48 protein-coding genes, 2 tRNA genes and 1 pseudogene are annotated in these 47071 nt (G+C 63.7%); 23 read left to right on the top strand and 28 right to left on the bottom strand.

The window, feature by feature from the left end; all coding sequences use genetic code 11:
- The 5 genes from G9463_RS10835 to G9463_RS10820 form a co-directional block, all read right to left on the bottom strand.
- A partial coding sequence (locus tag G9463_RS10835; protein WP_165896690.1) for a PAS domain S-box protein occupies positions 1-785 on the bottom strand: 785 nt, incomplete at its 3' end.
- A gap of 276 nt (positions 786-1061) precedes the next feature.
- A complete protein-coding gene (rio1, locus tag G9463_RS10830; RefSeq protein WP_165896689.1) occupies positions 1062-1997 on the bottom strand; it encodes a serine/threonine-protein kinase Rio1 in 936 nt (311 codons plus the stop codon).
- A 41-nt stretch (positions 1998-2038) separates the two neighbouring features.
- Positions 2039-2326 carry a translation initiation factor eIF-1A gene (gene eif1A / locus G9463_RS10825; protein WP_004516096.1) on the bottom strand — a complete coding sequence of 96 codons (288 nt, stop codon included), beginning with the start codon at positions 2324-2326 and terminating at the stop codon, positions 2039-2041.
- A 122-nt stretch (positions 2327-2448) separates the two neighbouring features.
- Positions 2449-2577 (bottom strand): hypothetical protein, encoded by a 129-nt coding sequence (locus G9463_RS24335; protein WP_007189436.1) that lies wholly within the window; start codon positions 2575-2577, stop codon positions 2449-2451.
- Positions 2570-4093 (bottom strand): aldehyde dehydrogenase family protein, encoded by a 1524-nt coding sequence (locus G9463_RS10820; RefSeq protein ID WP_165896688.1) that lies wholly within the window; start codon positions 4091-4093, stop codon positions 2570-2572. Before G9463_RS10820 ends, G9463_RS24335 begins: the two co-directional genes overlap by 8 nt.
- Positions 4094-4281: 188 nt before the next feature.
- Between G9463_RS10820 and G9463_RS10815 the strand changes: the two genes are divergently transcribed.
- On the top strand, positions 4282-4998 hold the full coding sequence (locus G9463_RS10815; protein ID WP_005537081.1) for a helix-turn-helix domain-containing protein: 717 nt from the start codon (positions 4282-4284) through the stop codon (positions 4996-4998).
- 1 nt (position 4999) lies between these two features.
- Here G9463_RS10815 and G9463_RS10810 read toward each other — a convergent pair whose 3' ends face one another.
- A complete protein-coding gene (locus tag G9463_RS10810; RefSeq protein ID WP_165896687.1) occupies positions 5000-5836 on the bottom strand; it encodes a proline dehydrogenase family protein in 837 nt (278 codons plus the stop codon).
- 72 nt (positions 5837-5908) lie between these two features.
- Positions 5909-6880, bottom strand: a complete 972-nt coding sequence (locus G9463_RS10805) for a proline racemase family protein (protein WP_127014041.1) — start codon at positions 6878-6880, stop codon at positions 5909-5911.
- Between the two features lie 140 nt (positions 6881-7020).
- Between G9463_RS10805 and G9463_RS10800 the strand changes: the two genes are divergently transcribed.
- The 7 genes from G9463_RS10800 (at position 7021) to G9463_RS10770 (ending at position 12709) form a co-directional block, all read left to right on the top strand.
- The gene (locus G9463_RS10800) at positions 7021-8319 is read left to right on the top strand and encodes an ABC transporter substrate-binding protein (protein WP_165896686.1); all 1299 of its coding nucleotides are present in this window, start codon (positions 7021-7023) and stop codon (positions 8317-8319) included.
- Between the two features lie 30 nt (positions 8320-8349).
- Positions 8350-9267 (top strand): branched-chain amino acid ABC transporter permease, encoded by a 918-nt coding sequence (locus tag G9463_RS10795; protein WP_165896685.1) that lies wholly within the window; start codon positions 8350-8352, stop codon positions 9265-9267.
- Positions 9264-10373: a branched-chain amino acid ABC transporter permease gene (locus G9463_RS10790; RefSeq protein WP_165896684.1), complete on the top strand. Its 1110-nt coding sequence runs from the start codon at positions 9264-9266 to the stop codon at positions 10371-10373. The genes G9463_RS10795 and G9463_RS10790 overlap by 4 nt, the downstream gene beginning before the upstream one ends.
- Complete coding sequence (locus G9463_RS10785) at positions 10366-11178, top strand: ABC transporter ATP-binding protein (protein ID WP_004959188.1); 813 nt, start codon at positions 10366-10368, stop codon at positions 11176-11178. The genes G9463_RS10790 and G9463_RS10785 overlap by 8 nt, the downstream gene beginning before the upstream one ends.
- The gene (locus G9463_RS10780; protein ID WP_004959186.1) at positions 11175-11897 is read left to right on the top strand and encodes an ABC transporter ATP-binding protein; all 723 of its coding nucleotides are present in this window, start codon (positions 11175-11177) and stop codon (positions 11895-11897) included. Before G9463_RS10785 ends, G9463_RS10780 begins: the two co-directional genes overlap by 4 nt.
- Positions 11898-12014: 117 nt before the next feature.
- Positions 12015-12425 (top strand): SCP2 sterol-binding domain-containing protein, encoded by a 411-nt coding sequence (locus tag G9463_RS10775; RefSeq protein ID WP_004959170.1) that lies wholly within the window; start codon positions 12015-12017, stop codon positions 12423-12425.
- A gap of 38 nt (positions 12426-12463) precedes the next feature.
- Positions 12464-12709: a hypothetical protein gene (locus tag G9463_RS10770; RefSeq protein WP_004590621.1), complete on the top strand. Its 246-nt coding sequence runs from the start codon at positions 12464-12466 to the stop codon at positions 12707-12709.
- An 11-nt stretch (positions 12710-12720) separates the two neighbouring features.
- Here G9463_RS10770 and G9463_RS10765 read toward each other — a convergent pair whose 3' ends face one another.
- Both G9463_RS10765 and G9463_RS10760 read right to left on the bottom strand, forming a co-directional pair.
- On the bottom strand, positions 12721-13767 hold the full coding sequence (locus G9463_RS10765; RefSeq protein WP_165896683.1) for a HAMP domain-containing sensor histidine kinase: 1047 nt from the start codon (positions 13765-13767) through the stop codon (positions 12721-12723).
- A gap of 116 nt (positions 13768-13883) precedes the next feature.
- Positions 13884-15860, bottom strand: a complete 1977-nt coding sequence (locus tag G9463_RS10760; protein WP_165896682.1) for a DUF460 domain-containing protein — start codon at positions 15858-15860, stop codon at positions 13884-13886.
- A gap of 191 nt (positions 15861-16051) precedes the next feature.
- Here G9463_RS10760 and G9463_RS10755 point away from each other — a divergent pair, with 191 nt between their 5' ends.
- The 4 genes from G9463_RS10755 (at position 16052) to G9463_RS10740 (ending at position 18460) form a co-directional block, all read left to right on the top strand.
- Complete coding sequence (locus G9463_RS10755) at positions 16052-16612, top strand: sugar O-acetyltransferase (protein ID WP_165896681.1); 561 nt, start codon at positions 16052-16054, stop codon at positions 16610-16612.
- Positions 16613-16689: 77 nt separating this feature from the next.
- Positions 16690-17037 (top strand): thioredoxin family protein, encoded by a 348-nt coding sequence (locus G9463_RS10750; protein ID WP_007189429.1) that lies wholly within the window; start codon positions 16690-16692, stop codon positions 17035-17037.
- Positions 17038-17099: 62 nt separating this feature from the next.
- Positions 17100-17867, top strand: coding sequence for a glycerophosphoryl diester phosphodiesterase membrane domain-containing protein (locus G9463_RS10745; protein WP_165896680.1), 768 nt, complete (start codon positions 17100-17102; stop codon positions 17865-17867).
- Between the two features lie 74 nt (positions 17868-17941).
- Positions 17942-18460 (top strand): HPP family protein, encoded by a 519-nt coding sequence (locus G9463_RS10740; protein ID WP_007189428.1) that lies wholly within the window; start codon positions 17942-17944, stop codon positions 18458-18460.
- 28 nt (positions 18461-18488) lie between these two features.
- Here the strand turns inward: G9463_RS10740 and G9463_RS10735 are convergent, their stop codons facing one another.
- Both G9463_RS10735 and G9463_RS10730 read right to left on the bottom strand, forming a co-directional pair.
- Positions 18489-18926: a universal stress protein gene (locus G9463_RS10735; RefSeq protein ID WP_058993999.1), complete on the bottom strand. Its 438-nt coding sequence runs from the start codon at positions 18924-18926 to the stop codon at positions 18489-18491.
- Between the two features lie 4 nt (positions 18927-18930).
- Positions 18931-20025: a sulfite exporter TauE/SafE family protein gene (locus G9463_RS10730; RefSeq protein ID WP_165896679.1), complete on the bottom strand. Its 1095-nt coding sequence runs from the start codon at positions 20023-20025 to the stop codon at positions 18931-18933.
- A gap of 165 nt (positions 20026-20190) precedes the next feature.
- On the opposite strand from G9463_RS10730, the gene G9463_RS10725 reads away from it, so the two are divergent.
- A complete protein-coding gene (locus G9463_RS10725) occupies positions 20191-20367 on the top strand; it encodes a hypothetical protein (protein ID WP_160164314.1) in 177 nt (58 codons plus the stop codon).
- 62 nt (positions 20368-20429) lie between these two features.
- Positions 20430-21356, top strand: a complete 927-nt coding sequence (ddh, locus tag G9463_RS10720) for a D-2-hydroxyacid dehydrogenase (RefSeq protein ID WP_165896678.1) — start codon at positions 20430-20432, stop codon at positions 21354-21356.
- A gap of 34 nt (positions 21357-21390) precedes the next feature.
- On the opposite strand, the gene G9463_RS10715 is transcribed toward ddh, so the two are convergent.
- Both G9463_RS10715 and thiD read right to left on the bottom strand, forming a co-directional pair.
- Positions 21391-22026 carry a DsbA family protein gene (locus G9463_RS10715; RefSeq protein WP_004959148.1) on the bottom strand — a complete coding sequence of 212 codons (636 nt, stop codon included), beginning with the start codon at positions 22024-22026 and terminating at the stop codon, positions 21391-21393.
- Positions 22027-22101: 75 nt separating this feature from the next.
- A complete protein-coding gene (gene thiD / locus G9463_RS10710; RefSeq protein ID WP_165896677.1) occupies positions 22102-23487 on the bottom strand; it encodes a bifunctional hydroxymethylpyrimidine kinase/phosphomethylpyrimidine kinase in 1386 nt (461 codons plus the stop codon).
- A gap of 121 nt (positions 23488-23608) precedes the next feature.
- Here thiD and G9463_RS10705 point away from each other — a divergent pair, with 121 nt between their 5' ends.
- Positions 23609-23773 carry a hypothetical protein gene (locus G9463_RS10705; RefSeq protein WP_004590650.1) on the top strand — a complete coding sequence of 55 codons (165 nt, stop codon included), beginning with the start codon at positions 23609-23611 and terminating at the stop codon, positions 23771-23773.
- Between the two features lie 5 nt (positions 23774-23778).
- Here the strand turns inward: G9463_RS10705 and G9463_RS10700 are convergent, their stop codons facing one another.
- The 8 genes from G9463_RS10700 to G9463_RS10665 all read right to left on the bottom strand — a co-directional run bounded on the left by G9463_RS10700 (position 23779) and on the right by G9463_RS10665 (position 32991).
- Positions 23779-24660, bottom strand: a complete 882-nt coding sequence (locus G9463_RS10700; RefSeq protein ID WP_007189423.1) for a DMT family transporter — start codon at positions 24658-24660, stop codon at positions 23779-23781.
- Positions 24661-24700: 40 nt separating this feature from the next.
- Positions 24701-27013, bottom strand: coding sequence for a CARDB domain-containing protein (locus tag G9463_RS10695; protein ID WP_165896676.1), 2313 nt, complete (start codon positions 27011-27013; stop codon positions 24701-24703).
- Positions 27014-27261: 248 nt separating this feature from the next.
- Positions 27262-27555 (bottom strand): stress response translation initiation inhibitor YciH, encoded by a 294-nt coding sequence (gene yciH, locus G9463_RS10690; protein ID WP_004516073.1) that lies wholly within the window; start codon positions 27553-27555, stop codon positions 27262-27264.
- A gap of 44 nt (positions 27556-27599) precedes the next feature.
- Positions 27600-29834 carry a transglutaminase domain-containing protein gene (locus G9463_RS10685; RefSeq protein WP_165896675.1) on the bottom strand — a complete coding sequence of 745 codons (2235 nt, stop codon included), beginning with the start codon at positions 29832-29834 and terminating at the stop codon, positions 27600-27602.
- Complete coding sequence (locus tag G9463_RS10680) at positions 29831-30805, bottom strand: DUF58 domain-containing protein (RefSeq protein WP_165896674.1); 975 nt, start codon at positions 30803-30805, stop codon at positions 29831-29833. Before G9463_RS10680 ends, G9463_RS10685 begins: the two co-directional genes overlap by 4 nt.
- Positions 30802-31761: a MoxR family ATPase gene (locus tag G9463_RS10675; protein WP_004959140.1), complete on the bottom strand. Its 960-nt coding sequence runs from the start codon at positions 31759-31761 to the stop codon at positions 30802-30804. Before G9463_RS10675 ends, G9463_RS10680 begins: the two co-directional genes overlap by 4 nt.
- A gap of 193 nt (positions 31762-31954) precedes the next feature.
- On the bottom strand, positions 31955-32224 hold the full coding sequence (locus tag G9463_RS10670) for a hypothetical protein (protein ID WP_165896673.1): 270 nt from the start codon (positions 32222-32224) through the stop codon (positions 31955-31957).
- Between the two features lie 83 nt (positions 32225-32307).
- On the bottom strand, positions 32308-32991 hold the full coding sequence (locus G9463_RS10665; protein ID WP_165896672.1) for a class I SAM-dependent methyltransferase: 684 nt from the start codon (positions 32989-32991) through the stop codon (positions 32308-32310).
- Between the two features lie 216 nt (positions 32992-33207).
- Between G9463_RS10665 and G9463_RS10660 the strand changes: the two genes are divergently transcribed.
- Both G9463_RS10660 and G9463_RS10655 read left to right on the top strand, forming a co-directional pair.
- A complete protein-coding gene (locus G9463_RS10660) occupies positions 33208-34551 on the top strand; it encodes a tryptophanase (RefSeq protein ID WP_007189418.1) in 1344 nt (447 codons plus the stop codon).
- Positions 34552-34649: 98 nt separating this feature from the next.
- Positions 34650-34868: a hypothetical protein gene (locus G9463_RS10655; RefSeq protein WP_004959128.1), complete on the top strand. Its 219-nt coding sequence runs from the start codon at positions 34650-34652 to the stop codon at positions 34866-34868.
- Here G9463_RS10655 and G9463_RS10650 read toward each other — a convergent pair.
- The 7 genes from G9463_RS10650 to G9463_RS10620 form a co-directional block, all read right to left on the bottom strand.
- Positions 34825-35802, bottom strand: a complete 978-nt coding sequence (locus G9463_RS10650; protein ID WP_165896671.1) for a 5,10-methylenetetrahydromethanopterin reductase — start codon at positions 35800-35802, stop codon at positions 34825-34827. The genes G9463_RS10655 and G9463_RS10650 overlap by 44 nt on opposite strands.
- A complete protein-coding gene (locus G9463_RS10645) occupies positions 35789-36562 on the bottom strand; it encodes a coenzyme F420-0:L-glutamate ligase (protein ID WP_007189416.1) in 774 nt (257 codons plus the stop codon). The genes G9463_RS10650 and G9463_RS10645 overlap by 14 nt, the downstream gene beginning before the upstream one ends.
- 110 nt (positions 36563-36672) lie before the next feature.
- On the bottom strand, positions 36673-37161 hold the full coding sequence (locus G9463_RS10640; RefSeq protein ID WP_004959122.1) for a metallophosphoesterase family protein: 489 nt from the start codon (positions 37159-37161) through the stop codon (positions 36673-36675).
- A gap of 68 nt (positions 37162-37229) precedes the next feature.
- Entirely contained in the window at positions 37230-37526 is a 297-nt protein-coding gene (locus tag G9463_RS10635; protein WP_193569592.1) for a winged helix-turn-helix transcriptional regulator, read from the bottom strand.
- A 121-nt stretch (positions 37527-37647) separates the two neighbouring features.
- A complete protein-coding gene (locus G9463_RS10630; protein WP_004959117.1) occupies positions 37648-38301 on the bottom strand; it encodes a hypothetical protein in 654 nt (217 codons plus the stop codon).
- A 479-nt stretch (positions 38302-38780) separates the two neighbouring features.
- A tRNA-Asp gene (locus tag G9463_RS10625) sits at positions 38781-38853 on the bottom strand.
- A 50-nt stretch (positions 38854-38903) separates the two neighbouring features.
- Positions 38904-38976, bottom strand: a tRNA-Asp gene (locus G9463_RS10620).
- Positions 38977-39252: 276 nt separating this feature from the next.
- Here G9463_RS10620 and G9463_RS10615 point away from each other — a divergent pair.
- The 6 genes and pseudogenes from G9463_RS10615 to G9463_RS24500 form a co-directional block, all read left to right on the top strand.
- Positions 39253-39480: a DNA-directed RNA polymerase subunit H gene (locus tag G9463_RS10615; RefSeq protein ID WP_004959115.1), complete on the top strand. Its 228-nt coding sequence runs from the start codon at positions 39253-39255 to the stop codon at positions 39478-39480.
- Entirely contained in the window at positions 39480-41045 is a 1566-nt protein-coding gene (locus G9463_RS10610) for a DNA-directed RNA polymerase subunit B'' (protein WP_004959113.1), read from the top strand. Before G9463_RS10615 ends, G9463_RS10610 begins: the two co-directional genes overlap by 1 nt.
- Position 41046: 1 nt before the next feature.
- On the top strand, positions 41047-42873 hold the full coding sequence (gene rpoB, locus G9463_RS10605) for a DNA-directed RNA polymerase subunit B (protein ID WP_121302309.1): 1827 nt from the start codon (positions 41047-41049) through the stop codon (positions 42871-42873).
- Positions 42870-45779, top strand: coding sequence for a DNA-directed RNA polymerase subunit A' (locus G9463_RS10600; protein WP_004959109.1), 2910 nt, complete (start codon positions 42870-42872; stop codon positions 45777-45779). Before rpoB ends, G9463_RS10600 begins: the two co-directional genes overlap by 4 nt.
- Before the next feature lie 2 nt (positions 45780-45781).
- Positions 45782-46969 (top strand): DNA-directed RNA polymerase subunit A'', encoded by a 1188-nt coding sequence (rpoA2, locus tag G9463_RS10595; protein WP_005537132.1) that lies wholly within the window; start codon positions 45782-45784, stop codon positions 46967-46969.
- Positions 46969-47071: pseudogene (locus tag G9463_RS24500) on the top strand (NusA-like transcription termination signal-binding factor); the annotation flags it as partial. The gene rpoA2 and the pseudogene G9463_RS24500, both read left to right, overlap by 1 nt.

The following is a 47071-nucleotide window of genomic DNA, read 5'->3' as shown; positions in this document are numbered from 1 at the left end:
CTGTTCTGAAAGAGGTTCTCGAACAGTTCGATGAGGCGGTCGGCGTCTGCGCTCACCGAGCCGATGTCCTCGTAGTGGAGCGTGGCTCGGTCGGTGGTTTCGCCGTGTCCCTCCCAGGCGGTGTTAACAACGGCCTGAACGTTCGTTGCCTCCGGGTCGGTGACGACGTTTCCCTGCCTTGCGACACGGAGCAGGTCCTCGACGAGACGGGCCATCCTGTCGCTCGTCTCTTCGAGGGCGTCGAGGTGTTCCTCGTCACCCGTCTCGCGGGCCAGATGCACCCGCGAGGAGATGACGCTGAGCGGGCTCTTCAGGTCGTGGGCGAGGATGTCGGTGAACTCCTTGAGCCGGTCGTTCTGTCGTTCGAGCATCTTGTCGTACTGGTGTTTCTCTGTCGTGTCCTGGCTGACTGCGACGAACCCTGTCAGCTCTCCGTCCTCGAGTTGCGAGAGCGAGAGGGTGGCCCAGAACACGGACCCATCAGCCCGCCGGTGCCAGTGCTGTGTCTCGACGGGGCCGCTCGCCACCTCGATCAACAGCGATTCAACGGTTGTCTCCATCTCCTCGGGGTCGGCAAACAGCATGTCAACGTACTGGCCGACTGTCGCGTCCCGGTCGTAGCCGTACAGTGATGCTGCCGGCTCAGGCCACGTCGTGATGATGCCATCTGTGTCGAGCATGAACACTGCATGCGAGGACAGCCCCTCAATGAGGCGTTCAGAGACCGAGTCGTCGCTGTCCGCTGTCTGTTGGTCCGAACTGCTGTCTGCTGGGTCGGTGTCCATCAGTCGCACCTACTCGGGCCAAACCAGTGACGACTCACCCGGCATGAGAAGCACTGTGACAGGTCACCCATGCTGAGATATACAACATCTAACAGCTTACATACTGTGGTTTTCACAATCAAAATAAGTTGTGAGAAAACGGGTGAAAACCGCGATGTACTGCGATTTCATCTCCAGAAAGCGTCGGAATGACTGGTACTGATAGCAATTCACTTATCGCTACGGCAATACGTTCTCACCTGCCGAAACCGATCCGTGCGAACAGAAAGCTGGTGACTACTCGTCGTCGCGGCGGTCGGCTGGTGTTCCCTGCGGGACGGCGTCGTCGTCGCTGCCCGGCGCGGTGTCGGCCTTGTCTTTCGGCGTCGCGTACTCTCGGACGTACGCGAGCAGTTCCTCCGGCGTGGCGTCGACGCCCTGTCTGGCGAAGAAGTTCGCAACGTTGCGGCAGTCCCGTTTCAGAAAGTCGTCGGCGTTGGGATGGTGGATGGTCACCGCTTGCCCGAGGTCGATGATATACAGCTGCCCTTCGTGGAAGACGATGTTGTACTCAGAGAGGTCGCCATGGACGAGGCCGGCGTCGTACAGCCGCCGGGCGTACTCCTTGACGACCTCGTAGGCCGTTTCCGGGTTCTCGATGTGGACCTCGCTGAGACGTTTGCTGCGGCCCTCCTCGGTCCCGAGATACTCCATCACGAGGACGTTCCGCTCGACGGCGATGGGCTCCGGCGTCCGAACGCCGGCCCGGCGGGCGCGCTTGAGGTTCGACGACTCTTTGCGGACCCACGCGGTGACGACCTTCTTTTTGTCCGAGCCGATGCCCTCGAAGCGGGGGTCGCCGTCGAGATAGCTCCGCATATCCTTGAAATCGGAGGCGTTGATGCGGTATACTTTGACTGCGACCTCCGTCTCGCCCGACAGCGCCGTGTAGACGTTGGCCTCCTTGCCTGTCGAAATCGGCCCGCCGAAGGCGTCGATGTGGCCGTCCTGCACGAGCTTGTACAGCGCGCCGTAGGTGGCATCGTCGAAGACGCTGGCCTCGACCTTGAACTGGTCTGCGTCCTTGATGCGCTTGCGGAACTCGCTGAACTCGCGGTCCCGTTTGCGGGCGATACGGTCGGCTTCCGTGTCGGAAACGTCGACCTCTTCCCATTCGTCACCCGGTGAGTCGACGTCGTCCGTATCGAGCAGGCCGAACTGCCCCTCTGTCACGCTTGTGCCTCCGTCGAGCGCGCGGCCAGATACATATCAGGCTACTCCTGAATGTGGCCCTCCTCGCGCAGTTGGTCGGCGTCCTGTTTCTCATAGCGCCACGTGATGTCGGCTTTCTCGTCTTGCCAGTCCCATGGTTCGACGAGGACCACATCGTCTTCGCGTATCCAGATCCGCTTTTGCATCTTGCCCGGAATCCGGGCTGTGCGCTCGACGCCGTCCATACAGCGTACCTTGACGCGGTTCGCGCCAAGCATGTCCATGACGACGGCGAACACCTCGTCCTCTTCCGGCATCCGCAGGTTCTTCCTGCTGTCGTTGTCGCTCATAGACGGTACTTCGACGGGGAGAGGTTTAAGGTTTGGAAAAGTTGGACCGTGAACCCGGTCCATGGCCCCCGTCACGGTGTGGGACAGACGCTGGGGCCGTACAAAAAAGCGTGGTCGTCGCGTCAGTCAGCGCCGAGGCAACCGACCCACGAGCAGTCGGTGCACGTCTCGATGCCTTTCGCTGTCGTCGTCTCGCCGCGACAGCGCGGACAGACGGACCCGACCTCCGGCGACTGGACGGACTTACTCATCGGTGATGATATCGGCTGACAGACCCTGTGCCATCTCGATGTCCTTGGAGTTGTTCAGCGTCCAGGCGGTGCGCTCGGTGACGGCTTCGATGACCTCGCGGCCGCTCGGGAGGCCGTTGCCGGACTTCTTCACGCCGCCGAAGGGCAGGTGAACCTCCGCGCCGATACACGGGAGGTTCCCGTAGGCGAGGCCGATCTCCGCCTCGTCGCGGAACTGGTTGATCTGGCGGTAGTCCTCGGAGATGATGGCCCCGGCGAGGCCGTAGTCGACGCTGTTGTGCATCTCCAGCGCCTCGTCGAAGTCACCCGAGTACTCAAGCAGCGCGACGTGGGGACCGAACACTTCCTCGTTGATACAGCGCAGGTCCTCGTCGTAGTCGATCTCGTAGACGAACGGGCCGACCCAGTGGCCCTCCTCGTGGCCCTCGGGAATCTCCTCGGCACCGAGGTCGGCGCGGTCGACGAGCACGTTCGCGCCCTCCTCGCGGGCGAGGTCGTTGTAGCGTTTGAACTTCTCGACCTGATCCTCCTCGATGAGCGGCCCCATGAAGGTGTCTTCCTCCAGTGGGTCGCCGACGGCAATGTCCTCGGCGATGTCGACGAACCGTTCCTTGAATTCGTCGTAGAGGTCTTCGTGGACGATGAGGCGCTCCGAGGAGACACAGCGCTGGCCAGTCGTCTTGAAGCTCGACATCACGGCCGAGTGGACGGCGACGTCGAGGTCAGCTTCATCCGTAACGACGACGGCGTTCTTCCCACCCATCTCGCAGGCGGCGATCTTGCCGGGCTCGCCACCGACCTTGGAGGCGATCTTGTGGCCGACTTCGGCGCTCCCGGTAAAGAGGACCGTCTCGACGCGGTCGTCCTCGACGATGGCGTTGCCGGCGTCGCCATAGCCCTGCACGAGGTTGAACACGCCGTCCGGGATGCCCGAGTCCTCGAACATCTCGGCGATGATGTGGGCACACCACGGGGTCTGTTCGGCGGGCTTCCAGACGACGGTGTTGCCCTCGACCAGCGTCACTGCGAGGTGCCAGAACGGGATAGCGACCGGGAAGTTCCACGGGGTGATACAGCCGACGACGCCCTTCGGCTTGCGCCGCATGTAGGCGTCCTTGCTGGCGATCTCCGACGGTACCACGTCGCCGTGGGGGTGGCGGGCGTTGCCGGCGGCCCACTCGACCATGTGCCAGGACTCGGTGACGTCGGCCAGCCCTTCGCTGATCTCCTTGCCACACTCCATAGTGACGATTTCCCCGAGCTCCTCGTGGCGGTCACGCAGCTCGTGGTAGATGTCCCAGAGGTATTCCGCGCGGTCGATGTGCGAGAGCGAGCGCCACTCGTCGTAGGCGTCCTCTGCCGCAGCCAGTGCGTGGTCGACATCGTCCTCCGTTCCGCGGTGGAACGAGGCGAGGGCCTCGCCGGTGGCCGGGTTCTGACTTGTGAACGTTTCGTCGCCGGTGCCTGTCGTCCATTCACCGTCGATGTAGTGTCGACGTGAGTCGTCTGTACTCATGATAGGTACTGTACGCGTCCCCCACCAATATGTTCCACCGTCCATGGTCAGGGGTCGGCAATAACCTGATATATCCTCTACAATCCGGCATTATCTCCCATGGTCGGTGTTCCCCTTATCAACCGCACCTTTATTTGCGTCCATATCGTGACTATCCTTAGCACCCCTTCATACGGAGGGCGCTCAGTATGAGTAACGCACAATCACAACACGGGGGACTCCAACTCACCCTGAGCATCTGGCATCCTGACTGCTGGACGCTCGAAGTCACCGACAAGACGGCGGCGGGTCTGCTGGCCCACGGCGTGTACAACACACAGAACGGTAGCGTGAAGGGTCTGTTCACCGCGTACGCCGACAGTATTAGCGACGTTGAGGCGCTCATCGACGCGACTCGTGACTCATCACTGACCGACTCTGTGCTGGAGTTGCGCGAGCGTCACGGCGCGACTGGAACGGGCTCGTCGCCGGGGAACACGACCCGCGAGTTGTTCGTCGAGTACGATCCGGACAACACTATCAGCGACAGCCTGCTCTCGCGCGGGTTCATCCACAACGACCCGGTTCGGGTCCGGCATGGTCGCGAGCACTGGCCGGTGTTTTTCCCGGACTCCCGCGACGAAGCGGAGTCACTCCTCGACGAGATCCGCGAGGAGCAATCGGCCGATATCGAGGTCACACGAATCACGTCCGCTGGCGGCGGCAATCCGAAGCAGCTTCGCCGGATGGACCGGCTTTCGGACAGCCAGCGCGAGGCGTTCGAACTTGCCCGACAGGAGGACTACTACGCGTGGCCACGGGGTATCTCGACGCGCGAACTCGCGTCGAAACTCGGCGTTTCGAAGACAACGCTGCTCGAACACCTTCGGAAAGCAGAAGCAAAACTGCTCGACCCGGACCAGTAGTTTAGCTCAGCACGGCTCGGACGGCGAACAGCGCGTTTTCCTTGCGCTCGCGGACGCGCCGGTAGAAGTAGGAGAACCACTTGTCGCCGTAGGGGATGTACTGCCACATCGGGATGCCCTCGGCGGCGAGGTCGCGTTGTTCGTCGTCGCGGACGCCCATCAGCATCTGCACCTCGTAGTCGGTGCCGTACTCGTCGTGGAGGTCTTTCGCGTAGTCTATCATCGCCGGGTCGTGGCTACCGACGCCGATGCCGCCCTCAAACTCCTCGAACATCAGTTCGAGACAGTCCCGATAGGCTTCGTTGACGCGCTCTTTCTTCTTGTAGGAGACCTCTTCGGGCTCGGAGTAGGCTCCCTTGACTAGCCGGACCTTCCCGGGAAGGGGTGCAAGCCGCTCGAGGTCCTCGGGCGTCCGCTTGAGGTTCGCCTGCGTACAGACGCCGACGCCGCCCTCGTGTTCTGTGACGAGCCGTTCGTACGCGTCGAGGGTTACGTCGGTCGTGGTGTAGTCCTCCATATCGACCCAGACGAAGACACCGTGGTCGTCACCCGCCTCGACGATACGTTCGAGATTCTCGACGAACACGTCGTCCCCAACATCGAGACCGATCTGTGATGGCTTGACCGAGACAGCGCAGTCGAGGCCGCTCTTGTCGATTTCCTGTATCAACTCGACGTACTGGTCTGCGTCCTCGTCGGCTGGCTGGCGCTCGTCGTAGTGTTCACCTAACAGATTCAGGATGCCCTTGACATCGTCGTCATTGAGCGAAGCGACGTGGTCGAGCGCCCCCGGCGCTGTCTCCCCGGCGACGAAGTTGTTCGCTATCGGCGGAATCATTATCGAAACTACGCCACTATATCAGCCTAAACGCACCCCCTACCAAAAAAATCACGCACTTGAAGCCTGAAATCAAGCGAGAGTGAAACTGCCGAGCGTATCGTCGTCGTTCTGATAAAACGTGTGCTCGCCCGTAATATGCGCTGTGCCCGAAACGACTGGACTGGTCACGGTGACACCGCTGTCGACGCTGGTGTCGGTAATATACCCCTCGAACGTCGACCCAACTGGACCGGTAACTTCGACACGCTCGCCGACGGCGAGGTCGCCGTCGACATGATGGAGCGTCAACCGCGCACACGTGCCTGTTCCACAGGGGGAGCGGTCGACGGAGCCGTCGGCGAACACCACACAGCTCCGGTCGCTGTCGTCGCTAGCGGTGAGTTCGACCGCTGAGACGGTTGCCCGCGTTCCGGTGACTGGGTCCTTGGGTGCGGCGTCGTTGACTGCTCGGCGGAGTTCCAGTGCGGGGTCGATACACTGCGTGGCGTCCTCGCTGTTGAGCACGACCCCGAGGCTGTCAGCGTCGACCACGGCGAAGTAGTTCCCGGAATAGACGATACGAGCCTCGACCGGGACGCCATCCTGTTCGACGGTAACCGTCTCACAGACGTAACTGTCGACGTTTTCGAACGCAACGCGACGGACGACGCCGTCAGCTATCTCGACCGTCACGTCGACGAGCCCGGCGGGGGTTTCGACGGTCAACTCTGGCGCTTCGGGAAGCTCGCCCCGCTCGATGAGTGCGGTGACGACCCCGATGAGGCCGTGGCCACACATGTCCAGATAGCCGTCAGTGTCCATGAAGAAAACCCCGAGGTCGGCCCGGTCAGTCGGGACCGGGACCGCGCCGAACATGTCCGCGTGTCCGCGGGGCTCCTGCATGAGGAGTTTCCGGACGCCGTCAGCCGTGGCTTCGAACCGGTCACGCCTCTCTCGGACAGTCTCTCCGGCGAGCGTGTCGGCCTCGATACCGTCGAGTACGATGCGTGTCGGTTCTCCGCCCGTGTGCGTATCTACTGTGATGAACTCCGTTCGTTCCATAGCCGTAGCGATACTCTATGCGGCAAACGCGTTCCAGAAGTATTAATTCACGGCTTCTCGTATGCTGTCCAGAACATGGTGCCTACCATGGACGGGGACACGGTTATACAGGGACTTGCGAAAAAGGATATCAGTATACCATGAACGAACATGACACGCGTTCGATTGACAGGCGAAGCGTAATCAAAGCTGCTGCCAGTGCCGGACTTGTCGGCCTTGCCGGCTGTTCCGGTGGTGCTCCCGACGAAGGTGATGGGGGCGACGGTGGCGACGGCGGCGACGGCGAATCGACGGATTCCTCGACGGACTCAGGCTCCGAAACCTACACCATCGGGATGGTTGACAGCCTTTCCGGTTCACTGTCGGCGTTCGGTCAGCGGAACCAGCGCGGCAAGGAAATCGCGCTTGACGATATCAACTCCGTCGGTGTTAGTGGCGGCGAACTGGCGATCTCACAGCAGGACGACCAGAGTACGAGCCAGGGTGGAGTCAGTGCAGCCCAGACACTCGTCAATCAGGAAGAGGTTCCGCTGCTCATCGGTACTGTCGGGAGCGGCGTCAGCACGGCCATCCACGAGAGCGTCGTCCAGAACACGGACGTCGTCCAGATCAGTCAGAACAGCACCAGCCCGAACCTGACGAACTTCCCGGACCTGCTCCGGATGCCGCCAGCCGGCAAGGCACAGGCGGAAGCGATTTCGTCGCTCCTCGATGAAGACGGTAACGAGTCCGCCGCGCTGGCCTGGATCAACAACGATTACGGGCAGTCCGTCGGCGAGGCCTTTATCGAGGCCTACGACGGAGAAATCGTCTACAACGAACCCCACGACCAGGGTCAGTCTTCTTACAGCAGTACAATCTCCTCGATGTCTGACACCGACGCTGACGCGTGGGTGTTCATCACCTACCAGCCGGAGTTCGCGACGATGTCCCAGGAAGCGTTCGACCTGGGTGTTACCGATCAGGCCGCCTGGTACGGCGGCGACAGCGTCAAAGGCCCGAAAGTCCTCGAGTCAGCTCCCGAAGGTAGCCTCGACGGAATGAAGGCCGTGGTTCCGAGCGTCCCGCAGGACGCCGAGAACTACCAGGCGTTCGTCTCGGAGTTCGAAGAGCGCTTCGGCGAAGAACCCACGTCGTGGTCGGCCTACGCCTACGACGCGGTGGTCGTCAGCGCGCTCGCTATCGAAGCCGCCGACGAGTTCACGGGCTCGGCGCTCATGGAAGTCGTCCGGGACGTGACCCGTCCCGAGGGTGAGGAGGCGACCTCATACGAGGACGCACACGAGATTCTGGCGAACGGTGGCTCACCGTCGGACGTGGATTACACCGGCGTGAGCGGCCCCATCGACCTCGACGAGAACGGTGATCCCGTCGGGTTGCTGCAGGTGTTCGAAGTCGTGGACCACGCGTACGAATCCAGCGGCTTCATCGAGGGCTAAGGCGGCCACGACCCTTTTCCATTTTCACCAATGGCGCAGATATTACAGTACCTGGCAAACGGGCTCGTTTTCAGTAGTATCATCATCCTCGGGAGTATTGGGCTCTCGCTGGTCTACAGCATCGCCGACTTCGCGAACTTCGCACACGGCGATACGATGACGCTTGGTGCCTACGGGGCGTTCGTCGCGTTCGGTGTGTTCGGCGGCCTTGGCGGCACCGTTCTCGGTCTCCCGATCGGGTTCTTCCTGTCGCTGGCGGTCGGGATGGCGCTTGCGGCGGTCGTCGCCGTCCTCACTCATATTCTCGTGTACAAGCCCCTCGATACGGACTCGATCGGGCTGCTCATCACGAGCATCGGCGTGGCGTTCGTCTACCGCGCAGTGCTACAGGCGACCTTCGGGACGGACTTTCTGCAGTACGATATCAGCCGCAGCGGACCGATTCCGGTGCTGCTTGACACGCTCGATGTCGCAGTCACACAGCGAGACGTGGCGATTATTGTCAGCGCGGCGGTCCTCGTCGCCGGCCTGCATCTCCTGCTCCAGCGGACGACGCTTGGCCGGAAGATGCGTGCGACGGCCGACAACCCCGACCTTGCACGCGTGAGCGGTATCCGAACCGACCGCGTCATTCTCGTCATGTGGGTTGTCGGCAGCGCCCTGGCCGCCGCTGGCGGCGTCTTCCTTGCGCTGTACAGCCAACTCGACCCGCGAATCGGCTTCAACATCCTGCTGGTCGTGTTCGCCGCAGTCATCCTCGGCGGTATCGGGTCGGTGTACGGCGCGATGCTCGGTGGACTCCTCATCGGGATGCTCCACGAACTGACGCCGCTGCTCAGCGATGTCGGCCTTCCGGTCAGCAACGCTTACGCGCCGGCTGTCGCGTTCGTCATCATGGTCGCGGTCCTGCTTGTCAGGCCCCGCGGCATCGCGGGTGATACGACATGAGCACACTCGATGTCGGTACGTACTCGCCGCGCGAGAAGGGTGTCGTCGGACTGCTCGGCGCGCTCGCCGCGCTCCTGCTCGTCGCGGTTTTGACCGGCTTCCTTGCACCAGCGTACCTGCTGTATCTCATCGGGCTGTCGGCGATGTACATGCTCCTCTCGATGGGGCTGAACGTCCAGTGGGGGTACGGTGGCATGATCAACTTCAGCGTCGCGGCCTTCTTCGGCCTCGGCGCGTACGGGACCGCGCTGCTAACGGCGTCCGGCTCGCCGATATCCGGCGGCGTCAGCCCCGTCATCGCGCTGTTTGGCGGTCTCGGACTCGCCGCAGTGCTCGCGGTGATTATCGGGTACCCGACGCTGAAACTCCGCGATGACTACCTCGCAATCGCGTCGCTGGGACTCGCAGAGGTCGTGCGTATCTTCATCCTCAACGAATCACAGTGGACGGCGGGCAGTGCCGGTCTGACCGGCATCCCGCTGTTTTTCTCCGACTGGCCCGTGCTCGGCGACCTGACGTACCCCTACATCTTCTACGCAGGCGGGACGCCGGTGTTCAACATGAGCCAGTCGGTCGTCACCAGCCTGCTGAACGTCGTTCTCGTCACGGTGATTGTCGCGGCGGTCTATCTGTTCCTCCGGCGCATCCACCAGTCGCCGTGGGGCCGCGTCCTCCGAACGATTCGGACCGACGAAGACCTCGCGGAGACGCTGGGCAAGAACACGTTCGCGTTCAAGATGCAGGCGTTTGTCATCGGGAGCCTCATTATGGCGCTTGCGGGCGTGTTCTACTCCCACCTCGTGTTGTTCGTCAGCCCGCAGGACCTCCAGCCCATCACGACGTTCTACGTCTGGGTCGCCGTTATCCTCGGCGGCACCGGCAGCGACCGCGGCGCGATGCTGGGCGGGTTCACCATCGTCGCCATCCAGCAGGGAACGCGCTTCCTGACCGACGTCGGCGCGCTGCCCATCGGCGCGGCACCGCTCCGACTCATGCTGGTCGGCCTGCTCATCATCTTCATCGTCAGGCTCCGCCCGGAGGGGATTCTCCCGCCGGAGCGCGAACTTATCTGGCCCGACTCGATGGGTGGTGGTCGCGATGAGTGAGCAGTCGCTCGTCTCCGACGGCCCGGTTCTCGGGAAAGACGACCCCGTTCTCCGTGCTGAGGGGCTAGAGAAACGCTTCGGCGGCCTCGTGGCAACGGACGACGCGTCCATCGAGGTCGAACGCGGCACGATTACGGGTCTCATCGGTCCGAACGGGGCCGGCAAATCGACGCTGTTCAACCTCGTCTCGGGCTTCTACGAGCCCGATGCGGGCTCCGTCTCGGTCAACGGTGTTGACGTGACCGGCCAGAAGCCCCACGCGATCGCCGATCAGGGGATGATCCGGACGTTCCAGACGCCGCGAAAACCGGAGGGCATGACCGTTCGGGAGGCGCTACTGGTCGGACCACACAACCAGACCGGGGAATCGATTATCCCGCTGTTCACCTCGCCGAGTACCGTCGAACAGGAGGAACGGCGCTCGCTGGAGCAGGCCCAGCAGATGCTCGAACGGTTCGAAATTGGCGATCTGGCGACCCAGCCAGCAACGGACCTCTCGGGCGGGCAGATGAAACTGGTCGAACTGGCCCGCGGGATGATGGCCGAACCCGACCTGCTGTTGCTCGATGAGCCGGTCGCCGGGGTCAACCCTGTGCTGGCCGACAAACTGGCCGGGTTCATCGAGGAACTCAACGAGGAGGGCATCACCTTCCTCATTATCGAACACGACATGAACTTCATTATGCGGCTGGCCGACCCGATTATCGTCCTCAATCAGGGAAGTGTCCTCGTCGAAGGGCCGCCCGAGGCGGTCCGGAGCGACGAGCGCGTCATCGACGCCTACCTCGGAGGGCCGTCGGAATGACCGACCCTATCCTCACCGTCGACGGCGTCGACAGCGGCTACGGTGAAGTGCAGGTACTCGATGACCTCTCACTGACGCTCGGCGAGGGGGAGATCGCTTGCCTCGTCGGCCCGAATGGGGCCGGCAAGTCCACTGTCCTCAAGACGGTGTTCGGGATGCTGGAGCCATGGACCGGCTCGGTACGTCTTGGCGACCGCGAAATCGGCGGGATGGCCCCGGAAGATATCGTCCGTATCGGCGTCGGCTACGTCCCACAGACCGAGAACGTGTTCGGCTCGCTGACCATCGACGAGAACCTCCGGATGGGTGGGGTCGCTCGCGACGACGGCCTCGACGAGGTCGTGGCCGAACTGTACGACCGGTTCCCCATCCTCGACGACAAACGCACCGCGAACGCGAAGACGCTCTCGGGCGGCCAGCGGCAGGTGCTGGCCTTCGCCCGCGCGCTCGTGATGGAGCCCGACGTGTTGCTCATTGACGAGCCAAGCGCCGGTCTGGCACCCAACACTGCGAAAGAGGTGTTCGACGACGTTGAGACGGTCAACGACCTCGGCACGTCGATCCTCATGGTCGAGCAGAACGCCCGTGAGGGTCTGGGCATCTCCGACCGCGGGTTCGTCCTCGACCAGGGGACAGTCAAGTTCGAGGGCGAGGCCGACTCGCTGCTCGACGACCCCGAGGTGTCTCGGCTGTACCTCGGTGGCGAATCGCGCCGCTAAGCCCCCGTTTCGCTGTTTTCCTCGCGTTCTTCGCGGAGCCACAGCGACGACTTCCCGGGGGTTGCACTCGAACGGACAAGGCAACACAGAAAAGCCCCCCTTGCATACCGCCTGCCAATGACTGTGACGCTGCCGACCGAGGCCGACGACTGGGCCGCTGCGTGGCGCGACCGGATCAACGAGCGTGCTGCGTTCGCCGACAGCGCTGACGACTTCACCGCTGTATTCTGTTTCGAAATCCGCGCTGACGACGCCTATACCGGCGAACCGATACAGTTCGTCGTTGTCATCAAGGACGGTGCCTGTACCGCCGCTGGGACGGTCGCGGACCCCGAGTATGACTTCGCGTTCCGTGGCCCCTACAGCGAGTGGGTCACGATGTTGCAGGGCGACCTCGACATCTCCGCCGCCGCGATGGACGGCACCTTTGACGTCGAGGGCGACACGATGCGGCTGCTGCGCCGGCAGGACACCATCGCCGAGATGGTCGCGGCGGCGCAGAACGTCGACACCGAGTTCGAGCACTGACCGACGGGCTTTTGTCCGCCCGCTTGGCCTACACGGGTATGTTGGATAAACTCGGTGCGGTTGGTATCGGCGGCATCGTCGTGTTGCTCGCCGGCATCGGTCTGGTCGCGTGGAAGGCACCCATCGTCGCCGTCGGCATCGCTCTCGTTGTCGGGGGCCTCGGACTGGTCGTCTACGGCCTCGTCACGAGCCTGCTCGGTGCGTTCGGACTCGGCGGAGGGATGGGCGGTATGGGTGGCGGCGGCATGGGCGGTGGCGGTATGGGCGGCGACGGCATGCCCTGAGGCGGAGACGACTAACAGGCGGTGTCCGCATCAATATCGAACTCGAACCGTGCACCGCCGTGTTCTCCAGCTGTGGCACGTACTGTCCAGCCGTGGGCTTCGGCGATTGCCCTGACGATATAGAGACCGAAGCCGGTTCCGTCAGCCGCCCGTGACGCGCCCGGTTCGAACACCCGCTCCCGTTCGTCGGGAGCGATTCCCCGGCCGTCGTCCTCGATTGCGAAGCCGTCGGGCGTCGGTACGACGTGAACCGTTATTTCGGTGGTGTCGCCGCCTCCTTCCTCGTCGGATGCTCGTTCGTCGCGCACAGGCCCGTGTGTGACGGCGTTAGCGAAGATGTTCTCAAACAGTCGGAGCAATCGCTCTGGGTCGGCTTCGACCAGTATCGGCGGCGGCGGTTCCAGCACTGCGTTGCTGGTTTCGACGTGAACCCATGCCGTCGTTGCCACGTCAGCGATGTCGACCGCCTGCTCGTCGGTTGCAAGCGTTCCCTCTCTGGTCGCGGTTCGCATGTCCTTGATAATTGATTCTAACCGCTGTAACCCGTCTCTGGCGGCGTCGATACGCTCGGGCGACAGCTCCTCGGCAGCGAGTTCGAGGTGGCCGCTGGTGACGGCAAGCGGCGTCCGGAGGTCGTGTGCCAGCAGGTCGGCGAACTCCGTGAGCCGCTCGTTTTGTCGCTCAAGATGCCACTCCCGCTCGCGCCGGTCCGTGATATCTCGACCGACACCGCTGAACCCCTGAACTGTACCGTCGTCCCCCGTGAGGAGCCGGCCGCTGAGTTCGAACGTCACTACCCCCTCTGTCGTCTCCGCCCGCGCTTCGACGCTCGTTTGACCCGACTCGAACACGTCCTCGATGGCTGCTTCAACGGCTGCCCGGTCGTCTGCAACGAAGAACTCGGTCGGGTCCATTCCCGACAGTTCGCCGTCCGTCAGGCCGAACAGTTCGTTCAGCCGAGCGTTCCAGTACGCAAGTTTGCCGTCTGCGTCGTAGACGTAGAAGACGTCGTCGAGAGTCTCGACCGCGGCCGCCAGAACACGACACTGGTCTTCCATGCGAGACAAACGCACCCGAAGACCATAACTACTCAGTACGGCTGGCTCGCCGTTGTGCCACCGACACACCGAACGGAGTGCCATGTCGCTCCGTCCTGTTCGACGGACGCCAGCGCCTAGTTCTCGCTTGTCGGCCGGTCGGCCCGGTGTTCGCTGATGATCTGGTCGACCATCTCCGCGTTCTGCTCCTTCCGGCGGTCGGCGGCGCGTTCTTCCCAGTCTTCGATTGCCGCCTCGATTTCGCCTTCACGGGCGACAGCCAGTTCGTCCACTTCCTGTACGGTGACCATCTCGGCTGGCGCGACGGCGATATCGTTGTCGAACAGCACCTGATCGGCAATGTCGGAGAGGTTCCCGTTCCGGAGGACGATTTTCGGGTCGATATCCGCCAGTTGCTGGGCCGTCGACCGGCCCGCACCCGAGGCGTCCCGGAACATGACGATGTCGTCCTCAACGAGGCCAAACCGCTCGTCGGCGTCGGCGATAGCGTCCTTGGTGAACTGTTCGACCACCTTGACCGGGGTCAGCCCCTCCTGTTTCTCCGAGACATCGGCGAAGTTCGAGTGGTCGAGCTTCCACAGCGCTTTCAACCGTTCGAGCTTGTCAGCCAGCGCCTCGCGTTTCTCCTGTTCGTCATCGACTTTCCGTTCGAGGGCCTCGTTGCGCCGCTGGAGCCGCGTCACCTCGCGGTCTTTTCTGACCTCGCGCCGGCCCTCGCTGCGGGCCTTCTCCAGTTGTTTGTCCTTTTCCGAGAGCTGGTCGTCCTTGCGCTTGATAGTCTCTTTGAGGTCGTCGACGTGTGACTCAAGGCGTTCGATGCGGGCGTTCAGCCGCTTGATTTCCTTCTCGTCGTCGGTGAGTTCCCGCGGTTCGTGGGCCGTTGTGTCCTCGTCCTCGCTGTCGTCGTCTTCGAGGTCCCGCAGCACTGTTTCGACGCTCTCCTCGCCGGCGACGACACGGTCGATGACCGGTCCCACATCGTACTGTGGCGGGACCTTGCCCGCGACACGCTCGAACTGGTCGGCGTGGTGGTCGAAGGCGTAGAGCGCGGCGGCCATCGCGTCGCGTTCGTGGTCGTTGTCGTACGCCTCCTCCCGAGTCCGGTGTTTCTTCTCGTCCACCGGAAGGTCCGTGTCGGGCTCCCAGCCGGCGGCGCTAAAGGAGCGCCGGAGCTTCTCGACGGTTTCCGGCATCGGCGTCACGTCGGCAGCAACAACGACGGGCCGCCCGCGCTCGATAATCCACTCCGTCGTCGCGGCAGCGTCGTCGGTGCGCGAGGAGTACACGTCCAGTACAGTGCCGTCGAGCGAGACGATGGCAACAGCCGTCGTCGTTCCGGGGTCGACGCCGACGACGACGTGGTCGCGCCGCTTTGCAAGCGGCTTGAACTCGATGCCGTCCCGCCGCTGGCGCTCGATTTCGACGCGCGTGTCGCCCGACCGGGCTCTCGACACCGGAATGTCCTGTGGTCGGGCCGAGACCTGAAACACGGCGTTGGAGAACCCGCCGTACTTCTCGGTCACGTCCCGCTCGTACTCCAGACCGGCAGCGTCGAGCTCGGACTCGATTTCGCGCGCTCGCTTCCGGACTGCGCCGTGGATGCGCCGGGTGTAGCGGTCTTCTGACCACCCTCCCTTTCCGGTCGAGCGGCCCCGCGAGACCTTCACCTCTGTTGTATCGGTGAAGGCGGACACCTCCTGCCCGACGTTGGCGGCGGCCAGCCGGGCCGCGGCCTCGGCCTCCTCCATCGGGTCCTTGCCGTAGGGGACCCCGTGGCGCTTGGCGACCCGGGAAAGCGGCTCCGGCCGCTCGTCGCCGGTCACCTGCACCAGTTTTGTTTCGTCGGGGAGGGACCCGAGGACGTGGATCAGGGCATCCTTGTCCTCGGCGAGTTCGTACATGTTATCCGTCGCGACGATGGCCGGCTCCTCGTCCTCGATACGCCGGCGGAGCTTCCGCCGCGAGACCACGTCTCGCTCGACTGATTCCCCGTCGAAGACCACCAGCGCGTACGACGGTGCGTCACCGCGCACGTCGCCGCTCTGGATGTCGACACCGAAGACGACTGCGTCGAGCGCTGCCGTGCGGTTCACGAACCATGGTAGGCGACGGTCGACTATAAATCCGTTCCGGGCTAGCAGGGTGGGTCGTGTTTCGGGACGCGATGGCGACTTCGAACAGCCAGAAAGCCCCCCGACCCAAACATCTCTTACCGGGGCGCTCCGACAGCCCACTATGACCATCCCTCGCTGCGCCGCGAGAGAGACTTCAGAGGTGGGTCGGAATGGCGTCTGAACGGGAGAAGATGCTGGCGGGCGAGCGCTACGACGCGAGCGACCCAGCACTCGTTGCTGCCCGAGAGCGTGCGAACGAACTCACCCGGGAGTACAACCAGACCGACCCATCTGAGGCCGACACCAGACAGGCGCTCATCGAGGACCTCTTTGGCTCGGTCGGTGCGGACTGCCACGTCGAACCGCCCTTCCGGTGTGACTACGGCGACAACATCCACGTCGGCGATGGGTTCTACGCGAACTTCGACTGCGTCGTACTGGATGTCTGCCGGGTCGATATCGGCGACGACTGCCTGCTCGGGCCGGGTGTCCACATCTACACCGCGACGCACCCACTTGACCCGGATGAACGACGTAGCGGCGTCGAGTACGGGAAGCCGGTGACTATCGGCGACAATGTCTGGGTCGGTGGGCAGGTGGTCATCAACCCGGGCGTCACCGTCGGCGACGATGCCGTCATCGGGTCCGGTGCGGTCGTCACCGACGACGTTCCTGCTGGCGTCGTCGTTCAGGGGAACCCCGCGTCGGTCGTACGTGAAATCGAGGATTGACAGCGCCGGACAGTAGTTGCGGCCGAACGGGTGTGACCTGTCGCGGGGTTCTTCGCGCTGTGGCACGTACCGTCTCTATGGACACGACGACGGAACACAGCGTTCGGACGGTGGAAACGCGAGACGAACTTGACGACGTGCTGGCCACGGCCGACCACGTCTTGGTGATGGTCCGGACGAGTGGCTGTACTATCTGCAAGTCGATGGAGCCGATACTCGATATCGCTGCGAAAGCCACTGACGCCACGGTGGTCGTGTTCAATCCGAAACACGACCTCGATGCCGTCGACGCGTTCGATGTCCGGAGTGTCCCGACGTTCCTGCTGTTTGCTGACGGGGACCTGATTCACCGCCGTGCTGACGGGTTCGTCCCGGCGGAGGACCTTATCGAGTTCGTCGAACGCGGGCTGGAATCGCGTACGTGAACTGGGTTGGATTGTCACACTGAGGCAACACTTTTGTCATTGCTTGTCGAAGCGGTCCGACGATGGCCCTCCAAATCGGCTCCGCCCTCGAAGAGGCGGGGTACCGGCTGTTCAGTCGTACCGGCGCGATACTACTTGTAGCGTTTTTTGCCCTGATGGCTAGCTTTCAAGTCCTGTTCAATTCAATTCTGGCGACGACCTACACCAGGATGGGATACGGCGAAATTGCCGCAGCCCTGCCGCTCACCTTCGACATCCCGCTTACTGTTGCTGGTGCTGGTATCGCTGTCATCTCCGTCGTCTCACTGTATCTCACTGTCGTGTCCTTCCGGACGTTTGTCCCCGGAGCGCGCGAGAGCTTCCCTGAGGGTGCGTTCACGCGGAACGTGCCACTCGCGCTGGTGAACGTGTTCGTCGGCGGGATCGTCTACAGCCTGCTGGTGTTCATCGGGTCGATCTTGTTCCTCATCCCCGGCATCTTCGCCTACGTCGTGTTCATTTTCATGATGCCGTACGTCATCGTCGAAGACCGGAACTTCGTTGCGGCGCTCAAAGAGAGCTACCGGCTCACCAAGGGTGACCGGCTCGCGCTGTTCGGCCTGCTGTTGATTGTTGGTGCCGCCGCGGCGGTCGTTGGCGGGATCATCGGATTCATCGGCTCGCTGGCGCTTTCGGGACCGGTTTCGCAACTGCCAACTATCGTTATCCAACCCCTGGCGTCGCTGTATGGCACCGCGATTATCGCAGTCGCGTTCGAGCAACTGCGGACGGCTGACGGGCGGCCGCCGTCGGCCCCGAGCGAGGACGACACGACGATGACGGCGCTCTGACCGCTGTCGTCCCCATTCGGGATGACTCTGTCGGACCGTGACTGTCTTATCCGTCCAGTTTCCTACCGGGAGCAATGCGACGGCATCGGGTCGGGACGAGCCTGTACGCTGGCGTGCTGTTCGTCGTCCTCGGAACGCTCGCGTGGGCGAGCGGCCAGCCATTCATCTTCCCGAGTCTCGGCCCGTCTGCGTTCATTCTCGCATTTCAGCGGGACGGCGACCGGACGGGGCTGGCCAGTGTCGTCATGAGCCATTTCATCGGCGGTGTTGCGGGGCTGCTCGCGTACAGCCTGCTTGCTGGCGGTGTCTCGCTCGTCGCGGACCCAACCGCATTCTCGATGGCCGGGCTTCGCCTCGTCGCGAGTGCGACCCTCTCACTCGTCGTGACGAGCTGGGGGATGATTGCGACCGATACGGTTCACGCGCCGGCCTGTGCGACGACGCTCATCGTCTCGCTAGGGCTGCTCTCGACCCCGCTGCAGGTCGCAGTCATCGTCGTCGGTGTCGGTGTCCTCGTCGCGTTCCACGCGCTTGTGCTGTCAGCGTACCACCAAGCGACCGATCCGTCCCGGCCAAGTCTGGTCGATGGCTGATGCAATCACGCAGACCCCTGCACCGCGCTCACTCGTCCGATAGCTGGACGGTCAGCACTGGGACCGGCGATTCGCGGACGACCGTCTCTGCGACGCTGCCGATGAGATAGTGGTCCAGTCCGGTCCGGCCGTGGGTCCCCATCACGACGAGGTCCGCCGGAACGTCCGTGACCGCGTCGACGATTTCGGTCTTCGGAACGCCCTCTCGCTGCGTGGTTTCGACAGAAACGTCGTCAGGGAGCTCGGCAACGGTCGCTTCGATGGCCGACCCGGCGCGCTCGCGCTCTGCTTCGAGCCACGCGTCAGCCGAGAGGCCGCTTGACGGACTCTCGAACCGGTTTCGGGTGTCGACGACCGAGAGCACGTGGACCGTCGCGTCGAACCGACCGGCAATTTTTCCCGCGTGTCTCGCGGCCGCACCGATACCGTCGCTGCCGTCGGTCGGGAGGAGAATCGTGTCGTACATCGGCTCAGACACCACCCGTCGCCATCAGGAACAGCGCTGCGGCGATGACTGCGAACAGCCCGCCGACGAACTTCTTGATGGTCCCGGTATCTAGCGCGGTCGAGACGTACGGTGCAATTTGGCCGCCGGTGACGGTCGCAGGCACGGTCCAGACGACCATGTTCCACGGCGTCGACGCGAGGTCGATGGAGTGCGCGCCCGGGACGAGGCCGCCGCCGAAGACGTGGACCAGCGAGGCCAGAACCGCGGTCAGCGCCACGACGATGTGGTTCGTGCCGATGGCGACTCGGACCGGGACATCGGTTCGGAGCATCGAGATGATGCCCAGTTCGCCGACGCCAAAACCGGCCAGTCCCTGGAAGACACCGCCGATGCTGTAGTTCGCGAAGCGTTCGAGATAGCCGCCGCGCGTGTAGCCGTAGTCGTTGCCGTCGCGGTCGACGCGCGTCACGGTTCCGTTGTCGGCTGTTTCGACGCCGGCCGGCCCGAGTTTGTTGTCGTCGTCGGGGAGCGTCGCATCGCCACCGTCAGCCGACACCTCTGGGTCATTGTTGCCTGCCTCACCAGGTTCCTCGTGGCCGAGGTCGGCCTTGAAAAGCAGGTACGACGCCGCCAGCAGGGCGATGCCAAGCAGCGCGTGAAACAGCGGCTCCGGGATGACAAACGACAGCAGCGCGCCGGCGACGACAAAGGGCACGCTCCCGAAGACGAGGCTCAGTGCGAGCCGCCGGTCGACGAGCCCGTACTGGATGAACGCGAGTGCCGAACTGGAGAGGCCGAACGATTCGCTGATGAGTCCGACCTTCACCAGCGTTTCTGGAGTCAGCGTCTCCCCGGCGAGTACCGGGAAGATGAAGATGAGAAACGGGACGAACAGGGCCGACCCGCTGATACCAACCGTATTGACGATGGTGGCACCGGTGACGAATGCGATACAGAGCCACCAGTACTCGAACCAGTAGCCGGTGCCCGCGTCAGCGGGCGTCGGTGCAGCGGTGTACACACCGACGACGAACAGCAGTGGTGCCAGAAATACGAAAACGTGCTGGTACTTGAGAAACCCCTTCTGGAGTCGACTGGACGGTGACGACGTGGTCATTGACGCGTGAACCCAGCATTGTGAACTATCGCTTAAATCCCTTGTTGTCTGTACTTGTTTCAAAAATGATGGCAAAAACCGGTGAAGACGGCAAAAACGCATGGCCTCTCCGTCGCCCTAATATCCCTAATATTTATTTCACACCCCGTGGTAACATGTATCGTTATGAGTTTTCCAGAGGGACCAATGGAGTCGGGCGGTCGGTCGAGTTACGATGAAGACGTTGCTGCCGACGCTACGGACACAGACGGGCTCTTTGGACCCCTGCGTCGGTTCTCGAAGCGGTGGTCCCGCCGCTATATCGAGATGCGTGTCGACGCGCTCGAGAGTCGCTGGGACTGACTGGCTCGCCGTCGTATCGCGTTCCGGAAAAGGACTATACTGCCCCCGGCGCAGGGACGGATATGGATATCGCCAGAATCGCCGTCCACGAGTCGGTTGCGAAGGCCTGCCCGCTGGAAGCGATGGTCGCCGCGTTACAGGGGCCCGACATTCCCGTCGAGATTGTCGGCGACGACGCCGCATTCGATGCCGGTGACTGCGTCGTCACGTTCTCCCCACGGAACACGTTTCTGGACGCCGCCTGGGTCCACGGCATCCGCGCGGGCTACGACGAGTTCGACGTGGACGCCTACGAGGCCGCTGGAACGGCGCTAACCAACAGCACCGGCATTCACGGCGACACTGTCCCGGAAACCGTCGTCGGCTACCTGACGGCCTTTGCCCGCCGCCTCCACGTCTATCGGGACTGCCAGCGCGACAGCGACTGGACGCAGGAACCGTACGACGCGCCGTTCACGCTGACCGGCGAGCAGGTGTGCGTGGTCGGGCTGGGCACCATCGGCCAGGGCGTCGCCGACCGGGCCGACGCACTGGGGATGGATGTCGTCGGCGTTCGTCGCTCCGGTGACCCCACCGAGAACGTCGAGCACGTGTACACCCCCGACGAACTGGACACTGCCGTCGCCGACGCGCGCTTCGTCGTGCTGTGTTGTCCGCTCACCGAGGAGACCGACGGCATGGTTGACGCCGCTCTCCTCGCGCAGATGCGGACCGACAGCTACCTCGTCAACGTCGCTCGGGGACCGGTCGTCGTCGAAGACGCGCTACTGAACGCCCTCGATACCGGGACGATTGCGGGGGCGGCTCTCGACGCCCACTGGGCGGAACCGCTTCCGGACGACCATCCGCTCTGGGACCACGAATCGGCCATCGTAACACCACACGTCGCCGCGGCCACGAGCCGGTATCACGAAGACATCGCGGCACTCGTTCGGGAGAACGTCGAACGAGCCACACGCGGCGAGTCACTGCGGAACCGCGTCGCGTGAGATCGAGCGCAGGCGATGCCGCCTTGTGCCACGTTCAGCTACCTTCGACCAGCCGTTCGAGCTGCTCGGGCGGGACCGCGCCGCGGGCGGCGTGACCATCGTAGGCGAACGTCGGGACGCCGGTGATGCCCTGGCGCTTGGCCGCCGTGAAATTCTCGCGGACCTCTGACCGGAGGGCGTCGTCCGCGAGCGCCGACCGGATCTCGTCGCCGTCGACGCCCGCGTCCTCGGCCAGCTCGACCAGCAGATCTTCGTCGCCGATGTCCTGTCCGTCCTGCCACAGCGCCTCGAAGACGGCCACGTCGAAGGCCAGCCACGTCTCGTAGTCGTAGTGCTCTTTGACGTAGTACGAGGCTATCTGGGCTGGCAGCGAGTCGATGTCAGTGGCGATGTCTAGGTCCATCTCCACGTCGTATTTCGCCTGCAATCGGCGAACACTCTCTTTGGCCTGCTCGTAGTACTCGTCGTCCTTGCCGTCGTCGACGGAGTGGTCGATGGAGCCGTCGGGGTTGCGCTTCCCGCTCCGGAGGTCGAAGGGGTGCCAGTCGACCTCCAGTTCGTCCTCGCGCGTCGACTGGTACTGCCTGAGCGATTCGCGTCCGAGATAACAGAACGGGCAGACGTAGTCCGAGAAGACCGTAATCCGCTCGCTCGACTGTGTTTCACTCATACGTCCGAGTATGCGTTGCTCGCGGTTAAACGCGGCCACCGTCTGTGTCGAACCAGCGCACGACCGACTGACCGGCTACACGCTGTCCTCAACGGTCCCGTGGACGGTCTCCATCCGGGAGACAAGGTCGTCGGCGTCCGCTGCGAACAGTGTCACGCGCCCGTCAGTACCCACGCCCTCGCGGCCGACGACGGCGACCGGTGTCCCCTCGCTGGCCTCGAAGGCCCGGTCGACGCCCCACGCGATACCGTCGTCGGAAACCGCGTCCGGGCGCTCGTCGGGGTCGTACGCAGCGACAGGCCCGTCCAGCGACGACAGCGCGTCCTCGATGGCGTCGGCCAGTCGGCAGTTGGCGGCGAACCGGACCGCGGGGTCATGTTCACGGGCGGCCAGCAGGGCACGAGCCACCGTCGTGGACGCGCCGAAGCGGACGCCGCGGTTCGGCCGGATACCGTCCATCGTGCGGGCGATGCGGCCTTCGACGGCGGCGACCGCGTCCGGTGTCTCTGCGTATGGTGTCGCACCAGCGATTGTCATCCCTCGATCTGGGACCAGCGCCGATACGTCCGCATCGACGAGGGCCGACACGGCCCGCTCGACGGCCTCGCTTGTCGGACGGCGCGCGGCGTCGTTGCGGGTCTGGACGAGGTGGTGGACCGCGCCCGGACCGTCACCCACGTCAACGTTGTACCGGACCGCGCTCGCAAGCAGGTCGATACTGCTTCCGACCGCCGCCGGCAGGTCGTCGCCGTGGGCCAACTGCGTCGCGATGGCTGAGGAGAGCGTACAGCCGGAGCCGTGGGTGGCCTCGGTGTCGATGCGGTCGTGGCGAAACGTCGTCACCCCGTCCTCGGTCACGAGGGTGTCGACGACGGCGTCGCCCGGGACATGGCCCCCCTTCACGAGCGCGCTGTCGGCTCCCATCTCAACGAGGTCACGGCCCGCCTGCTCCGCGGCCGCAGGGTCGTCGACATCGCGCCCGGTCAGGACGGCGGCTTCGTCGGCGTTCGGCGTGACGACCGCCGCTTCGGCGATGAGAGTCTCGTAGGCGTCTTCGGCCTCGGCAGCCAGTAACCGGTCGCCCGAGGCCGCCACCATCACCGGGTCGACGACGAGATTCGGCAGGTCGGCGGCGTGTTCCACGACCAGAGTGATGACCTCTCTCGTTGCGAGCATGCCCGTTTTGACCGCGGCCACGTCGAAATCTCCCGTGACCGCCCCAATCTGGGCCTCAATTTCGTCGACCGGGAGTAGATGCTGGCCCTGCACGCCCGTGGTGTTCTGTGCCGTCACGCTCGTGATCGCGCTGGTCCCGAAGCCGCCACAGGCTTCGATGGTCTTGAGGTCGGCCTGGATGCCGGCCCCACCACCGGAGTCGCTGCCAGCGACGGTCAGCACGACTGGCGGCGTTACTGGGGCGTCCGTTCGTGTCATATCTGATGCCTTTGCCGGCGGCCACATATCGGTGCTGGTCTCTCAGTAGGACTATATTATGCGGACAATCCTAGTATGCTAATAATACTTCATACCACATCTGAGAAACCTTTATGTAGCGCTGTGCCGGATGTGCCCTTGTACCACAATGGAACCAGCGTCGCGCGATACTACCGACTCCGACGAGCAGTACGGCAGCTTCACTACTGGCGGCGGCGACGTCGTCGTCTACGACACCGAGAACCCGACCGCATGGCTTCAATCGAGCTATGCGGTACAGGTTGGCTGCTCCTCGGAACGAAAGTCGGCCTGACCTTTCTATCCGACCGATATCATTGCGATACCGACGATAGCCAGCCCCGCAGCGGCTAGGCGTGCTCGGAACTGCGCCTCGTCGAGAATAATCGCGCCCAGAATAACAGCGACGATAGCCTGCCCGTTGACGATGGGGGAAACGATACTCGCCGGGAGCAACTGGAAGGACAGCAACACGATGTGGTTCGCGTAGGCGACGAACATCGCCGCGACGACGAACTTCGGGAGGTCTGCCTGCCACCCCGGCGGGATCTGATACCGGAACGCGAACGGCGTCATCAACGCGGCGATGCCGACAGCCATCACCGGGATGTATGTCGTCGGTTCGATAGCCAGTTCCTGCATCAGCACCCGCTTGCTTACATCGACGAGCGCGAACGCCGCAGCCGACAGTAAGGCCAATTGCGCGGGCCGGGACTGCTGGGCCCGTTTGAGTGGGGCCAGTAACGCTGTGCCTTGCCAGTTCGCGACATAAACGGCGGCGGTCGCGACGACGACGCCGCCGACCTGCAGCGGCGAGAGGTGCTGGCCCAGCAGGCCGACTTCCAGCGGCAACACGAACACGGGAACGATTTTGCTGATCGGCGAGACGTAGGAGACTTCGCCGACGCGGATCGCCCGAAAAAGGGTGAGCAGTCCCACTGCCGTCACCGCCGTCACAGCGAGTATCGACAAGAGGACATTGACGCGGTTTCCCGCCGGGAGGAAGGGCTTGTTGCTGATGAAGACGACTGGGAAGTAGACGATGGGGACCAAGCTGTACGTAAGCAGCAGGAACACCGGCGACGGGTATTCGGTGAACCACCGCTTCATCACGAACAGGTACACCCCAAACACCAGCGCCGACAGGACGGCGTACGCGATTCCGACGTTCACGGTTGACAACGGCCGGCCGACCTCAATAACTGTTCCCTTCGGGCTCGTGTCAGGAACTACGCTGACGGGCAATCAGCGCCGCAAGTAACATTGCGAGACCGGTCACGAGCGCAGTAAAGCCGTTGCCCTCTCCGGCTGTAGTCTGTGTCTCTGTGAGTATCTCCGCCGGAGTCGACGTTGGTTCCGACGTTTCCGTCGAGACGACCACCTCGACCGCCGTCGTGGTCTGTCCGTCACCCGCTGACAGCGACACCGTTCCGGGTTTATCGAGGGTGACCGTCCGCGTGACCGTTGTCGTCGTCTGTGGTGGGAGATACAGCCGCTGCTCGGCGAACACGACATCGCTACGGCGGAACTCGACCGTTATCGTCCCCGGAATACCGTTGTCGTTGGCGACAGTGGCGGTCACGTCGACCTCGTCTCCCTGTCTGACCTCTTTTGGACTCGCAGTGACGTTAGTCACACTGGCGGCTGCCGGCTCCGTCACCACGACAGTGACGGTGTCGCCGTCGACGCTGATGGCGTATCGGCCGGGGTCGGCAAACGTGTGTGTCACTTCGACCTCGGTCCGTTCCCCCGGTTCGATCTGGCCCTGTTTCGCGGCGACGACGGTCTCGTTGACTGCGAGCGTCACGTTGTACGCCCCCGCCTCACCACCGGCGTTCTCGACGACCGCATCGACCGCGAGCGTCTCGTTGGTCACCAGCCGGATCGGTTTGCTCCCGCCGACCGGTGCGTTCGGCCGGTAGAGACTATCTGCACGGTAGGCATCTGCCCGGTCGACCGGTGGCAGGCCGTAGCCGATACGGGCGGGAATCGCACCGAACAACTGTCGCTGTGTCGTCCCGTTCCACATCGTCACCGTTGCTGTCGTTTCAGTCTCCGTCGCGGTCGTGTTCCGGACGGTTTCCCCGCCAGCGGCCTCGACTTCGGTGAGGAACTGCGATTGCGTGACCGGGTCACGGTAGCCGTTCAGCGACTGAAACACGCTCTGGAGTGTCTGGTTGCGGCCAGTAGCCGAGCGGATATGGACGTCTGCCCGCCCGGCGACGAGCGCGCCCTTCCTGTAGTTCGCGTTGCTCGTCCAGCTTGCCCTGTCAGTCAATGTCACGTCGCTGTAGACCGGCCGTCCACCCACCGCGAGCTGTTCCCGGAACTCGTCAAACCCGATCCGGTTCTGTTCCAGCGTCAGGACAGCGGCGTAGTACGTCGCCCAGCCCTCGACCGTCCACCGCGTCTCCTGTGTCGTCTCGTAGGCCTGCCGGCTGTGGACGTACTCGTGAAGCCAGACGTTGTTGGCGGTGTCCAGCGTTTGCCGGGACTGGACCCACATATCAGCGTCACCGATCTGATACCCCTCGACGCCCCACTCTACGGCCCCAGACGGCGCGGCGACGACGAACACCTGCTCGTCACGGTCGCCGACCCGGAGAGCGTTCGATGCGTTCGCCATCGAGTCGAGAACCGAAATTGGCGAGGCCGTCATTGCCGACCGCTCTGGCACAGCCAGCGTGAACGTCTGGTCGTGCGCTGTCTCCTCGAACGTCGCCACTTCGCCGAGGTACACGATTTCCTCGCCAGCCGCACCCGGGCCTGCCGTCCGGAGCGTGCGGTTGTACCTGACGGGGTCCTGACCAGTGTAGCGCCAGCGCGTCGGCGTCAGTGACCGCGTGAGCAGCGCCCACTCGCCCGTATCGACGCTGAGATATCGGCCCTCGGACCCCTCCGGACCGCTCTTCTCGATGGTCTGGTTCGGGTTGATGCGGTAGCTGATCGTCGCCGTATCCGTCGTTTCTTCCCACTCATACACGGACTCGTTGACGCGCTCGAACCCGTCCGTTCCGGTCACCGTCGCCGCCGCCGGGACGTGCGTTTCGAGGTCAACGACCCGGTCCGGGACTTCGTAGGCCACGGTCACCGCGACTTCACCCGGCTCCTCAGGCACGCGCGCGTATGTCTGTGTCTGCTGAATCACGTCACCGTCCTTGGTCTGTGTTGCACCCGACGTGGCCGTCCCTGTCTCCATGCTGGCCGCCGCTGGGGCTGCCGTTCCGGCTGTGTCCCCACCCTGTCCCCGCGGCTGGCGTCGATGCATGTCGGCGCTTCGTATCCGGACCAGCGAGCCATTCGACTCGGTCGTGGCTGTCGACGACTGTACTGTCTCAACTGCCGGCCCACGCTGACCCGACGCCGTCTCGGCTTTGTACGTGCAGTTCTCACCGACGCCAGCCGCCGCTCCGTCGCTAGCCCCGGTCACCGCCCCGTGGTCGGCGGTCGCCGCCACCGGGAGCGACGCGATTCCCCCACCAAGGAGAAGCACCACGAGTCCGACGGCCACCACCCGCCGGGGTACACCGAACATTGCAAACAGTTACCGCCCCGTGGTTGAAATACTTGACCGCCGATTATGCGTGCTGGTATCATGCAACAAATTCTGTCTCTACCGGTCGCTACCCGAATCTCCCACGACGGTAAAAAGCAGCCAGACCTGAACCACTCATAGCCGATCGCAGCGCACACTCGCACGCAGACCGAGCTGAAAAGCTGGCGAGCAGGTCACAGCAGCGGCTTGCCACGGCGCTCTCACGAGAACCGTTGGCAGTCAGGAGTTCAGGCGACGTTGAAACCTTTGTCGCGGAGGAAATCCTCGACGCGGCCCGTGTGATTGCCCTGGAGCTCTATCTGCCCGTCCTCAACAGTGCCACCGCAGGCGAACTTCGATTTGAGGTCTGAGGACAGCGAGTCCATGTCGACGTCTTTCGGGTCGAATCCCTCGATAATCGTTACCTCCTTCCCGTAACGGCGCTCGTCGATGCGGATGTTAATCTCCTGGGACTCCTTAGCGACGTCCTCACAGACGCAGAGCTCCTCAGGCAGCCCGCACGTCGAGCAGACTTCCGACATTACAATCGCGCCTACGAACACGACCTATTAAACACTGTCGGGGACTATCGCTCGGAGACGATCCCGTCGGCGATTTCGACGGCCTCGTCGGCCATTGCCTCGCTCACTTCGCCGCCGTACCGGAGCCGTTCTCGTAACGTCGCCAGCCGCCTGACCCGGTCGTCGGCCCCTATCGCGTCGAGATACGCCCGTACCGTCTCGCCGCTTTTGCGGCCCCGGTGTTCCGTCGCAAGGACGTACATGGCCCGCTGGAACGCCCGCTCGACGTCGGTCTCTGGGTCCACGCGGCGCTGGTAGCGCAGCCACACCGCCCGGTAGGCTCGCTCGCTGAGGCCGGACCGGCGCGCGCCCGCTGCGATGCCGAGCAACGCGACGACGCCGAGCGTCATCTCCTCGCGCGACGGGAGGTCCGGGATGCTCAGCTCCGTCCCCTCGTCTGTGTCCGACGCCTCTGTTGTGCCGGTGGGTGTGTCCGTTCCGGTGGCCGTTGGTGTCTCCGTCGGCTCGGTCTCGGTACCATTGGTCTCGGTCAGTGGGGCAGGCGTTGACGTGTCGGGTGGCGTGTACCGTTCTACCGGGTTGCCGTCGCCGACAGTGGGCGACGATCCGTCCGAACTCGCGTCTTCGATACGTTGCTGTCTGACTGCCTCTCGCGGCCCGGACGGCGTCGGGTCGAACTGTACCCAGCCCTGACCGGGGAAGTACACTTCGACCCAAGCATGAGAGTTGAGCCCGCGCACGACCCACTGGTCTTCGTCGATGCGCTGGCCGGAGGTGTACCCGACGGTCATGCGCGCCGGGATGCCCTGGGTCCGGAGCATCGTTACCATCGTCGTTGCGAAGTAGACGCAGTACCCTTCGTCCATCTCGAAGAGGAAGGCGTCGGCGACGTTGAAGTCGGGTCGGTCGACATCGAGTGAGTAGCCCTTGGTGTCCTGCAGCCAGCGCTCGACGACCAGCGCCGTCTCGTAGGGATTCTCGGCGTTCGCGGTGAGAATAGCCGTCCGTTCCCCAACCCGGTCCGGCGTGCTGTCGGGAAGCTGCGTGTACAGCTCCGCAGTCGTATCGTCGTAGTCAGTGCCGGCCGCACGCAGCCCGTCGGGAGTCGCCACGAGCAGTTCGCTCCTGACCTCGTAGGTGTCGCCAGTCGACAACGGGCCGTCTGGCTGGAACCCGCCCTCGCTTGAGACCGATACCGACGGCTCCCCAGAGTAGCGGACGGGCTTCCAGGCGGCCGGGACGGTCCCGATGGTCGACTCCGCCCGGAACTCCTGTCGAAGCGTCCGGGTTTCACCCGGTGGGCTGTCGAGGCGCTGGTCGTCGTACTGGCGTGGATTCCCCGTCCGCACCCACCCGTTGCCGGTGTAGCGGTCGTAGGAGGCGACCCGCCAGTAGCGCGGTTCCTCGCTTTCGACCGTGTACCGGATCTCCGGCGTCAACGAGATGCTCCCGCGTACTGAAAGGGACTCTCCGGCGTCGAAGAGGCTCCCTTCGACGGTCTGACCCTCCGACTCGTCGTCGTAGGACAGCAAACTGTCCCGGGTGATCGGCACCTGTGACAGCGCCGCCGGGACGACGATTATCGCCGCCAGCTGTTCGAGGACAGCGCGCCGCCCAGCGTCGATGCCGTCGCCGTCATCGTCCGCGCGCTCCGTCCCGTCACTGCCAGTCATCGCGTCCGGTCGCTTCGTCAGGTCCGCCGGCTCGTCCGTCGACAGCGTATCGAGCGTTCCGAAGCCGATCGTCGCTGCGATGCCGACCACACCCAGCAGTGTCGTCACCACACCGGCGTCAGTCGTCAGGGCGAAAAACGCGAGTGCCGTGCCAGCCGCCACCGTCGCCGTGACGTACCAGCGCCGCAGCGCGAAGTACCACGTTAGAAACACCGGTGCCGGCGCGAACGACAACACCCACAGCCTGACCTCGGCTATCTGGAGCAGCGACCGTCCGGTCAGCAGGGCGACGGTGTCGCTCAGAAGCTCCGTTATCGCCGGATTCGTCGAGAGGTTCAGGATGTACGCCCCGAGCCCGCCGGCGAACAGCACTGCGCCGACAGCAACCGCGAGGGGCGGTCTGAGCACGCGGGCCAGCAAGGTCGCACCCACGAACGAGAGGGCGGCCAGCGCCAGAAACAGGGTGGGGTCGCCGACCACGTCGCTGAGATAGTACATCGTCCGAAGCGGCGCGCCGATTGCCAGCGCCGTCGCAAGCAACGCCAGTATTCGTGACCCGCCCCAGGGGACCCGGTCGCGGACACGCTCTGTGACCGGGGCACTCATCCGTTCACCTCGCCTGCGATGGGGTTGTCCCGACTGGCGGTCACAGCAGCGAAGGACTGGCGGCGGCCGTCGACCGACACCGTGACCCCGTCGCCGTTGGCTGTGACAATCACGTCGGCGTCGTCTGTCCGGCCGGTCTGGCCCGCGTCAGCCCGGGCCAGCAGTTCGAGCAGTCGCGTTCGGTGGGTGTCGCCGTACCCCTGTTCGACCGCGCCGTTCGGGACGGCGAGTTCGACGGCGAGACCACTCTCCAGCGCGGCCATCGTGATCGTCGCCGCCGCGGCGGCCATCTCGTCGGCGTGGCCCCGCTGGGCTTCCGCGGCAACGAGCAGGGTCCGGTCGCTCCGGTTGTCAGTGAACTCCTTGACTAACAGGTCCTCGCGCTTGGCGCTGGATTTCCAGTGGACGTTCCGCAAGGAGTCGCCGCTGACGTACTCTCGCAGTCGGTCAAACGACTGCCGGTCCTCGTTCTCCGGTGTGAACGTCCGTGCGAACGCGTCCGTGCCGCCCAGTCGGTAGACGGGCGGATACACCAGTACGTCGGCCTTGCTCTCGATGGTATAGCTCTCTTTGATGAGTCCCAGTGCGTCCGTCACCGTTGCCTCGATGGGGCCGACCCGTTGCTCACCCCGGGCCGTGTAGGTGACCCGGTATGTCACCGCCGCTGGCAGAGACTTGGTGACTGTCGTCTTTCCATCAAGCCCCTCTGAGAGCCGAGCGGTGACCGTCGCAATGCCACTCCCGTCGACGTGGAACTCCACGGGCTTCGTCTCGCCGGGAAACCCACGGCGGAGGTGGCCCAGTTCGACCGTCGGCGCGCCGCTCCAGCGAACCTGCACGGCGGCGGCGAACACGCCGGCAAACAGCGGGCCGGCGACGGCGGTGAGCCCGGGCTGGCCGAATCTGGCGCTAATAAGAAGGCCGGCGACGGCGACAGCGAGGACGGCGAAGCCGCGTCGTGTCGGTCTCATTCGACGTAGACGGTATCAAGTGCCTCCGCGACGAGTGCCCGGGCGTCCTGCTCGCTGCTCTCAGTGCGGATACGGTGTGGAAGGACAACCGGCGCTTCCGTCTGTACGTCGTCGGGAATAACGTAATTGCGGCCGTCGAGCACGGCCCGGGCCTGTGCTGCCCGGAGCAGCGAGATGCTGCCCCGCGGGCTGACACCCAGCTGTGCGTTCTCCCGCGTGTACCGCGCCAGCCGGGTCGCGTACGAGCGGATAGGCTCCTCAACGGCCACGTCGGCCACCGTTTCCCGGGCCGCGGACAGCGCATCGAGGGTGGCGACCGACGTGAGATCCTCGATGGGATGGTGGCCCACCACGTCACCCAGCATCTCCGTCTCCGCCGCCTCGTTCGGATAGCCGAGATGCAGTTTCGTCATGAACCGGTCGAGTTCGGCCATCGGCAGGTCATAGGCCCGGTTCTGCTCAACCGTGTTCTGCGTGGCGATGACGGTAAACGGCTGTGGAACGGGATGTGTGGTCCCATCGACGGACACCTGCTGTTCCTCCATGGCCTCCAGCAGCGCCGACTGCGTCTTCGGCGGTGCACGGTTGATCTCGTCGCCGAGGACGACGTTGGCGAAAATCGGACCCGGCCGGAACTCGAACTCCTGTGTCTTCTGGTTGTAGATGTTGACGCCGGTCACGTCGGTCGGGAGGAGGTCCGGGGTGAACTGGACGCGCTTGAACTCGCCGTCGAAGGACGCGGCAACAGAGCGAGCAAGCATCGTCTTGCCGACGCCGGGGACGTCCTCAAGCAGGACGTGGCCGCGGCCGAGCAGCGCGATGACTATGTGTTCGATGGCGGCGTGTTGCCCGACGATGACCTGCTCGACGTTTTCGATCACCTGATTGGCGACGCGTGTGGCGTCGCGGAGGGGACTGTCCGACTGTTGACTGTGTGGGGTATCAGTGTCTGTCATAGTCGCGCTCTCGTGGGACGACGCCTCGGCACGGGGACTGGTGGGATACTCTGCCCTGTCGACCAGTAAGTGTCTTGTGTGGGTGCCACATCCTCCGGGCCGTTCAATTGTAGCTACGATTACGGCGTGAGCGTATGTAACTCTGTGGATGGGTGAGAACAACACACATCCGTTTGACGGCCGGTAGCGCCGTTTACCAGGACTTACAGGCCCCACAGACGAGGTGCCCGTCCTGTGTCCACCGCCGCTCGACGACCTCGCCACACTCGGCACAGGCCGCTCCGTCGGGCGACCACGCGTAGGTCGTCACGGCCGGGTCGACCGCGTCGGTCGAAGCTTCAGAGTCGGAGGCTTCGCTTTCTGGCTCTGTAGTATCGTCTCCCGCAGACGCACCACTCTCTTCCTCGTCCTCGCTTTCGTCGCCGGCGTCAAGAAAGTCCTCCAGCGAGGTTTCTTCGGCCATACTCCTTGATATTGCCCGTGGCTACAAAATACCCTGTCGGTCGTTCCACTCGTAGTCCGCGTTTTGACACGCCGTCCCGGCCGTTATTCGGTGGCGACGCCGACGGTCAGCAGCGTCCCCAGTTCGCGGTAGCGCTCGACCATCGCCTCGCGCGTCTCGAACTCGTCCGTGGGGAACGTGTCTGCCGGCGGAATCTCCACCTCGCGGTCGGGGATCGTGTCCTGTGCAGCTACGGCCAGACCCGCTTCGCGGAACGCCTCGCGGTACTCGTCGGCGCTCCAGCGGGTCATCTCGATGTCGATGAACTCCTGCCACTCGTGGGAGTGGACGTTCTCCTCGTAGTAGTTCACCGCGATGTTGGCGGTCCCGCCGGGTCGCAGCACCCGCGCGATCTCTTCGAGGGTGTGTGGCGGGTCACTGGCGTAGTAGAACGCCTCCATTGAGAACACGTGGTCGATGCTGTCGGTCGCAAACGGCAGGGCGTCGAAGTCCCCACGCAGGAACCCGATGCCGTCGTCGTCCGTGTACCCACGGGCGTTCCGGAGCATCTCCGGCGACCCGTCGAGGCCATAACAGGGACCGGCGTCGTTGGTATCCCGGAGCGCACGGAGCGCATAGCCCGAGCCCGTCCCGAGGTCGAGCACCGTGTCACCCGGTTCGACCGGCATCCGAGCGAGAACGTGCTTGGCGGTGTGCCAGTGTCGGTCCTCCATTCCTCTGTCCTTGCCTTCGGCCGCCCACGCGTCGAATTCCTCGCGAACGCTCATACGTCCCTTCAGCAGTTGCGGCCTCAAAATGCCCGCTATTTCCGCCTGCCGGAAACAGGCAACCCACCGGCCGCTCGAAGGCTGTTCTGTCGACTGTTGACGTCTGGCTCTCCTGTTCACCGATACCCGTACCCGTCTGCTGATGGACATCTCACCCCACTTCTGTACACAAAATATCAGATGGGGAATAAGTCAATCGGCGTACTGCGACACAGCATGCGCTCGTACAAGGCCAAATCGGTAACCTCGATACAGCTTCCGCCCCGTGAGCGACGTGAGACCGTGCTCACCGAGGCCGGGCACAACGTCTTCAACCTCGCTGCGGATGACGTCTTTATCGACTTGCTAACCGATTCGGGGACTGGCGCAATGAGTGACGACCAGTGGGCGGCCGTGGTTCGAGGGGACGAGGCGTACGCCGGTTCGCGCTCGTTCAAACGCTTCCGTGAGACGGTCGCCGACGTGATGGGGTTCGACCGCGTGGTCCCGACACACCAGGGCCGCGGCGCGGAGAACGTCCTGTTCGGGGCACTGCTGGACGACGGTGACGTCGTTCTCAACAACACGCATTTTGACACCACCCGCGCACACGTGACGAATCAGGGTGCAATCGCGGTTGACTGCCCGGCAGAGACGGACCTGACCACTGATACCGTCGGGACGTTTGCCGGAAACTTCTCCACAGACCGGGGGTGGGACGCCGTCGAGGAGCACGGGCAGGACGCTGTTTCGGCCGTCGTTCTGACGATCACGAACAACTCCGCCGCCGGCCAGCCGGTGTCGATGGCGAACATCCGCGAGACAGCCGCCTTCGCCACGGAAATCGATGCAACGTTCGTCATCGACGCCTGTCGGTTCGCCGAAAACGCACAGTTCATCAAGCAACGGGACCCCGAATACGCCGATACGCCCCTCAGCGAGATTGCTCGCGAGCAGTTACGTCCCGCGGACGCAATCACGATGAGTGGCAAAAAGGACGCACTGGCAAACATCGGCGGGTTCACGGCTGTCCGAGACGCTGCCCTGTTTGAACAGTGCAAACAGCGCGCGATCCTGTATGAAGGATTCCCGACCTACGGTGGCCTCGCAGGTCGTGATCTTGAAGCGATGGCGACCGGCCTGCGGGAAGCGGTTCAACCGCCGTACGTCGCCGAGCGAATCGAACAGGTCACGAACCTCGGGGACCTCCTGCGTGATCGAGACATCCCGATAGTCACGCCGACCGGCGGTCACGCCGTCTACATTGATGCGGCCGCCCTGTTCCCGGATATTCCCGCCGACCAGTACCCCGGGCAGCGACTCGTCTGCGAACTCTACCGCGAGGGCGGCGTCCGGACAGTCGAACTCGGCTCGTTTGCCTTCCCCGGGACTAACCGTCCGGAACTCGTCCGTCTCGCCCTTCCTCGCCGGACGTACTGGCACGAACACCTCGAACACATCGCGGAGACTGCTGCACGAGTTCGTGACCGCCGCGACGAGTACTCCGGTCTGGAAATCGTCTGGGAGCCCCCAATGGAAGAACTCAGACACTTCTCAGCGGAACTTGAGCCTGTTGCGTAGGGCCATTCGCCCGTGGCGCTGCGCGACAGCAGCTCCCGGGAGTCCACGTGGTAGCCGGGAACGCAAACGCAAAGTAGGGCCACGCTAACGTTCAGGTAATGCAAGGACTGCTGTCGGAACTGCTCCAGAGCATCATCGACATGCCCGGCTGGTTCCTCGGCGTGGCACTGAACGACCCGCTGGCGGCACTCATGCTCGCTGTCGGGGCCGTCATTACGACCGTCTCGGTCGCCGCCTTCGGGTATCTGTCGCTGGGGGCCGCGCTCTCGCTGTTCAGCGGCTCCGGCGGTCGAGGACCGCCCCAAGCAAATCGATAGCCGTCTCGACATCCGGCCCAAGCGGCGACGCGAACACCACGCTGTCGGCGTGTTCTTCTAACGCCGCTGTCCGTTCGGCCACCGCTTCTGGCGTCCCGGCGATACAGAACGCGTCCAGCATCGCCTCGGTCACGCCATCGAAGGCGGCCGTGAACTCGCCGGCGGAAATCGCCTGTCCGATGTCGTCGGCGGCGTCGTGGTCGATGCCGTGGCGGTCGAGCACCGGCGGCGGCGACCCCGCCGCGACGAACGCGACCGGCGGCCGGGCGGCCTCCCGCGCTTCGGCTTCGTCCTCGGCGACCGAGACGCTGGCGTAGGCTGCGAGGTCGAACTCGCCGTACTCTTCGGGCCGCTCGTCGGCCATCTCTTCTACTTGCTCGCGTGCCCACGCGAGATCTTTTGGATGCGCGCCGTTGTACAGCGCCCCGTCGGCGTGTTTCGCCGCCATCCGGGTCATGTGCGGCCCCTGCGCGCCGACGTACACCGGAATCTCATCGACCTCGTAGTTTAGCCCGGCGTCGACGGCCTCGAACGTCCCGTCGTGGTTGACTCGCTCGCCGTCCCAGAGCTTCCGCGCGGTCGTGAACGTCTCCAGCACGCGGCGCAGTGCGTTGTCGTGGTCGAAGCCGAGGTTGCTGAGCGTCGATTTATCTCCCGGCCCGATGCCGAAGACGGCCCGCCCGTCGCTCAGTTCGTCGAGCGTTGCGACCCGCGAGGCCAGCGTCACCGGGTACGTCTCATACGGGTTGGCGATGCCGGGGCCGAGCAGCACCTCATCGGTCCGCTCGGCCATCGCGGTCAGCGACATGAACTGGTCGCGGTTGTTGTAGTGATGGCTGACGTACACGGCATCAAGCGCGTTCGATTCGGCCTGTTCGGCAAACGAGGCGAGCTGTGCGACCGGGTGTTCCGGGGTGAGTTCAATCGCGTACATGGGACCACTCTCTGAGTGCTTGTCTGACTACGTCCTTCTCCGGGTCGCGGAACAGCTGCTCGCTGCCCGCGTGGTCGCCGAAGTCGAAATCGCGGACGACTGCGGCGGGTGTTCCGCCGTCGCCTTCGCCGGTGACGAGGTTGGCTGCGGCGGCGAGTTCGTCGACGACGGCCTGGACGGTGGCTTCGAGTTCGCGGCCGTCGCGGTCGTGTTCGCCCCGCCAGTCCCGCGAGGCGGAGAGCCCGGCCCAGCCTAGCGCGACGCCGCGCTGGCCGAGGCGAAACGGCCGCCCCGACGTGTCGGTAACGATGACGCTGGGTTCGACTCCCGCGTGTTCACGGATGCCGTCGCGGATCGCTTCGGCCTCTGCCGTCGGGTCTTCGGGGAGCAAGAGAAGGTCCGCGCCGGGCACGTTCGAGCGGTCGATGCCCGCATTGACAGTGATGTGCCCGAACTTCGTCACGCCGAGGATGAAGGGGGCTTCGACCAGCACCTCCTCGCACTCGTCGAGAATCGCCTGTGCCATTCGCGGGTCTTTCTCCTCGTCGGCGATGTCTTCGATGGTTGCCGCAATGCGCTCAGCACGCCCGCTTGGCTCGTACGATGACAGCGACCGCCCGCGTCCGTTGGCCTTGGAAACGATGGTGCTGGCGACACAGACCACGTCGTCGTCCTGCAGGTCGGCCTGCTCGACGAGCAGTTCGGCCACGTCATCGCCAGGGCGGACCTCGGGCACCCCCTCGACCGCGAAGACTTCCATACCGCTCCTGCGGTCTCTGCCGGAAAAAGACCCGCGTTCGCTGCAAAGCCGGCCAATAGTGGCAACAGCTGCCGGTACATCTCGGGCGTGACGGCGATCACCCACCCGCGCTACAGTTCGTGCTGGGCCACGTCGAGCGAACCGTCCTCGACTGTCGCGGTCAGCATCGTCGGGCGGTCTGCCGGCGAGGCCCCTGTGACGCTGCCGGGGTTCAGGAGCCGGACGCCCTCGTAGACGATGTCTGTCTGTTCGTGGGTGTGGCCGGCGACGCCGATGGCGTTGCTGTCGGCCGCTTCGCGGACCGCAGTGGCGACACGGTCCGCCCAGCCTTGGTGTGGTCCAGTGCCGTGTGTCACGACAAACGTGACGCCGCCGAGTTCGACTGTCGCCCGCTCCGGCAGCCCTATCTGCGGGTCGATGTTGCCCGAAACGGCGGTCAGTTCCGTCGCCATATGGCGGATGTCAGCGAGCGCGCCTTTGCTGTCGAAATCACCGGCGTGGATGACGTGGTCGGCGACTTCGATGCGTTCCCGGAACGACGGGGGAATCTCATGTTCCCGGGACGGGATGTGCGAATCGCTGATGAGAGCGACATCCATACCGATGCATCACGTCGGCGTTCGAAAAGGGTTACTGCCACGGAAACGGGTGCCGACTGGTCGTCCGGCTATTCTGCGGACGCAAACACGTCTCGCAACCCGTCCAGCTGTTCGACCAGCCTGTCGATGCCGTTGTTGATCGTTCCGACTCGCTCGTCGATGTTGTCCACCGGAATCGCCCCCTGCGGTGTCGGCTCGATGAGTTCGTCGTCTTCCAGCATCCGTAGCGAGTACCGCACCTTATGTTTTGGGACATCTGTCTCCTCGGCGAGCCGAACGATACCGATCGGCCCGTTCTCGATGACGGCTTCGAGGATCGACAGGTCCCGCCCCTCCTTCTCAACCTGATCTTCTAGTCGGTCCATTCCCATAGCAAATCGTACCTGTGCATTTACGGTCGCGACACATAAACGCCCCAGTTGCGGCACTGTGATTCGGGTTTGCTCTCTGTCCCGCTCTGTGCCTCTGGTTTCGAACCGTCAGTCCCTATTCGTCTGAAACCGGCGTCCGTCGAAGCTCGTCGAGCTGGTCCCGGAGCTTGCTCAGCTCTGTCTCTAGTTCTTCGCGGCGGTCAATAAGCGCGCTCAGCTCTTCCGTGTTGACCGAGTAGTCGTTGTCCATCGCCACATCCAGCGCGTCGGTCGTTGCGCTCGTGAGGTCGGACGCGACCCGCAACACCTCGCTTGGCGTCCCGCGGGACTCGTACAGCTCCTGTTCGCCCGATAACGGGCTGTATGTCACCATTGGCGACTCAATGCCGCGGTGGTAGCTCACCGCGTAGCTTGTGTCTGTCACCGGATTGAGCCGGTCGTCCGCTCGCTCCGTCCGAACGATATTGAACGGCTCGGCCAGTGCGGGAAACGTGTCGGCGAGGTCCCGGAGCCGGTCCGCAGCGGTCACGTCCAACTGTGCTTCCACGTCGCCGAAAAACTGCCGCGAGTTGGTGAGACTGAACGCCACGGTGTAAAACACCGACTCGTCGCTGTCTGCCAGATTGCGAACACGGTCGCGGACCTCCTCGTGGCGGCCCTCGATAGTGAGCTTCTCCAGTTCCTCAAGCAGCGCCCGAACGCCCTCCTCGCGTTCGAGGAACGCCTCGACAATCGCGCCGGGCATTTCCTCGCCATCCACGTCCTCCATGGCCCCTCTTTTGCGGGGCCTCGTAAACAGTTTGTCGCCCGCAGTCGCTTATCGGCACGTCTTACAAGCAACACAAAACATATGCCAGCCGCCGTGGAGTGATAGCACGTCCGACCCCGGTGGACGGACACTATGACAGGCCAAGGGGGCACTCCCCGGCCGTCTGCTGTTGCCCTGCTCTTGTGATATCAGTATGTGCCGTTTTCTCAGCAAGTATGCGGTGTTTACTGCCTACTGAATAGCTACTAACGCGTGTACTGGGTTGAGATGTAGAACGAAAGCGACGCGATGAAACGCATCGTTTGTCGAGTTAAAATCAGAGAAACGCCCGGAGCGGGATTTGAACCAGAGCAAGACGTGCTCGCTCACTACGTTCGCTGTGCGCGACTTCCAGGATTCAAATCCCTGTTGCGCGTGTCATCGCTCACGATAACGGGCACACGCTAAGCGGTGCTCGTCGGGATTGTTCACAATAGGAACGCCCGGAGCGGGATTTGAACCCGCGTCACGACCGTGACAGGGTCGTATGATGGGCCACTACACCATCCGGGCAGCCTGCGAGCACACACTGCATGGCGCTCCCAGTTTGGTTGCAATAGGAACGCCCGGAGCGGGATTTGAACCCGCGTCACGACCGTGACAGGGTCGTATGATGGGCCACTACACCATCCGGGCCTTCGTTGCATTTCTTCGTACCTTGGTGTCGGTATTAAGACTTTCCAAAGAGACCCGCCCCGGGATGAGTGCACATGACGGGACCCAAAGTTCTATGTCCGGTCTGCTGCATGTGGTTGGTAGGAGCAACCACGCCCGCAGTCCGCGAGGGTGGGCGGGTCCGATAGCCACAGCAGAGCGACTTGGTAAGTGTTATATGCACCCCGACAGTACGGCCCTGTAGTATCTCGTGACAGCCACCTTCTCCAGCAGCAGGCCAAACGCACACGCACACACATGGTAGATGTAAGTCAACACGACCTCGTCCCAGACCACAGCGTCGTCGACGAGGATGACCTCGAAGCAGTACTCACTGAGTATGAAATCAAGAAGACGGACCTTCCGAAGATCAAGCGTACCGACAAGGCGCTGCCCGATGACGCCGAAGTCGGTGACGTGGTCCGGATCGTCCGCGACTCCAGAACGACGGATGAAGCCGTCGTGTATCGACTGGTGGTAGAATAATGGACACACAAGATCGCCGCGCTATATCGCGTGAATATTTCGCCAAGGAACGGCTCGCCGAACACCACTTCCGCTCGTTCAACGCATTCCTCGACCGGGGAATGCAGCAGGTCGTCGACGAGAAAGAGACCATCGAGACCGACATCGGTGACAAGGAAGGGCAGGAACCGGTATGGGTCGAACTCGGCGACGTCCGCGTCGTCACTCCACGGGTCCGCGAGGCTGACGGCAGCGAGGAACTGCTGTACCCGCAGGAAGCCCGACTCCGAAACATCACCTACTCCGCGCCGGTGTTCATGGAGATGGCCATCGTCCGCGGTGGCGAGGAAGAACCGGAGGAAGTCGTCGACCGGACAGAGACCAAGATCGGACGAATGCCCATCATGGTCGGGTCGAACAAGTGTAACATCGCGGGCTTCACCGACGAGGAACTCATCGACATCGGCGAGGACCCTGCAGACCCCGGTGGCTACTTCTGTGTCAACGGCTCCGAGCGGGTGCTGATGACCAGTGAGGACCTTGCCCCGAACAAGATTCTGGCCGAGTACGACACCAAGTACGGCGACGAGGTGCAGGTCGCCAAGACGTTCTCCCAGCGCCGTGGCTACCGCGCGCTGGTGCTGTGTGAACGGACCCGGGACGGGCTGCTGGAAGTCTCGTTCCCGTCCGTTTCGGGCAGTATCGACTTCGTCACGCTGGTCCGCGCGCTGGGGCTGGAGTCGGACGAGGAGATCGTCCACCGCGTCAGCGAGGACCCGGAAATCGTGAAGTTCATGCTGGAGAACTTGGAGGAGGCCGAAGTCCAGACGACCGAGGAAGCCATCGAGACGCTGGGCAAGCGTGTCGCCTCCGGGCAGGGCAAGAACTACCAGCTCAAGCGAGCTAACTACGTTATCGACCGCTATCTCCTCCCGCATCTACATGAGGAAGGCGTCGAGGAAGAAGAAGTCCGCATCAACAAGGCGTTTTACCTCTGCCGGATGGCCGAGGCGTGTTTCGAACTGGCACTGGGCCGCCGCGAATCTGACGACAAGGACCACTACGCCAACAAGCGGCTGAAGGTCAGCGGCGACCTGATGACCGACCTGTTCCGGACGGCGCTGAACAAGCTCGCCCGGGACGTGAAATACCAGCTTGAGCGGGCCAACATGCGAAACCGCCAGCTGTCCGTCTCGACGGTCGTTCGTTCTGACGTGCTGACTGAGCGACTCGAACACCCGATCGCGACGGGGAACTGGGTCGGCGGCCGTTCTGGCGTGAGCCAGCTGGTTGACCGGACAGACTTCATGGGGGTGCTGTCACACCTCCGGCGACTGCGCTCGCCGCTCAGTCGCTCCCAGCCACACTTCGAAGCACGGGACCTGCACGCGACCCAGTGGGGTCGCATCTGTCCCTCCGAGACGCCTGAAGGCCCCAACTGTGGGCTGGTGAAGAATTTCGCCCAGGCGATGGAGCTGTCACAGGACGTATCGGACCCACAGGGTCTCAAACAGGAGCTTGCCGAGATGGGGGTTCAGGGCATCCCCGGTATCGAGTCGATCGAACAGCAGCCCGCGGACGATTAATATGAGTCAGGGACGCGAAGCCAAAGTATACGTAAACGGTAGTCTGGTCGGCACACACCCCGACCCGGAACAGCTCGCAGAACAGGTACGACAGGCGCGACGACGGGGGGACGTCTCCCAGATGGTCAACGTCTCGGTCAAGAACCGGACCGGGGAAGTCATCATCAACGCCGACGCCGGCCGTGCCCGACGCCCGCTACTGGTCGTCGAGGACGGCGAACCGCTGATGACCGACGAGGAGGTCGAGCAGGTCAAAGAGGGCGAGCTCGAATTCGAAGAGCTCGTCGAACGCGGCCTCGTCGAGTTCATCGACGCTGAGGAGGAAGAGGACATCCTCGTCGGGGTCGACGAGGACGAACTCACGGAGAAGCACACGCACCTGGAAGTCGACCCGCAGCTGATGTTCGGTATCGGTGCCGGGATGATTCCGTACCCCGAACACAACGCCTCGCCCCGGATTACGATGGGGTCGGGGATGATCAAGCAGTCGCTTGGCCTGCCGTCGGCGAACTACCGCATTCGCCCGGACACGCGCCAGCACCTGCTGCACTACCCGCAGCTGTCGATGGTCAAGACCCAGACCACCGAACAGATCGGCTACGACGACCGCCCCGCGGCACAGAACTTCGTCGTTGCCGTCATGAGCTACGAGGGGTTCAACATCGAGGACGCACTCGTGATGAACCAGGGGTCGGTCGACCGCGCGCTCGCCCGTTCACACTTCTTCCGTACCTACGAGGGCGAGGAACGGCGCTACCCCGGCGGTCAGGAGGACCGCTTCGAGATTCCTGACGACGAGGTTCGTGGCGCACGCGGCGAGGAAGCGTACACGCACCTCGACGACGATGGCCTCGTCAACCCCGAAACGAAGGTCGGCGAGAACGCCGTCCTGCTCGGCAAGACCAGCCCGCCCCGGTTCCTCGAAGAGCCGGACGACATGGGCGGTCTCTCACCGCAGAAACGTCGGGAGACGAGCGTGACGATGCGCTCGGGCGAATCCGGCGTCGTGGACACGGTCACGCTAATGGAAGGCGAGGACGGCTCGAAACTTTCGAAGGTCTCTGTGCGTGACGAGCGCATCCCCGAACTCGGGGACAAGTTCGCGTCACGGCACGGCCAGAAGGGTGTCGTCGGCCACATCGCCCCGCAGGAGGACATGCCCTTCACCGAGGAGGGTGTCGTCCCGGACCTCATCATCAATCCGCACGCACTGCCGTCGCGGATGACCGTCGGCCACATCCTTGAGATGATTGGCGGAAAGGTCGGTGCGCTCGAAGGCCGCCGCGTCGACGGTACCGCCTTCACCGGCGAGGACGAGGATGAACTCCGTGGCTCGCTTGAAGAGCACGGCTTCGACTCTAGCGGCAAGGAGACGATGTACTCCGGTGTGACCGGTGAGAAGATCGACGCGGAGATCTTCGTCGGCGATATTTTCTACCAGAAGCTGTACCACATGGTCTCGAACAAACTGCACGCCCGTTCTCGCGGGCCGGTGCAGGTCCTCACCCGCCAGCCGACCGAGGGGCGCGCCCGCGAAGGTGGCCTGCGTGTGGGTGAGATGGAACGGGACGTGCTCATCGGGCACGGTGCGGCGATGGCGCTCAAGGAGCGCCTGCTCGATGAGTCCGACCGCGAGTGGATCAACGTCTGTGGACAGTGTGGGATGACCGCCGTCGAGAACGTCGAGCAACGGCGCATCTACTGTCCGAACTGCGAGGAGGAGACCGACATCCACGAGGTCGAGATGTCCTACGCGTTCAAGCTCCTGCTCGACGAGATGAAGGCGCTCGGAATCGCCCCGCGGATCGAACTGGAGGACGCAGTATGAGCTCACAACAGACACCCCAGGAAATCGGGCAGCTCAGCTTCGGGCTGATGGACCCAGAGGAGTACCGAGAGATGTCGGCCACCAAAGTGATTACGGCCGACACGTACGACGACGACGGCTTCCCCATCGACATGGGGCTGATGGACCCGCGACTCGGTGTCATCGACCCCGGACTGGAGTGCAAGACCTGCGGGAAACACAGCGGGTCGTGTAACGGCCACTTCGGCCACATCGAACTCGCTGCGCCCGTCATCCACGTCGGGTTCGCGAAGCTCATCCGCCGACTCCTGCGCGGGACCTGCCGGGAGTGCTCCCGGCTCTGTCTCGACGAGCACGAGCGCGACGAGTTCGCTGACCGACTGACACGGACCCAGGACCTCGGTCGCGACCTCAACGACGTGACCAAGGCCGCCATCCGGCAGGCCCGCAAGAAGGACCGCTGTCCGTTCTGTGGCGAGAAGCAGTACGACATCAAACACGAGAAGCCGACCACCTACTACGAGGTGCAGGACGTGCTGGCCTCGGACTACCCCGAGCGGATCGCCGCCGCGATGGAGGAGTCCGAGGACCCGATCTCGCCGATCGACCTCTCCGAAGAAACCGGCATCGACAGCAGCCGTGTGCAGGAGATTCTCAGCGGCGAGTTCCGACCCCGGCAGGAGGACCGCCGCGCTCTGGAAAAGGCGTTGTCGGTTGACCTGACCGAGGAGGACATGAACAAGCTGATGCCCAGCGACATCCGGGACTGGTTCGAGGACATCCCGGACGAGGACATCGAAGTGCTGGGGATGAAGCCGGCCCGCTCCCGACCGGAGTGGATGATTCTGACGGTGCTGCCGGTGCCGCCGGTCACCGCTCGCCCCTCGATTACGCTGGACAACGGCCAGCGCTCCGAGGACGACCTCACCCACAAGCTTGTGGACATCATCCGCATCAACCAGCGGTTCATGGAGAACCGCGAGGCGGGTGCGCCACAGCTGATTATCGAGGACCTCTGGGAACTGCTGCAGTACCACGTCACCACGTTCATGGACAACGAGATTTCGGGCACGCCGCCGGCGCGACACCGCTCCGGCCGGCCGCTGAAGACCCTCTCCCAGCGCCTGAAAGGCAAGGAGGGCCGATTCCGTGGGTCGCTGTCCGGGAAACGCGTGAACTTCTCCGCTCGGACCGTCATCTCGCCGGACCCGACGCTCTCGCTGAACGAGGTCGGTGTGCCGGACCGGGTCGCCAAGGAGATGACCCAGACGATGAACGTCACCGAGCGCAACCTTGAGGAAGCGCGACGGTACGTCTCCAACGGGCCTGAAGCCCACCCCGGCGCGAACTACGTCAAGCGGCCGGACGGCCGCCGACTGAAGGTGACCGAGAAGAACTGCGAGGAACTCGCGGAGAAGGTCGAGCCGGAGTGGGAAGTGTCCCGCCATCTGGTCGACGGTGACATCATCATCTTCAACCGCCAGCCATCGCTGCACCGGATGTCCATCATGGCCCACGAGGTCGTCGTGATGCCGTACAAGACGTTCCGGCTGAACACGACGGTCTGTCCGCCGTACAACGCTGACTTCGACGGGGACGAGATGAACATGCACGCCCTGCAAAACGAGGAGGCCCGGGCCGAAGCCCGCGTCCTCATGCGCGTGCAGGAACAGATGCTCTCCCCGCGCTTCGGCGAGAACATCATCGGCGCGATTCAGGACCACATCAGCGGGACCTACCTGCTGACCCACACCAATCCGAAGTTCAACGAGACGCAGGCGCTTGACCTGCTCCGGGCGACCCGCATCGACGAGCTGCCCGAGGCCGACGGCGTCGACGAGGGCGGCGAGGAGTACTGGACCGGCCGCTCGCTGTTCTCGGAGCTGCTGCCGGACGACCTGAATCTGGAGTTCACGTCCTCTGCTGGCGACACTGTCGTCGTCGAGGACGGCCAGATGACTGGCGGCACCATCGACGAGGACGCCGTCGGGGCCTTCGGCGGCGAAATCGTCGACACCATCGCCAAGGACTACTCGCGGACCCGTGCCCGGATTCTCGTCAACGAGGTCTCGGCGCTGGCGATGCGGTCGATCATGCACTTCGGGTTCTCCATCAGCATCGACGACGAGTCTATCCCACGAGAAGCGGAAGAGCAGATCAACGACGCCATCGACAGCGCGTACGACCGCGTCGAGGAACTCATCGAGACCTACGACCGCGGCGAACTCGAATCGCTGCCCGGCCGGACCGTCGATGAGACGCTCGAAATGAAGATCATGCAGACGCTGGGCAAGGCGCGTGACTCCGCCGGTGACATCGCCGAGGACCACTTTGGCGAAGACAACCCGGCCGTCATCATGGCCGAATCCGGTGCGCGTGGGTCGATGCTGAACCTGACCCAGATGGCCGGCTGTGTCGGCCAGCAGGCAGTCCGTGGCGAGCGGATCAACCGTGGCTACGAGAACCGAACCCTCTCACACTTCGAGGAGAACGACCTGTCGGCCGACGCCCACGGCTTCGTGGAGGCCTCCTACCGCTCCGGGCTCGGCCCGAAGGAGTTCTTCTTCCACGCCATGGGTGGCCGCGAGGGGCTGGTCGATACGGCCGTCCGGACGTCGAAGTCCGGGTACCTGCAGCGCCGGCTCATCAACGCCCTGTCTGAACTCGAAACGCAGTACGACGGGACCGTCCGGGACACTTCGGACACCATCGTCCAGTTCGAGTTCGGCGAGGACGGCACGTCGCCGGTCGACGTGTCCTCGAATCAGGACGGGGACATCGTGGATGTCGAACAGATCGCCGACAGCGTCCTCGACGAGGAGTTCGAGAGCGAGAAGCAAAAAGAGAGCTTCCTCGGGACCCGCACCGAGCGGACCAACCTCTCGGAGCACGCGGACGACTGGTGGATGGCCGAGGGTGACGACTAACAATGACAGCACACGACGTATCAGCAGACATCGAAGCCGTCGTCGAGGACACTGAGCTGCCGCGACGGCTGAAAGACGAAGTGTACAGCACCATCGAGGAACGTGGCGTCGGCGTCGACGACGCCGACCGCATCGCCAAGGCCGTCGAGACCCGCTACCTCGACACGCGCGTCGACCCACTTGACCCGGTCGGGACCGTCTCGGCTCAGTCCATCGGCGAACCGGGAACGCAGATGACGATGAACACGTTCCACTATGCGGGGGTCGCCGAGATCGACGTGACACAGGGCCTGCCACGGCTCATCGAGCTGGTGGACGCCCGGAAGACGCCGGACACCCCGATGATGACGGTCCACCTTGATGAGGAGTACGCGACGGACCGCGAGCGCGCCCACGAGGTCGTCTGGAAGATCGAGGCGACGCGCATCCTCGCGCTGGGTGACATCTCGACGAACGTCGCGGACATGCTCGTCGAGATCGACCTCAACGAGGACACGCTGCTGGAGCGGTGGCCGACGGTCAACGACACGGACGCCATCGCCGAGGAGATCGCCGAGACCATCGAATCGAATCTCGGCGTCTCGACCCGGCAGGCCGGCACGCTCATCGAGTTCGGCCCGGAGGAACCCAGCTACCGCGACCTCTTGCAGCTGGTCGAGGAGCTACGGGAGATCGTCTTCAAGGGGATCGAGGAGATCACCCGCGTCGTTATCCGCAAGGAGGAGACGGACAACGGCGAGGAGTTCGTCCTCTACACCGAGGGCTCGGACTTCGGCGAAGTGCTGGACATCGAGGGCGTCGACGCCTCCCGGACGACATGTAACAACATCCACGAGATCTACCGGGAACTCGGCGTCGAAGCGGCCCGCGAGACGCTCATCAACGAGACGATGAACACGCTCGAAGAGCAGGGGCTTGACGACGTGAACGTCCGGCACCTGATGCTCGTGGCCGACATCATGACCAACGAGGGGACTATCGAGTCCATCGGCCGCCACGGCATCTCGGGGTCGAAAGACTCCGTGCTCGCCCGTGCAGCGTTCGAGGTGACGGTTAATCACCTGCTCGACGCCGCCATCCACGGCGAGGTCGACGAACTCGACGGCGTCACGGAGAACGTCATCGTCGGGAAGCCGATCAAACTCGGCACTGGTGACGTCAACCTCCGGATGGGTACGACTCAGGACTGATGCGGGTCGAACTCTCGGACGAAGCACGTCGACTGGTCGCCCTCTTCGAGGACGAGGCAGCCGTCACCGTCCGGGATTGCGTCGTCGATGAGGACCACGACC

It is taken from the genome of Haloarcula sp. JP-Z28 (assembly GCF_011440255.1).
GTDB classification, from domain to species: domain Archaea; phylum Halobacteriota; class Halobacteria; order Halobacteriales; family Haloarculaceae; genus Haloarcula; species Haloarcula marismortui.
The sequence above is the reverse complement of the archived record's forward strand: the minus strand, read 5'-3'. Positions and strand labels throughout refer to the sequence as shown.

Bases quoted from the DNA above. Each gene is read 5' to 3' on its own strand.
- eif1A (WP_004516096.1), bottom strand. From the start codon at position 2,326: ATGAGCGACAACGACAGCAGGAAGAACCTGCGGATGCCGGAAGAGGAC.
- G9463_RS24335 (WP_007189436.1), bottom strand. From the start codon at position 2,577: ATGAGTAAGTCCGTCCAGTCGCCGGAGGTCGGGTCCGTCTGTCCGCGC.
- G9463_RS10820 (WP_165896688.1), bottom strand. From the start codon at position 4,093: ATGAGTACAGACGACTCACGTCGACACTACATCGACGGTGAATGGACG.
- G9463_RS10815 (WP_005537081.1), top strand. From the start codon at position 4,282: ATGAGTAACGCACAATCACAACACGGGGGACTCCAACTCACCCTGAGC.
- G9463_RS10810 (WP_165896687.1), bottom strand. From the start codon at position 5,836: ATGATTCCGCCGATAGCGAACAACTTCGTCGCCGGGGAGACAGCGCCG.
- G9463_RS10805 (WP_127014041.1), bottom strand. From the start codon at position 6,880: ATGGAACGAACGGAGTTCATCACAGTAGATACGCACACGGGCGGAGAA.
- G9463_RS10800 (WP_165896686.1), top strand. From the start codon at position 7,021: ATGAACGAACATGACACGCGTTCGATTGACAGGCGAAGCGTAATCAAA.
- G9463_RS10795 (WP_165896685.1), top strand. From the start codon at position 8,350: ATGGCGCAGATATTACAGTACCTGGCAAACGGGCTCGTTTTCAGTAGT.
- G9463_RS10790 (WP_165896684.1), top strand. From the start codon at position 9,264: ATGAGCACACTCGATGTCGGTACGTACTCGCCGCGCGAGAAGGGTGTC.
- G9463_RS10785 (WP_004959188.1), top strand. From the start codon at position 10,366: ATGAGTGAGCAGTCGCTCGTCTCCGACGGCCCGGTTCTCGGGAAAGAC.
- G9463_RS10780 (WP_004959186.1), top strand. From the start codon at position 11,175: ATGACCGACCCTATCCTCACCGTCGACGGCGTCGACAGCGGCTACGGT.
- G9463_RS10775 (WP_004959170.1), top strand. From the start codon at position 12,015: ATGACTGTGACGCTGCCGACCGAGGCCGACGACTGGGCCGCTGCGTGG.
- G9463_RS10770 (WP_004590621.1), top strand. From the start codon at position 12,464: ATGTTGGATAAACTCGGTGCGGTTGGTATCGGCGGCATCGTCGTGTTG.
- G9463_RS10765 (WP_165896683.1), bottom strand. From the start codon at position 13,767: ATGGAAGACCAGTGTCGTGTTCTGGCGGCCGCGGTCGAGACTCTCGAC.
- G9463_RS10755 (WP_165896681.1), top strand. From the start codon at position 16,052: ATGGCGTCTGAACGGGAGAAGATGCTGGCGGGCGAGCGCTACGACGCG.
- G9463_RS10750 (WP_007189429.1), top strand. From the start codon at position 16,690: ATGGACACGACGACGGAACACAGCGTTCGGACGGTGGAAACGCGAGAC.
- G9463_RS10745 (WP_165896680.1), top strand. From the start codon at position 17,100: ATGGCCCTCCAAATCGGCTCCGCCCTCGAAGAGGCGGGGTACCGGCTG.
- G9463_RS10740 (WP_007189428.1), top strand. From the start codon at position 17,942: ATGCGACGGCATCGGGTCGGGACGAGCCTGTACGCTGGCGTGCTGTTC.
- G9463_RS10735 (WP_058993999.1), bottom strand. From the start codon at position 18,926: ATGTACGACACGATTCTCCTCCCGACCGACGGCAGCGACGGTATCGGT.
- G9463_RS10730 (WP_165896679.1), bottom strand. From the start codon at position 20,025: ATGACCACGTCGTCACCGTCCAGTCGACTCCAGAAGGGGTTTCTCAAG.
- G9463_RS10725 (WP_160164314.1), top strand. From the start codon at position 20,191: ATGAGTTTTCCAGAGGGACCAATGGAGTCGGGCGGTCGGTCGAGTTAC.
- ddh (WP_165896678.1), top strand. From the start codon at position 20,430: ATGGATATCGCCAGAATCGCCGTCCACGAGTCGGTTGCGAAGGCCTGC.
- G9463_RS10715 (WP_004959148.1), bottom strand. From the start codon at position 22,026: ATGAGTGAAACACAGTCGAGCGAGCGGATTACGGTCTTCTCGGACTAC.
- thiD (WP_165896677.1), bottom strand. From the start codon at position 23,487: ATGTGGCCGCCGGCAAAGGCATCAGATATGACACGAACGGACGCCCCA.
- G9463_RS10705 (WP_004590650.1), top strand. From the start codon at position 23,609: ATGGAACCAGCGTCGCGCGATACTACCGACTCCGACGAGCAGTACGGC.
- G9463_RS10695 (WP_165896676.1), bottom strand. From the start codon at position 27,013: ATGTTCGGTGTACCCCGGCGGGTGGTGGCCGTCGGACTCGTGGTGCTT.
- yciH (WP_004516073.1), bottom strand. From the start codon at position 27,555: ATGTCGGAAGTCTGCTCGACGTGCGGGCTGCCTGAGGAGCTCTGCGTC.
- G9463_RS10685 (WP_165896675.1), bottom strand. From the start codon at position 29,834: ATGAGTGCCCCGGTCACAGAGCGTGTCCGCGACCGGGTCCCCTGGGGC.
- G9463_RS10680 (WP_165896674.1), bottom strand. From the start codon at position 30,805: ATGAGACCGACACGACGCGGCTTCGCCGTCCTCGCTGTCGCCGTCGCC.
- G9463_RS10675 (WP_004959140.1), bottom strand. From the start codon at position 31,761: ATGACAGACACTGATACCCCACACAGTCAACAGTCGGACAGTCCCCTC.
- G9463_RS10670 (WP_165896673.1), bottom strand. From the start codon at position 32,224: ATGGCCGAAGAAACCTCGCTGGAGGACTTTCTTGACGCCGGCGACGAA.
- G9463_RS10665 (WP_165896672.1), bottom strand. From the start codon at position 32,991: ATGAGCGTTCGCGAGGAATTCGACGCGTGGGCGGCCGAAGGCAAGGAC.
- G9463_RS10660 (WP_007189418.1), top strand. From the start codon at position 33,208: ATGCGCTCGTACAAGGCCAAATCGGTAACCTCGATACAGCTTCCGCCC.
- G9463_RS10655 (WP_004959128.1), top strand. From the start codon at position 34,650: ATGCAAGGACTGCTGTCGGAACTGCTCCAGAGCATCATCGACATGCCC.
- G9463_RS10650 (WP_165896671.1), bottom strand. From the start codon at position 35,802: ATGTACGCGATTGAACTCACCCCGGAACACCCGGTCGCACAGCTCGCC.
- G9463_RS10645 (WP_007189416.1), bottom strand. From the start codon at position 36,562: ATGGAAGTCTTCGCGGTCGAGGGGGTGCCCGAGGTCCGCCCTGGCGAT.
- G9463_RS10640 (WP_004959122.1), bottom strand. From the start codon at position 37,161: ATGGATGTCGCTCTCATCAGCGATTCGCACATCCCGTCCCGGGAACAT.
- G9463_RS10635 (WP_193569592.1), bottom strand. From the start codon at position 37,526: ATGGACCGACTAGAAGATCAGGTTGAGAAGGAGGGGCGGGACCTGTCG.
- G9463_RS10630 (WP_004959117.1), bottom strand. From the start codon at position 38,301: ATGGAGGACGTGGATGGCGAGGAAATGCCCGGCGCGATTGTCGAGGCG.
- G9463_RS10615 (WP_004959115.1), top strand. From the start codon at position 39,253: ATGGTAGATGTAAGTCAACACGACCTCGTCCCAGACCACAGCGTCGTC.
- G9463_RS10610 (WP_004959113.1), top strand. From the start codon at position 39,480: ATGGACACACAAGATCGCCGCGCTATATCGCGTGAATATTTCGCCAAG.
- rpoB (WP_121302309.1), top strand. From the start codon at position 41,047: ATGAGTCAGGGACGCGAAGCCAAAGTATACGTAAACGGTAGTCTGGTC.
- G9463_RS10600 (WP_004959109.1), top strand. From the start codon at position 42,870: ATGAGCTCACAACAGACACCCCAGGAAATCGGGCAGCTCAGCTTCGGG.
- rpoA2 (WP_005537132.1), top strand. From the start codon at position 45,782: ATGACAGCACACGACGTATCAGCAGACATCGAAGCCGTCGTCGAGGAC.